The sequence below is a fragment of the Cupriavidus gilardii genome (genome assembly GCF_017598945.1).
Lineage (GTDB): Bacteria > Pseudomonadota > Gammaproteobacteria > Burkholderiales > Burkholderiaceae > Cupriavidus > Cupriavidus gilardii_E.
Genome location: NZ_JAGFTW010000020.1, coordinates 1 through 57,671 on the forward strand (window position 1 = coordinate 1; position 57,671 = coordinate 57,671).

The 57,671-nt window shown below is 65.8% G+C and carries 41 protein-coding genes and 2 tRNA genes (1 of these 43 running past the window's edge); 21 read left to right on the top strand and 22 right to left on the bottom strand.

The annotated features are described in order from the left end of the window. From vgrG to J5T34_RS08495, 3 genes are all read left to right on the top strand, one after another. A partial coding sequence (gene vgrG, locus J5T34_RS08485; protein WP_208579369.1) for a type VI secretion system tip protein VgrG occupies positions 1 to 2,237 on the top strand: 2,237 nt, incomplete at its 5' end. A 14-nt stretch (positions 2,238 to 2,251) separates the two neighbouring features. Beyond that, positions 2,252 to 4,057: a peptidoglycan-binding domain-containing protein gene (locus J5T34_RS08490; RefSeq protein WP_208579370.1), complete on the top strand. Its 1,806-nt coding sequence runs from the start codon at positions 2,252 to 2,254 to the stop codon at positions 4,055 to 4,057. A 5-nt stretch (positions 4,058 to 4,062) separates the two neighbouring features. After that, on the top strand, positions 4,063 to 4,671 hold the full coding sequence (locus J5T34_RS08495; protein ID WP_208579371.1) for a hypothetical protein: 609 nt from the start codon (positions 4,063 to 4,065) through the stop codon (positions 4,669 to 4,671). A gap of 327 nt (positions 4,672 to 4,998) precedes the next feature. Here J5T34_RS08495 and J5T34_RS08500 read toward each other — a convergent pair whose 3' ends face one another. After that, positions 4,999 to 5,553 carry a hypothetical protein gene (locus J5T34_RS08500; protein ID WP_208579372.1) on the bottom strand — a complete coding sequence of 185 codons (555 nt, stop codon included), beginning with the start codon at positions 5,551 to 5,553 and terminating at the stop codon, positions 4,999 to 5,001. Continuing rightward, on the bottom strand, positions 5,550 to 6,080 hold the full coding sequence (locus J5T34_RS08505) for a DUF3304 domain-containing protein (RefSeq protein WP_244258773.1): 531 nt from the start codon (positions 6,078 to 6,080) through the stop codon (positions 5,550 to 5,552). Before J5T34_RS08505 ends, J5T34_RS08500 begins: the two co-directional genes overlap by 4 nt. Before the next feature lie 403 nt (positions 6,081 to 6,483). On the opposite strand from J5T34_RS08505, the gene J5T34_RS08510 reads away from it, so the two are divergent. Both J5T34_RS08510 and J5T34_RS08515 read left to right on the top strand, forming a co-directional pair. Next, entirely contained in the window at positions 6,484 to 7,341 is an 858-nt protein-coding gene (locus J5T34_RS08510) for a PoNe immunity protein domain-containing protein (protein WP_208579373.1), read from the top strand. Between the two features lie 294 nt (positions 7,342 to 7,635). Next, entirely contained in the window at positions 7,636 to 7,956 is a 321-nt protein-coding gene (locus J5T34_RS08515; protein WP_208579374.1) for a hypothetical protein, read from the top strand. Between the two features lie 502 nt (positions 7,957 to 8,458). Here the strand turns inward: J5T34_RS08515 and J5T34_RS08520 are convergent. The 10 genes from J5T34_RS08520 to J5T34_RS08565 all read right to left on the bottom strand — a co-directional run bounded on the left by J5T34_RS08520 (position 8,459) and on the right by J5T34_RS08565 (position 19,135). Next, positions 8,459 to 9,106: a hypothetical protein gene (locus tag J5T34_RS08520; protein WP_208579375.1), complete on the bottom strand. Its 648-nt coding sequence runs from the start codon at positions 9,104 to 9,106 to the stop codon at positions 8,459 to 8,461. Continuing rightward, complete coding sequence (locus J5T34_RS08525) at positions 9,103 to 9,696, bottom strand: hypothetical protein (RefSeq protein WP_208579376.1); 594 nt, start codon at positions 9,694 to 9,696, stop codon at positions 9,103 to 9,105. Before J5T34_RS08525 ends, J5T34_RS08520 begins: the two co-directional genes overlap by 4 nt. A gap of 357 nt (positions 9,697 to 10,053) precedes the next feature. Next, positions 10,054 to 10,509 (bottom strand): DUF3304 domain-containing protein, encoded by a 456-nt coding sequence (locus J5T34_RS08530; RefSeq protein ID WP_208579377.1) that lies wholly within the window; start codon positions 10,507 to 10,509, stop codon positions 10,054 to 10,056. 18 nt (positions 10,510 to 10,527) lie between these two features. Further along, positions 10,528 to 10,860 (bottom strand): hypothetical protein, encoded by a 333-nt coding sequence (locus J5T34_RS08535; protein WP_208579378.1) that lies wholly within the window; start codon positions 10,858 to 10,860, stop codon positions 10,528 to 10,530. A gap of 273 nt (positions 10,861 to 11,133) precedes the next feature. Next, entirely contained in the window at positions 11,134 to 11,580 is a 447-nt protein-coding gene (locus J5T34_RS24060; RefSeq protein WP_208579379.1) for a DUF3304 domain-containing protein, read from the bottom strand. Positions 11,581 to 11,726: 146 nt separating this feature from the next. Next, positions 11,727 to 13,700, bottom strand: a complete 1,974-nt coding sequence (locus J5T34_RS08545) for a T6SS phospholipase effector Tle1-like catalytic domain-containing protein (RefSeq protein WP_208579380.1) — start codon at positions 13,698 to 13,700, stop codon at positions 11,727 to 11,729. Beyond that, positions 13,690 to 14,340, bottom strand: coding sequence for a DUF3304 domain-containing protein (locus J5T34_RS08550; RefSeq protein ID WP_208579381.1), 651 nt, complete (start codon positions 14,338 to 14,340; stop codon positions 13,690 to 13,692). Before J5T34_RS08550 ends, J5T34_RS08545 begins: the two co-directional genes overlap by 11 nt. Positions 14,341 to 14,353: 13 nt before the next feature. Continuing rightward, a complete protein-coding gene (locus J5T34_RS08555) occupies positions 14,354 to 15,232 on the bottom strand; it encodes a DUF4123 domain-containing protein (RefSeq protein ID WP_208579382.1) in 879 nt (292 codons plus the stop codon). 3 nt (positions 15,233 to 15,235) lie between these two features. Continuing rightward, positions 15,236 to 18,097 carry a type VI secretion system Vgr family protein gene (locus J5T34_RS08560; protein ID WP_208579383.1) on the bottom strand — a complete coding sequence of 954 codons (2,862 nt, stop codon included), beginning with the start codon at positions 18,095 to 18,097 and terminating at the stop codon, positions 15,236 to 15,238. 138 nt (positions 18,098 to 18,235) lie between these two features. After that, positions 18,236 to 19,135, bottom strand: coding sequence for a hypothetical protein (locus J5T34_RS08565; protein WP_208579384.1), 900 nt, complete (start codon positions 19,133 to 19,135; stop codon positions 18,236 to 18,238). Between the two features lie 329 nt (positions 19,136 to 19,464). Between J5T34_RS08565 and J5T34_RS08570 the strand changes: the two genes are divergently transcribed. From J5T34_RS08570 to J5T34_RS08595, 6 genes are all read left to right on the top strand, one after another. Beyond that, positions 19,465 to 20,310 (top strand): M15 family metallopeptidase, encoded by an 846-nt coding sequence (locus tag J5T34_RS08570; RefSeq protein WP_208579385.1) that lies wholly within the window; start codon positions 19,465 to 19,467, stop codon positions 20,308 to 20,310. A gap of 103 nt (positions 20,311 to 20,413) precedes the next feature. Beyond that, entirely contained in the window at positions 20,414 to 20,680 is a 267-nt protein-coding gene (locus J5T34_RS08575; protein ID WP_149318842.1) for a PAAR domain-containing protein, read from the top strand. Positions 20,681 to 20,732: 52 nt separating this feature from the next. Beyond that, the gene (locus J5T34_RS08580) at positions 20,733 to 22,226 is read left to right on the top strand and encodes a hypothetical protein (protein WP_208579386.1); all 1,494 of its coding nucleotides are present in this window, start codon (positions 20,733 to 20,735) and stop codon (positions 22,224 to 22,226) included. A gap of 97 nt (positions 22,227 to 22,323) precedes the next feature. Beyond that, positions 22,324 to 26,283, top strand: coding sequence for a type VI secretion system membrane subunit TssM (gene tssM / locus J5T34_RS08585; protein ID WP_208579387.1), 3,960 nt, complete (start codon positions 22,324 to 22,326; stop codon positions 26,281 to 26,283). Next, complete coding sequence (tagF, locus tag J5T34_RS08590; RefSeq protein ID WP_208579388.1) at positions 26,280 to 27,293, top strand: type VI secretion system-associated protein TagF; 1,014 nt, start codon at positions 26,280 to 26,282, stop codon at positions 27,291 to 27,293. Before tssM ends, tagF begins: the two co-directional genes overlap by 4 nt. A gap of 2 nt (positions 27,294 to 27,295) precedes the next feature. Continuing rightward, the gene (locus tag J5T34_RS08595; protein ID WP_244258774.1) at positions 27,296 to 28,096 is read left to right on the top strand and encodes an OmpA family protein; all 801 of its coding nucleotides are present in this window, start codon (positions 27,296 to 27,298) and stop codon (positions 28,094 to 28,096) included. A gap of 73 nt (positions 28,097 to 28,169) precedes the next feature. Here J5T34_RS08595 and tssA read toward each other — a convergent pair whose 3' ends face one another. The 3 genes from tssA to purL form a co-directional block, all read right to left on the bottom strand. Then, the gene (gene tssA / locus J5T34_RS08600; protein ID WP_208579390.1) at positions 28,170 to 29,267 is read right to left on the bottom strand and encodes a type VI secretion system protein TssA; all 1,098 of its coding nucleotides are present in this window, start codon (positions 29,265 to 29,267) and stop codon (positions 28,170 to 28,172) included. Between the two features lie 110 nt (positions 29,268 to 29,377). Then, on the bottom strand, positions 29,378 to 29,671 hold the full coding sequence (locus tag J5T34_RS08605) for a hypothetical protein (protein WP_208579391.1): 294 nt from the start codon (positions 29,669 to 29,671) through the stop codon (positions 29,378 to 29,380). 101 nt (positions 29,672 to 29,772) lie between these two features. Further along, on the bottom strand, positions 29,773 to 33,819 hold the full coding sequence (purL, locus tag J5T34_RS08610) for a phosphoribosylformylglycinamidine synthase (RefSeq protein WP_208579392.1): 4,047 nt from the start codon (positions 33,817 to 33,819) through the stop codon (positions 29,773 to 29,775). A 319-nt stretch (positions 33,820 to 34,138) separates the two neighbouring features. Between purL and J5T34_RS08615 the strand changes: the two genes are divergently transcribed. After that, a complete protein-coding gene (locus J5T34_RS08615) occupies positions 34,139 to 36,655 on the top strand; it encodes an alkaline phosphatase D family protein (protein ID WP_208579393.1) in 2,517 nt (838 codons plus the stop codon). 151 nt (positions 36,656 to 36,806) lie between these two features. Here the strand turns inward: J5T34_RS08615 and J5T34_RS08620 are convergent, their stop codons facing one another. Beyond that, positions 36,807 to 40,448 carry a hydantoinase B/oxoprolinase family protein gene (locus J5T34_RS08620; protein WP_208579394.1) on the bottom strand — a complete coding sequence of 1,214 codons (3,642 nt, stop codon included), beginning with the start codon at positions 40,446 to 40,448 and terminating at the stop codon, positions 36,807 to 36,809. Between the two features lie 116 nt (positions 40,449 to 40,564). Continuing rightward, complete coding sequence (locus tag J5T34_RS08625; RefSeq protein ID WP_208579395.1) at positions 40,565 to 41,203, bottom strand: winged helix DNA-binding protein; 639 nt, start codon at positions 41,201 to 41,203, stop codon at positions 40,565 to 40,567. A gap of 361 nt (positions 41,204 to 41,564) precedes the next feature. On the opposite strand from J5T34_RS08625, the gene J5T34_RS08630 reads away from it, so the two are divergent. The 8 genes from J5T34_RS08630 to pgi all read left to right on the top strand — a co-directional run bounded on the left by J5T34_RS08630 (position 41,565) and on the right by pgi (position 51,697). Further along, complete coding sequence (locus J5T34_RS08630) at positions 41,565 to 42,935, top strand: amidase (protein ID WP_432207642.1); 1,371 nt, start codon at positions 41,565 to 41,567, stop codon at positions 42,933 to 42,935. 147 nt (positions 42,936 to 43,082) lie between these two features. Further along, entirely contained in the window at positions 43,083 to 44,072 is a 990-nt protein-coding gene (locus tag J5T34_RS08635) for a TRAP transporter substrate-binding protein (protein WP_149318946.1), read from the top strand. Positions 44,073 to 44,190: 118 nt separating this feature from the next. Further along, positions 44,191 to 44,703 (top strand): TRAP transporter small permease, encoded by a 513-nt coding sequence (locus J5T34_RS08640; protein WP_208579396.1) that lies wholly within the window; start codon positions 44,191 to 44,193, stop codon positions 44,701 to 44,703. A 65-nt stretch (positions 44,704 to 44,768) separates the two neighbouring features. Next, the gene (locus tag J5T34_RS08645; protein ID WP_208579397.1) at positions 44,769 to 46,067 is read left to right on the top strand and encodes a TRAP transporter large permease; all 1,299 of its coding nucleotides are present in this window, start codon (positions 44,769 to 44,771) and stop codon (positions 46,065 to 46,067) included. 5 nt (positions 46,068 to 46,072) lie between these two features. After that, on the top strand, positions 46,073 to 47,347 hold the full coding sequence (locus tag J5T34_RS08650) for a D-amino acid dehydrogenase (RefSeq protein WP_208579398.1): 1,275 nt from the start codon (positions 46,073 to 46,075) through the stop codon (positions 47,345 to 47,347). Between the two features lie 33 nt (positions 47,348 to 47,380). Continuing rightward, positions 47,381 to 48,997, top strand: a complete 1,617-nt coding sequence (locus J5T34_RS08655) for an NAD(P)H-hydrate dehydratase (protein ID WP_208579399.1) — start codon at positions 47,381 to 47,383, stop codon at positions 48,995 to 48,997. Next, the gene (locus J5T34_RS08660; protein ID WP_208579400.1) at positions 48,994 to 49,938 is read left to right on the top strand and encodes a DMT family transporter; all 945 of its coding nucleotides are present in this window, start codon (positions 48,994 to 48,996) and stop codon (positions 49,936 to 49,938) included. Before J5T34_RS08655 ends, J5T34_RS08660 begins: the two co-directional genes overlap by 4 nt. Positions 49,939 to 50,032: 94 nt before the next feature. Beyond that, positions 50,033 to 51,697: a glucose-6-phosphate isomerase gene (gene pgi / locus J5T34_RS08665; protein ID WP_208579401.1), complete on the top strand. Its 1,665-nt coding sequence runs from the start codon at positions 50,033 to 50,035 to the stop codon at positions 51,695 to 51,697. 21 nt (positions 51,698 to 51,718) lie between these two features. On the opposite strand, the gene J5T34_RS08670 is transcribed toward pgi, so the two are convergent. Continuing rightward, a complete protein-coding gene (locus tag J5T34_RS08670; protein WP_208579402.1) occupies positions 51,719 to 52,417 on the bottom strand; it encodes an ABC transporter ATP-binding protein in 699 nt (232 codons plus the stop codon). On the opposite strand from J5T34_RS08670, the gene J5T34_RS08675 reads away from it, so the two are divergent. After that, entirely contained in the window at positions 52,416 to 53,123 is a 708-nt protein-coding gene (locus J5T34_RS08675) for an arylesterase (protein WP_244258775.1), read from the top strand. The genes J5T34_RS08670 and J5T34_RS08675 overlap by 2 nt on opposite strands. 120 nt (positions 53,124 to 53,243) lie before the next feature. Here J5T34_RS08675 and J5T34_RS08680 read toward each other — a convergent pair whose 3' ends face one another. The 4 genes from J5T34_RS08680 to lon form a co-directional block, all read right to left on the bottom strand. After that, a complete protein-coding gene (locus J5T34_RS08680; RefSeq protein WP_208579403.1) occupies positions 53,244 to 55,178 on the bottom strand; it encodes a SurA N-terminal domain-containing protein in 1,935 nt (644 codons plus the stop codon). A gap of 207 nt (positions 55,179 to 55,385) precedes the next feature. Continuing rightward, positions 55,386 to 55,462, bottom strand: a tRNA-Asp gene (locus J5T34_RS08685). A 73-nt stretch (positions 55,463 to 55,535) separates the two neighbouring features. Continuing rightward, positions 55,536 to 55,611 (bottom strand) — tRNA-Val (locus tag J5T34_RS08690). A 240-nt stretch (positions 55,612 to 55,851) separates the two neighbouring features. After that, on the bottom strand, positions 55,852 to 57,671 hold the 3' portion of the coding sequence (lon, locus tag J5T34_RS08695; RefSeq protein ID WP_208579404.1) for an endopeptidase La. 595 nt of this gene lie beyond the right edge of the window; only the last 1,820 of its 2,415 coding nucleotides appear in the window; the start codon falls outside the window, past its right edge; it ends in the stop codon at positions 55,852 to 55,854.

Genomic DNA, 57,671 nt, shown 5'->3' on the forward strand with positions numbered 1-57,671 from the left:
CGATGACAGTCTGGTCCACGCGGCACAGCGTCGGGCCCAATGCCGTCACCGTCTCGTCGTGGGATTACAAGACGCTGACCGCCGCCTCGGCGCAGGCAAATGCCGCTTCGGTGCAAGGCGAATGGCCGACGCTCGAAGCGTTCGATGCGCATGGACCCTATCGCTATCCCGATGCGGCGACGGCCGATCGTGCGGCGCAATTGTGCATGCAGGCCGAGGAAGGTGAGTTCGTGCGGTTCGATGGCGCCGGCACGGTGCGGCAATTGGGCGCGGGACAGCGCTTTGCGCTGACCGAACACTTTGGTGGTGATGACGAGGAATTCGTCGCGCTGTCGGTGCGCCACGAAGCGGCCAACAATCTCGGCGCCGATGTCGCCCAGCTGCTCGGCACCACGGATATCGAGGCCGGCGGCTATCGCAATATGCTCGAAGCGGTGCGCGCCGATGCGCCGATCGTGCCGCGTTTCCGCGCCAAGCCGACTGCCCCGGAAAGCCAGACCGCGATCGTCATCGCCGAGGGCGCGACGCCCCTGCACACCGACCGCGATCATCGCGTGCGGGTTCGCTTTCCGTGGCTGCGTGCCCCTGCACCGGCGGATCAGGCTGGACAGTCTGCCTCGTTCACCGATCCCGGCTCTGATGACCTGACCCAGGTCACCGCCTGGGTCCGCGTCGCCGGCGCCATGGCGGGCCCCAACTGGGGCACGCACCACCTGCCGCGCGTCGGTACCGAACTGCTGCTGACCTTCCTCGACGGCGACATCGACCGGCCGCTGGCCGCGATGCAGCTGCACAACGAGCAGGACACCCCGCCCTGGGAAAACGACGACAAGCCGCTCGCTTCGATGCTGTCCGGCTGGCATACCCGCGGCCTTGGCGGCGACGGCTACAACCAGTGGGTCGTCGACGACTTCAAGGGCCGGCTGCGCATGCGGTTGGCCAGCTCCGCGGCGCAGACCCAATTGAATCTGGGATATCTGGTCGCTCACGGCCCGCAGGATGCGCAGCGCGGACCGTGGCGTGGAACCGGTGCCGAGCTGCGCAGCGATGCGTGGGCGGTGGTGCGCGCCGGCCAAGGCCTACTGCTATCGACCACCGCTCGTCCGCGCGCCGCCGGCACCGTGATGGGCATGCCCGAAGCCATCGCGCTGCTCAAGGGTGCACAACGCACCGCCGAACGCCTGTCGACTGCGGCTCAAACGCAAACCGCCCTGCCCCTGACCGCCAACGAGGTCTTCGAGCCACTGTTGACGATGGTCGAGCCGGAGCAGGACGGGCATTACGGAGACACGGTCAATGGCCAGGAGGCCAAGCAGCCGGACGGCAAGCCAGTCGAGCGCTATGCCGAGCCGCTGCTGGCGGCGGAGGCGCCGACTTCCATCGCCGTATCGAGCCAAGAGACCACCGCGGTCTATTCGGGCCGACACCTGCATGGCACCGTGCAATCGGATTGGCAGATGACCGCCGACAAGACCATCGCGATGGCCGCAGCGCAAGGCGTGTCGCTATTCGTGCAGCGTAATGGCTTGAAAGCCGTGGCGGCGAACGGACCGCTATCGGTGCAGGCACATGCCGGTGCGTTGGCGATCCTCGCGGACAAGGAAGTGGTGGTGACTTCGTCGAACGATGTCGTCGAGATTCTGGCGAAGAACACCGTCGTGCTGCATGGTGCAGATTCGGCAATCCGGTTGGAGGGGAATGCAATTACCTTCGAGACGTCAGGTCTGCTCGAAGTCAAAGCGACTCTACATGCGTTCGCCACGTCGGATGGCAACCCAACAATCCCTCTCCATTCGGCCTCAGCCACCGTGGCCCCGCCCGGGTACTTCGCTGTCCGTATCACCCGGCCATACGAAGCGGAATCCACAGTCGGCAAGCCCTATGTGCTGTGCCTGGGATCCCAGACGTTCGAAGGAAATGTCCCGGGCAGCGGAGTCATAGCACATCCCATGGTGCCAGGCACGAAGACCGCCACGCTGACAATTCATCCATTCGACCGTCAACACCAGCCGTGGCAATGGACATTGGATCTACGCGTGCAGGGCGATACGAAGGATCACCGCGGCATCCAGTCCCGCCTCAAAAATCTCGGTTTCTATGATGGCAAACTCGACGGAGTCTGCGGCCAAAGAACCCGGGCGGCACTGCGCGCGTTCCACGAGAGGGTCAGGATGCCCTCGTCCTCTGACCTACATGCGGATGCGCTGACCTCGCTTAGCGCCCAGCATGACATCTGACTCTCGGCCGCCCCATGCGATACGGCAACTTCGACCTTCAGCGCGACGATCACGATGGCGTCGTTCGAGACAACCGCCCGCCGCGTTGGGGCGGGCTCGTTGATCCACCTTCCTATCCGGCAACCGGCGAGACGCCACAAGATCAGGGTGGAGCGACGCTCGTTGTACCCCAATACGTGCAACAACTGCAGCGCGATCTTCGATCCCTCGGGTTCGGGGTCGTGGGCGTACCCAGCGGCTACTTCGACCGTTATACAGAGTGGGCAGTACGCGAATTCCAAATCTATGCGGGGATGTCGCATGTCGCGCAATTCAGCGCAGCACGACTTCGAAGTCTCCTTCCCGCGAGCCAACTCGGCACGCCGTTGGCCGAGCACGCGCATGATGTTGCATTGCTAGGAGTGCACGAAGGCTCAAGTCCGGCAGAGTCGATCTATGCTGCCACACTGTCGCGCATCCCAAACACATGCAGATACGCGGGTCCAATATCGGGAATCGTCGATCAGAAGACGCGGGACGCCGTGGAACATTGGATCCACGACAATTACCGTTGCCCGGTGATCGTTGAGGCGTGGACCGTGGACGCCAGAACGCTGGCTCGTACCCGGCCGTTTGTGAACGGGATAAACATCTGGCGACACGATGAGATCACGCACGTAGGCGTAAAAAGCGGACCCCGGTGGAAGACCCACACCCGAATGTTCTTTCGAGACTTCACGCGCTACTACTGCTATCCCAGCACGCAACGGGACGACCATTACCAACCACTTGGCAGCTACACCAACTACAAGGGCTACGGCGGTCCCGTCAGCACTGTGCCAGCGCACTGCTGGCCCGAAAGCGAAATGACTCCTGAACGCTTAATCGAGGGGAGAACGTTGGCGGCACTACAGGCGGACCCTCGGTGTGCCACGGCATCGACGTACAGGGTAGTCAGAGCCACGGCCGAGCAGGAATGCCTGGCAGCGTTCGACTCCGTCAACGCATACGACGACGCTCTTGTGTCAATCGGTCCGTGTCATTGGACATTGGGCGTCCTGCCCGCCAAGGGGTACCACAATGGTGAGCTGGCCGGGTTCCTCGCCTATGTCCTACATCACCATCGGTCCGACTACCTTACTGCCTTCGGCAATTTCGGGCTCTATCCTTCCGCCGCGTGGGTGCGGAGCAACCAGGGAGCGCTATGGAACGCTGGCCAGCGCAAGTATGCCGGCTGGATTCGCCAGCACGCGCCCGTCACGAGTCCCGCCGAGGCGCCGGACAATCTCGGCAGACTTCCGGAAGTCAGCCGCCAGCTACCAGAGGCGAATTACTACAAGACGTGGCATTGGTTCTACCGGTGGGTGATGGCAGGCCGATGTGTACCGGGCGTTCGTAGCTCGATGTGGGATATGGTACGGCTCCGATTAAGAGCCATCCTTGCCATTCCTGTGCTGGCCAGAGCGGGTAACCAACGGATAGCAGGCTCCCTCGGCACGGTCTTCACCTCGGAGAAGGCCATCGCGATCCTCCTGCGTTGGCACATCTTTCGCCCCGCACACGTAGCCGGCAACGCAGTAGGTGATTCCGTGCATAAGGCAATACTGGCGAACCCAAGTATCGATTGGGCTCTACCGCTGAATCGTTGGACTGACCTGCACGAGCAAGCCCTGAGCCGACAACTACTGACAGATGCGACGGCGATCACCAGTAGCCAGAAAGATCTTGCATCCTGGCCGGCATACGCCGGACGGGAGATCCGCAAGTATTCCCTGAACCACGAGTTGGGACCGCTCTCAGAAGCGCGACACTCCTTCGTGTTGGACACCACAGGACTGTGACATTGATGCTAAAGAAAATCATCGTGATGTCTGCCGCGGCGTCCGCGGTAGCGCTGGCGGAGGCCGGAAGTCTCCATTCAAGCGAAGGAATTCAGCGGTTCTGCAACAAGGCTGCTGACGACCGCATCTTCGACATCAAGTTTCGTGATGACGGAGCCGTCTCCGTGTGCTTCCCCGGTCAGGACGACGTGGATTGCTTTTATTCGTACACACAGGGGAAAACGTATTTGCACTCGCGCCCCGACCTGAACAACGATGGTCTTCCTGACGTCATCGTAAAGGACTTTCGGTCGGCATACGGGCTACATGAGGTGGTTCATTTGATGGCATTCGTCCAGTGCAAGGACAAGACTTTCCTTCAGGTAGCCGATGAAATGCTCACGGATCTGAAGCCGATACGCCGTGCCAAGCCACAGCAGTTCAGTGATCTCAGGGCCAGCCGGGCGTGCTATGACGAGAAGCTGGAGCGGGTGCGGACACGCTTTTTTCGGCTCAGGTTTGACAGGAAGACATTCTTTTACGGCCCGCCAGATGGGGACCTGGAATTGAGCCAGTACTGCACCGATAAGGAGCTTTCCCTTCCATCGTCGGCTCCCATCGGCCCGCCGCACTAAGGGCATGAAAATGCAATCTTCCGCGACCCCGTTCTCCTCTACCCCGAGCCTTAGCTGCACGGATTGATCATCGGTTGTCGCTCCGGTGGCGCCCAAGGCTTCTTACTTTGGCTTCCGCGAGAACAGCAGGCGACACCAATAGGCGATACGTTCGGCGCCATGCTCCTGAACGTCCGGCGGCGCCACAACCTTGCGGTTTGCACTGATGTCCCATACCCCGGGGTAGCTATCAGGTCCGCAATCCATCTCACCGTTGGGAGACGCGAAGCGTCCATCTGCCGATAGCCTACCTTTGGCACGGGAGTCATCATATGCAAAACCGTACTTCTAGAGCTGCTCCAATGGCATTGACGGAACATAGGCCCCCGGGATGTCAACAAGATTGCGCGAGGTTCCTATTCGGGCGATTGTCGCAAGAAAACTTAGCGGCGTTGTTGAGATGGAATCTATGGACAGATAGATACCCTTGTTGATATTTAGATCGATCAATGTTCCTGCCGCCGCTGGAATTCTCTTCTTCGATGGACGAGCTTGTTCGCACCGGGACAAGTCTTCAATCAAGACATACTCAGTGTCCGAGACAATGAGCGCAGCACCATCTGACGACGGTTCAGCACTGTCAGCCTTGAACCCAAGCTCGCAGACAAGCGCTTTGCCACTGCCGTCTCGCATCGCCACTTCGCGACCATCCGACTGAAGCGCAAAGCTTGGGTCAACAAAGGCTTCTGCTACGGCAACACCAGGCGACAAAAGGCCCAGGAAAGCAGAGAACAACACTGTTACTGTCAAAGGGGGCATGCCCGCGGATACGCTGGTACCACTGCAGGCACCGGAGAGAGGAATGTCGGAGCCCGTCTTGCGCCGGCTTTTCCGCATCATCATCTTTCCTTTCCTCCGGGTCCACTGGGATCGACACCATGCCGAAGCTGCGCATCGGAGCCCTTCAGGGGATAGTGCGGCGACCATAAGGCATACATCGTCACGAAGACCTTGATCTCGCCGTTCCGAAGAAAGTGAACGGCAAAGTGCCCGACTTCGTCGTATCTCGGCACAGGCACTACGCGTTCCCGGTAGTTCTTGTCATGCTCGTCGGTCCAACCGATCTTCACTCCGAGGTCTGGTGTCCATGATTCTGGCACCGCCACGCAGCATACGAAGCCACCTCCGCCTTCATGAGCACCAAGATAGTTTCCTCCTTTTCCATCGACTGTGAAGTGACCGATATCGCTATCTGTGTGGTTGTAGCCAACGATGTTGGTGCCGACCATCTCCGTCTCACACGCGGACAACGTCCACATTGATATCGCGACGAAAAGTAGCTTCGCAACGCGATGCACTGATCTATTTTTACTCAATCGCCGCGCGACATTGATAAACACAAGTGCGCTGGGAACGTCAACTTGTTCCATGTGTTTGATAACCTTCCCGCAGAATATATTTCTTCGCACACGCCTCATTTTTTGCACAGATTCCACCGGGCGACACCTTAGTAGCTCAGGGGGCTTATCCATGTTAGACCTAAGGTTGGTAGATACCGACGGGGCGTATGGCTATCATAGCCTCTGTGATTAACGACGGCCTGCTCGGATCCCGCGAGGCTGTTGCCTGTTGAGCAAACGCATCTTCAAGATTGGGGTGCATGCCGGACAATGCCAATCGGTCATATCCAAACGCCGCATATCTTGGACTCGCGTCCGAGCCGTGCCGAAGAATGCGTAGGTGACGGCTCAATGGCACTGCCGCCGTCGTCCAACGTATCCCTGCATTGGAACGCCGATCCGAATCAAGCCAGGCTGACTGACATTCGAAACGATGACGGAACGACAACCTGACTGGCAAGACTGGTTCGGGCAAAAAATTACCCAGCACCAGTTTGAAAGAAACAAGCGGGAACCGTACTTCCGCTTCAAAACCTACGACAAGCGTTTCAACGACAAGTTGGGCGGTCTGGCAACCGTCACTGTGGACCTGCCAAAGGCCACCGCACGGCGGAAGGTCGGCGCATTGACGATGGCCACTCAACAGCGTCTTTGGGATGTGTTGGACTGGATGAGCATGCAATACTCCGCCGGCACAGACGTTCAATGCGTCGCCCGGGTATGGCCCTTCGCGCTCGAGTGGGCCCTGGAATATGCCTTGCACCATGAGCAGTATCATCGCAGCCCAGAAGCCGACAACTACGTGACACCTCATGCCTCACTGCGTGACGAGGAATACTGGATCGTTGCCCTTCGCATGGTTTGCTTCGCCATCCTCAGCGGCTTTGGCAACGATATGCCGCGTGTCATGGCCTTCCTGGACTATGGCAACGCCGATATGGGGGTACACGACGGACTTATCGAGAGATTGGCCGCGTCATTCGTCGGCTCCCGAAATTTGTACCCGACGGACACGACGCGCCATCTTCCGTACCGTAGGCTAATCACTGTTTTCGATGCCGATCCCGGCGCACGTCCAGCCCTTATGGCGAAGTACCTGGCGGACTGGTACCACCTCAGCCGAAGCGAGCCCTATTTCAACCAGCACGGCGATGCCGATGTATCGTTCTACGGTTATTGGTCCTGGGAAGCCGGCGCAGCCACCGTTGTGCTCAATATGGATGACTCTGGCTACCGTGACATGCCGTTCTACCCCCGTGACTGGGTCGACTACGCACGGACACAGACATAGGCCAGCAGCCGATTCACTGATGTAGGCCCTTGTTGGCGCTCATGCCCAGGAGGGCACTCCTTGCACCGTATCAAGCCGACCAGGAATGGCGAGCACTTGGACAATACGAGAATGCCTACCCCGTCTCGCCCGCAGCGCCAGCTCCGCGCGCTCCGAATCACCATCTCGGCCTTGGCATTCGCACTGACAGCATGCTCGGAATCGCAGCCGGGGCCCAACGCGGATCCGAGCGCCTTCGGGGCGCATCTACGCTTGCAACGACCCGCCCGCGACGTTCGATTCGAGGTCGTAACGTTGCCCGAATCCAAGAAAGGCGATGACGGAATCGGCCCAACCGACTATGTGTCGGTGATCGGCGTGGCGACGCTGTCCGATTCTGATGTGAAGCGCATTTCCGCGGAATCGTCGTATCGAGGCAACGCCACCATTCCTAGGGCCTTCGTTCGGCCATGGCTTGGTAAAGACGCCACCGTCGCGCTGGAAGAAGCCCTCCGCGGCGCGCGTCCCATCTACGACGCACGGTGGATGGTGAGCAGACCGTCCGGGCGCGCATTCGGCGTTCCGGTCACCGGCAGCAGGTGGTTGTTCTACGTTGAATACGTCGGCCCCGGCTGAGTCTTGGGGCACTGAATTTGCAAGATGGCCATCGGGTGCCGGCGCTCTTCGCAACCGATGCGCGCACCCTCGTTGCACGGCGCGCAGCAACTCAATCTGGCTTCCAAGCAGAATCAGGCGCATATCGAGCTGCTGCCACGAGCCCGGTTCAAGGGTCTCTTCTATGTGGCCTCTCAGGGCATCGTATTTCTCCGAAACGGCTCTCAGATCGACCGGGCATGCGTTACCCGATGCGGCCGCTATCGTGTCATGAATCCTCGCGATATATCCATTCTCCGCCTCGTCATAGCAGCGCTTCGCTATCAAACCACACTCACTCTCGCACGAGGCAAGGGCCGTACTCTTCCTGTTCATGCAAGCGGCGATATCGTGCTGCACGACGGATGTGGCAGCGCGGGACGTCGACATGCAGAAAAGGAACGGCAGGCACATCAAAGAACGAGAAAGTCGCTGTGTCATAGCGTTCGTCAATCTGGCTAGTGCTTCTGCAGAAGGTCGCCCTCTATTGGACCGTCGCGAGCATTCGCCTTGCCGCTCTCAACTGACCGGCCCAGCAGCGCTCGTACTGCTTGCAGCCAGAGGCCTTTCCCAGCAGGAAAGTAAAGCTCACAACTTTGCCCTCCAATGGGAAAACCGCGACGTAACATTGCCCCCCATATGGCATCCAATCATTACCTTCATGCCAGCCGCAAAGGGGAAATGCTTCCAGTATCAACCGCCCGCTGAGCGTTTTCCGTCGTACGGGTTCCGTAGGACCAAAGACTTTCAATTCGCTGCCTTCGTCAAGCCAATAGGGAAGCTCACCGCGGCCCCTGCTGGCGCACGCATTCAGAGGCAAGAGACAGACAGTGCCCGCATCAGCATCACTCTCCCCGATCGCATGACGCCGATGCAATGTCAGGTTGTAGGCCTGAGCAGGCGTGCTGCCATCACCTCGCTCAGCACTCCCCGCCTCCGTTATCGACTGGTAGCGTGTGGCGTCGAACTCGAAGGAGACGGACTCGCCGGAAAAGCGGCGATGCTGGCCTTCGGCAAAGAGCGTTGTGCTGGCGAGCGCCAGGGACAGGATCAATGCGATGTGAAACATCACTGCGATATGCCACCGGTTCCCATCACTGACTAAGACACGCTTCACGTGCGCCACCGTCATTCGGAAATCCTTACTGATTTCCATAGGTCGACGATGTCATGCATGCGGGCCTCCACTTGCCCCGATACATGGTTTTGCAGCACAAAGGAACTGTATAGAAAGCGCCGGTTCGGCAGAAACGAGATGGCCACGTGACAGCTCGACGTGGCCCTGTACACCGCCCCGCCCGCCTCATCGCAGTCTATGACGGCACCGAATACCGTATGTGCCAGCTTGAAATCTTCCATCACTTCCATCGGATACAGCGACATCCCGGTCGCGACACTGACGCCTTGCGGGCCGCGGCCGCCGTCAGCAAATGGTCCTCCGTCCCGGTCCGTCATAACGCCGAAGTCCCTCAAGAATTCCTGGCTCGCAGAGGCACACATCAGACCGACATCCTGGGCTGCTTTAGGAAGACCAAACGAGACACACGTCGTACCGGCATATCGGGAAGTCAGCGCGGCGTTGCGTTGCGCCTTCATGGCATCTGGGACACATATGCTTGGTCCGTCCGCCAACAGATCCATCCGGATGCAGTCGGCCGCAGCGATGACAGGCACACATCCAAAGACGAGAAGGGACATCAAGACGTACTGTCGGATGGTCATCTGGACTTGTTGGCGACTGACGACGACAAGCGGTCGTAGCTCAGGGGTGATTCACTTGAACTCGCAGGTGCCCCCGCCGTAACTGTGCTCCTTGGACGAAACTTCGATATTGCCGGCCCTGCGCCATTCGCCACGGCGGCCTGGCCATATGCCAGCGGCGAGCATGCCACGACCGCAGCAGGAATCAAGCTACGGACAATACCTTGCCTCATGCTCCGCTCCGTTCCACGGGATATTGCGCGGATGGAAGACGACTCGCCAATGTCGATTCCGCTAGTGCGAGATACGTTTTACCCTGCTCGTTCGCACGAAGCCTGTGCAACCCCTCAGTTGGAAACGACTCCGATGGTCTTGCGCTCATTTCTTTGTTCCGGAAGGCGAGGGATAAGGATATCTGTCGTGGCCGGGAAAGTGGCGCGTCACGAGCACCTTGACGTCCTCGCCTGGGAAGAAGTGGACGGCGAACTGCCCACCGGTATCGTTCTCGTTGTACTTCGGAACAAACACAACTTTTTCATGAGAGACATAATCTCGCGCCCCAGCGCTCATCTCGCCGTCGTCCCATTTCACTTTGACAGTCAACCCTTGACGCCATTGGTGCGGGACACTGACACAGCAGACGAAACCACTAGTGGAATGAGGACGTACCGAAGCCACACCATGTCCGTCGACCGTAAACCTTGCAATATTTCGGTCGGTATGGTTGTAGCCGAGCAGATTAGCTGGCACCTGATCTTCGGTTGCGGAACATCCGACTGCGAGCAGCAATACCGCGATACCCATCGCGCCGATACCGATTGAACGCACCCCCATATCTTTCCCTTGAACAAGTCAGTGATGCAGATTCCTGATCTTGACGCTTGCGGCAATTTCGCGTGCCAGCGCAAGGAACGAAGACTGGTCCAACGGTGCAACGCCAGCCTTCTTTGCAAAATCAGCGCGCTGTATGACGTAGAGCATCACACTCGGCCTGCTCTCGGTGCCCGGCGTTCCCAACGCAACGACCAAGTAGCCATGGTCAATGGTTACATCCGCGCGACGCAGACGCTCGAATGACTCCACGCCCTTCACCCCGGCTATCGTGATGCTCCGGTAGCGGTCTTTCCAGATGCTTCGGACTTCTTCGCGATAGCGGGCGGCGCTAATCGGATGCGTAATCTCCATGAGGAACTTGCTGAGCCACTACGCCATAGCGTTGACCACGACGATGGACATTGGACCCAAGACGGAGAGCTCCAGTCATGCGCCCACGCCCCGGTGGGGGGCCTACTCCGCCGCCAAAGCGCCAGTCTAACGTCGCCTTACGCTGCACCGGGCCGCAAGCGAAGGAATCAATAATGGCATCCCGCAATTGCATGGCTTGCTCATCGGACTGTTCGGCCCATTGTGGTAGACGCGACAAACGCCATCCGCCGCAAAGGAGATTCAGATTGGCTATTATTTTTGCGCACCGACAGGAGCGATTGGATCCACACCTGGCCTCAACTGTGCCTCTGTCCCTTTAAGGGGATATTGGGGGTGCCATAGCGCGTAATTGGTCACGAATATCTTTATTTCGCCGTTCCTCAAGAAGTGGACTGCCACATCGCCCACCTTGTCGTACTTCGGCACCTCCACAACGCGCTGTCGGTAGTTCTCGTCAAATTCGTCAGTCCAGCCGACGGTCATGGTCAATCCGGGCTGCCACGGAATTGGCACGCTAGCGCAACACGCAAATTTCCCGCCACCCGCATGAGGTTCCATGTAAGCGCCACCGCCTCCATTGACCGTGAAATGGCCGATGGCCTTATCGGTGTGGTTGTAGCCGACAACGTTGGTACCGATCAGCTCGTCACCACACGACCCTAGGGCGCATGCGACAAAGGCTACGGCAATCCACCTCACTGGTACGCCTCCCGCGCGTATGGGCGAACCGCCCCGCGTAGGCGCATGGCGCCTTACAGTTCCGTGCGGGCCCAGTGACGAGTATCCCTTACCTGTTGGACGTGTTCGTGCCGGGACCAGAGTACATGTCTCCCCATCGTGGCATGTCAAGCCGCCACCAGCCCAGTCCCCGGCCTTTGAACCGCCGCGTACTTCTCCTTGATATCCCCGCCCACATACAGCACCCGAGGATCGGTCGTGCGCGTATTGTCGGTAGCGAATCCCGACAGGGAATCATGCACGTACATCGAGAAGAATCGATAGAGGTCCGATGTCTCCGCCAGCGGCTTCTTCTGAATGACGACCTGCTCGTAAGCGTCGACGATGGCCTTGTAATGCGGCCGCATGCGTTTGCTTGGCTCCTCCTTGTGCCATTTGTGCAAAACCGCGGCGTCTTCAAGCAGCCATTCGTCGTACGTCTCCATGTTCTCGAGCAGATCGCCGTCGTTGGCAGCGGTGTCGGCGCGGGCGCGGGCTCGGCGCCAGACGTCCATTGCATCGGCTTCTTTCTGCTTCGCATCGCGCACCATCGATTCCCACATCGGCACCTGGCTCTTGAATGCGGGGCTCTTCTTTGCAGCTTCCAGACCCTCTTCCGCGCCGATTCGGTTGGCGGAGGCAGTCTGATAGGCAGCACGCTTCGCCTTGGCATCCGCCTCGAGCTTGGCGCGCTCCTTCTTGAACGCCGCTTCGTTGTTTTCGATGGTTCGCTGCTCCTGCGTCTTCTTGCCGCCTTTCGCGGTGCGCAGCACGGCGGCGGAAATGCGGTACAGCCAATACTGGCGCATATGGGCGAGCACGGTCCTGCCCAACGGCAATCCAGTGGGGACTGTGCTCATGTACTTGGTCCACAGCGGAATCAGCTCATTGAAGCGTGCAAGCGGTTGGCCAGCGAGGCCGAAATCGATCTTCTGGTCTTCCGTTTGCAATTCGGTCAAGCCATACATCGGCACGCCAGCCGAGACCGCGCGCGTCAACATGGCGCGCAGCGGCGCCAAGGCAAGCACGTCTGACTTGCCGCCTTCACCCTGTCGATAACCACCGCCGACGTCGGAGTGAACCCCCGGATAGACCATTTCCTCAGTACCGGTGGGATAGCGCAGCTCATCGAGCGCGCTATCGAGCGGGAACGAGTTGCGGGTCTCATGCGCGGCCACCATATGGAGGCATTGCGAAACGATGGCGGGGATCTGCAAGCCGTCGGAGGCCCATGCACCGTGACCGTCTGCAGGACCAGGCGACGGATCGGCTCCCGGTTCGCCAAAGGCCAGATACTTCAGATCGCGGTGGGCTTCGTCGTAGTTTCTGATCAGGTCGCGCCACCCCAGGCCGCTGCGGCGCTTGGTGAGCACGTTGTTGGCGCTCATTGGAAGGCCGACCGAGGCAACGGTATCGAACAGACCCAGAAAAAACACCTCGATGGCATAACCGCCCTTGATCACCATGCCGGATGTGCCAAGCGCTCCACCACGAAGCTTGAAACTGCCGCGCTGGCCGGTGCAGCTCTTTTGCAAGTCCCGGCAAAACGCGCGCGCCAGTGCGGCGCCGCGCGAAAAACCGAACACCGCGATACGTACCTTGACGATCTTGTTTCCGGGATTGTTGGCACGCGCCTCGGCCTTCTTGAGGACCGTGGCCAGCTCCTTGAACGCCCAATCGAGTCGCTTTTGTCCCAATGCGCCCATGCCGCGCCCGGTCGTGGTACCGCCCGGGTCGCCGATGTCCTTGAAGTACGTGCCGATGCCTGGAACGTAGCGCCGATAGACCTGCTTGGCGTCGTTGTTGGGATGATGGACCTTGAACAGCCGGGCGACGTTGCTGTGCTCGCGCGAAGGAGTATCGGCATCGATATTGTTGCCAGTGCCGTCGAAGAAGATCGACATGGTGATGCACTGGCTGCAGGTGCCCTTGGGATCCTGCTTGCGCAATCCCGCGGCAGACGCCAACGGCGACGCGGGTCGCGGCTTGAGAGCCGGCGTGGTCGCCGCCGATCGGAGCATGGCGGCGTCGGCTCCGCTTGCGCGGTTTTCCACGGGCTGCGTCAGCGGCGTGGTTTTCTTCGCTTCCGTCTTACTTGTCATGACCGCAGGTGCCGTACTTGGTGTCGTTGATCACGTTGCCAGACGCCTTGCGCCTGGTGTAGTCGAAGCGATCGATCAATACGTGCGGCACGGACGGATAGTCGGACAGGGCCACCTTGATCTTCCCGTCCTGGTAGAAATGCACTTCGAAGTACCGCGGGTCTGCCGGCACCGGTCCGTCGAGCAGCACCGTCTGCCGACAGCGCGGCACATCGCCGTCGCGCTTCCATTCGATTTGAACCGTCAGCGGCAATGGGGTATCGGCCGGGATTGCCGCGCAGCAAGTTCCACCGCCATAGCTGTGCTCTTTGGACGAGACCTCGATATTGCCGCCACCCGCCCCATTAACGGAAAAGTCGCTGATATAGGTATCGGTGTAGTTGTATCCGACGATCGTCAGCCCTTCCATCTTCGGTGGCGTTCGATGCGGACCGGTGTACAGCCTGGTGCCATGGAACGTCGGGGGACCGGCCTTTTCCATCTGCCGGATGCGCGCGCGTTGCTCCTCGCTGATATTGGGAATGGTGTCGGCGACCGACTTGGCGTCAACCTCTCGCTCGCATGCGGCCAGCGCGCACGTGAGCAACAGCGCGGCAAACAGGCGTGCATGGCGGCGCAAGCCTTGCATTGGAATCGTCATTCGTGGTTTCTCGTCATTCGCTTTGTTCCGCGTCCTGCGCGCGCTCGATCGCGTCGGCGAAGGTCAGCTCGCCACGCTTGACCTGTGGCAGCAATGCATTCCACGGCGCCAGCCTGTCGAAATCGCTGGGCCCGTTCAACGCCAACAGACAGAATGCGGCAAGGTCCGGCAAATCCTCCAGGCCCCAGCCGCGCGCCCGCTGCAGCAAGCCCAGCACGATCGGATAGCGCATTGGGTATGGGTGCGCAAGGAGGGAACTCGTGCCGCGCGACACCAGCAGGTCGAGGACGGCATCGGGCTCCGATGCCTCGATCATCGTGCGTTCCTGTGCCGCGCTAAGACGAAGAGGCGCTTCGTACCGATCAACCCCATCCTGGCCGAGCCGGGCCGACGGCACCATCGCGCCTTCGCGATCCGCGTACCACCATTCCGTCGCGCAAGACAGGAACCGATCGCGCTGCTCGTCATCCAGTACATCGATCAGCGACATGAAGACTCGCGTATCGAAGAAGCGCAGCAGCATCGCATCGCCATCGGGAAGCAGGACATCCGTTCGCGCGGTCAGCGCGCGTGCAATGCCCCGTAAATCCAGCGGCGTATCGATCAGCCCGAGCGCACAGCCATAGCAGGCGGCGTCCGCAAGCTGGGCAAGCGTGGCGCGTGCAGCCGCAGGAGCGTTGTCGATACGCACGACAAAAGGCGTCGCCCCGTCTTGGCATGCCTCGACGTCCTGGCCAAACAGGGGCTGGCACGGCAGCGTCGTCAGCCGAGAGAGCAACGGCCGTTGCTCCGGTATCGCTGCCTGGTTCACCAGCAGATAGCGATAGGTGCCTTCCGGGTTCCGCGGCAAGGCCTCGATCGAGTCCCAGAGAGGCGAGTTATCGTGCGGCATGTTCTACTTGGCTGCGAACGGTGCGCCGGATGCCTGCGCCGCGAGCAGGCACTCCTTGCAGACGTTGCTGGGCATCAGCGGCAGATCGTAGTTGGTGTTGACCGGCCCCTCAAACTTCCTCTGCGCACTCTTGTAAGTAATCGCCCCCGGGCACTCGACCGTAATATTCCCACCCTCGATGGTGATCGACGCCCCGCCAGCCGTCGCCACGCGAATGCGCTTCGCGGCCGCAAAGTCCACCTGCATATTCGCCGACACGACCTTCAATTCATCCTTGGCCTGTAGCTTCATCACGTCGTGCTGCGCCTGCACGTCGATGTCCTCGCTGCCCGCGATCAGCTTCAGGCCAGTGTCGCCCTCGCCCGCTTTCTCGAGCGCAGCGGCAATGCCGAACGCCTGACCGCTGTGCAGCCTCGCCTGCTTGCCGATCGCCAGGTTGGTGTCCTGCCCCGACACCATGCCCAGCGATTGGCCGTTGACCATCTGCAGTTCTTGCCCCGCGATCATGGCAAGGCCGGCACGACCGGCCAGTTGCACGATCGCTTCGCTCGGATGCGGGACCTTGCCTTGCGTCTGCTGGTTGCCGCTGGCGGCGTCCTGCATCGCGGCGTCCAGGTCCTTGCCATCGACCATGCCAGACGCCGCGGTTTCCAGCTTGGCGAGAGGCGCCTCGTCGTCCTTCGCGGTCGTCAATGCGGCGGTCTGGTGCTTGACCGCGCCCTCGCCCAGCGTCTGCGTCAGCGACTTCGCCTGGCGAATCAGCGCGATCCCGGCGGCGTTGTCTCCGGTCGGCACCGGCCGCTGGCTCTGTGCATCGCGATAGGTGGTGATCAGCACGCCGGCCTTGCCGCGGATGGCGCCGTAGCCGTCGGTGCGCAGCTCGAACCCTTCGCCGCGGAAGCTGCCCCGGTAGTTGTCCTGCTGGTGAATCAGGTGGCCAAGGTTCAGTTGGGTGTGCTGGACGGTCGTAGCGAACTGCGTGCGCAGTTGCCCATCGCTGTCGTCGAACACCAACTGGTTCGCGCCTTCGCCGCCGTGCTCGCGGCTCTTGAAGCCGCTCAGGGCGGCGGCGTTGCGGTGTCCGTCCTTATCGGCGCTCATGCCGTGCCAGGCCGGTGCATGGCCGCCCGCCACATTGGCCTGCGCGCTCGGCGCGGTGTCGCTGCCTTGCCGATACACGGAGTCATCGGCCGCAGGAGCCTGCTTGCCGCCTGGCGTCGGCGCGATGCCACCCTCGCCTTGGCCGTTGTACAGCGCGCCGATCACGATCGGCTGGTCGATATCGTCGTCGGCGAACTTGACCAGCACCTCCTGGCCAATGCGCGGCAGCCATTGCCAGCCCATGCCGGCACCGGCCTGGCGCTGGGCCACACGGACCCAGCGCGTGCTGCGATCATCGTCGCGTTCGCCCTTTTGCCACGGAAAGCGGACACGGATCTCCCCGCGCGGGCTGACGTGGTGTTCGGCATCGCCGTTCGGCTGCGTCTCGCCTTGCGGGCCGACCACGGTCGCGGTCTGCACGCCCATCGCAGTCGGCGGGGCGAACAGCCGTGCGCCGTTGGCATCGACAACGCGCGGGCGCCACGGACGGCGGGCATCGCAGGCGCGGAACAGATTGGCGTAGCCGTATTGTTCGGCGGCCTGGCGCAGCGAGGCCGTTGGCGTATCACGCTCGACCGTTTGCCCCGGTGCGAGAAAGCCCATCGTCATCGGCCCGTTCTCGGGCGCACTCGGCGGCGTATCGAAGCACAGCGCGGCCTCGAGCGGACCCAGCCGTTGGCCCAGCGCGGCGCGCGTCTCGGCGGCGAGGTTGTTCAGGCCGCAGTGCTCGACGATATCAAGCAGCAAGGGATACGCGGCCCCGCCGTCTTCCTGCTTGGGCAGATGGGGGCAATCCTCGATCGCGACACGGGTACCGCTGACGAAGGTGCGCACGGTCCCTTGTCCGGCGAACAGCTGCGCGCGCGCCTCGATGCTCTCCATCAACTGCTCGGCCAACCGCTGCGCTCCGGCGGCATCGCTGACCACCGACTGGCTGACCGACAGATACGGTTCGGGGCACTGTGCGCCGCCTCCGAGCTTGGCCGGTGCATGGCCGCGCAGCGTGCGCTTGCCGTTGCCGTCCCATGCCACCACCGCGACACCCGGCACCGTCACGCGGCTATGGCAAGCGAGCTGCTGCACGGCGTCGGCTTCTTCCTGGCTGTGGGCGCGGTGATAGCGCACCGAAGCCGATTGCCCTTCCGGCAATTGCGGGCTGTCCGCGAAGATCGTCAGCGCATGCCCGGACGGCGCCTGCTCGTCGTCGACGAAGGCGAAGCCCAACCCCGCCTCGGCCAGCAAGCGCGACAAGAACGCGTAATCGGTCTCGCGATATTGGCTGACGTGCTCGCGTGGGCCCAGCGCATCGATGCGCTGCTGCGCGCCCGCGGTATAGCGCCACACCGCATGCGGCGCGTACGGCGACAGGATCTGTTCGGCGATATCGGCCAGCGTGCGGTTCTGGAATACCTGGCTATGCCGCTGCTGCGTGGCCAGCCACAGCCACGGCACCACGGTCAGCCGGTAGCGCGCCAGGCTGCCGTCGGCGCCCAGCTTCTCGGCCTTGCGCACCAGGCCGCTGCGGCGAATGCGGTTGCCGTCCGCCAGCGTGGTCCACAGCGTGACCTTCGCGCCGAGCAGGGACTTCAGCGGCAAGCGGGCATTGGCACTGACCGCGACGATCCGCGTTTCGCCGAGCTCGGACAGCGCCTCGCGGCCGAGCCAGGCCTCGACGGCAAGTTCGCCGACGGCACCCTCGCCTTCGAGCTGAAACAGCCGCCGCGCCGGGGAAAACAGGGTCTGAATCAGAGTGGTGTGGTCCATGGCGGTTCGGTGTCGCAGCAGGTGTCAGCGGGTATCACAGCGGAAGGCGGGCGCGCCGATCGGTGGCCTACCTACGGCGAAGGCCGCGTCGATGACGCGGCCATGTCCTCTGTCAGCACCCTTGCCTCTCCGCCTTCATCACTGCGAACGCTGGGCGGTGCCGCTCTTGCGCGTCCGCGATGCTGTCGCGGTTTTCTCTTCGGGCGTGGGGGCCAGCAATGCCGCCAGCAATTCGGCATCGCGATCATTGCCGATATTGCTTCCCGACTTTTTTGAAACCCGGCGCGTATTGTTGGAGGCAATACGCGAGCGCTCGGTTTTCGTCTTCCCTACAGTCGTAGGGTTCGAATTGGAACGCGATGCGATCTTGGTCGTCGCATTGGAATGTTGCCGTTTTGTCGCAGACTGATTCGACGCAGTGATCTTCGTTTTATTTACTTCTTGGTTTAGCGTTTTTTTATTCGTCGAATTCGCTTTGTCGCCAACGGCGGCTTTTTCCTGACCCGCCGTCGCGTTTGCTGCCAGTGCCGTGCCGCCGGCCAGCGCAGCGGCGCCGAAACCCGCCGCGGCCAACTCTTCCAGGGGCATCTTGCCGAGGTTGTCGAGCGCATCGTCGTCGGCATCGCGCACCGGATCGACATCGACAATGGTGGCCGAGCCGGCCGTGGCTTCTACCGGGGCAGCGCTTGCCGCAGCGGCCTGCGTTTCGAGAGCCGGGATGGCGGCAACAGCGCCCGGGGCGCCGGAAGCGCCGGTATTGGCGCTCTCCGCAGGCACGATGGAGGCAACCGTCGGCGCTTCCCCATCGTTGCCTTTGCCCAGCCAGAAGGCAACGGCGCCCGCGCCGACCAGCAGCAATGCCAGCGTGGCAAAGACACCGTGGCGCTTGATATCGGGCGTCTTTTTGGCAGGGCCGTGACTGGCGACCCGCCCTTCGAGGCTGGCCAGAATGCGCGTACCCGGTCCCTGGCTGTCGGCATTGCCGGAGCCGAACAGCGACGGCGGTCCATTTCCTTTCAAATCGTCGCTGTGACTCATCTTTTGGCTCTCGAATTGCAATAAAATGCGCGTCGGGCAGCGCAAGGGATGGAATTGAGTTAAGCGATCGGCAACATAACTCGAAGACAGGACCCGAACAGAAATTCGACGAGACGGCGTCAGCTGCCGATGCGGACGAAGCGCGCAGATTTTATAGCTGGCTGCAACAAAAATGCAAATATGTGAACGCCGCCGTGACAACTCCCAGGCGGCGAATTTTTGGCGACGGAATGCGGGCCTGAATCGAGCCGATTAAATGTCACAAAATGTAACCATTCATTCGCCTGTCATGCCGGACCTGGGCATCGAACGGCGCGCGGCCTGAGCGGATGATCTTTATTACGCTGTTCTTCTATTTCGCGCTGATGGTGGCCATTGCGGCCATCCTGCTGCTGCCGGACGTGCGCGAGCGCGTGCTGCTGGCCGCGCGCGCGCAATGGCAACGGCTCAGTATCAATGCGAGCGCGGCAAGCCAACGCTCGGCCGGAACCCTACGAACGTCGGCTTCCCAGGCGGCCGATTCGATGGAAGCATTGCGCGCCTTCGTTGGGCGCCGAAAGGTCTTTCTGCTGTGCGCGGCGGGCGTGGTGGCGACCCCTCCCATCGTCGCCCTCGCCTTGCGACCGAAACTGCTGTTCGAGTACGATGACGCGCTGCGCGAACCGGACCAGAAGATTTCCGCTTTATTGAATGGCGAGCGTCTGGTTCCTCCCGCGCCATTGCCGCCCGAGGTATTCACCACGCAGGAAGTCGAGCGGATTCGTCCGACCATCCGCGAAGCCAGCCGCAACTGGGATCTGCTCGATGCCGATTTTCGCCAGCGCCTGCTGCTGGTCTACAAGATCATGCGCGACGAGCATGGTTATGAAATGGCGCTGCTGGAGGGCTATCGCAGCCCCGAGCGCCAGGCCAGGCTCGCCGCGATGGGCACGCATGTCACAAAGGCGGGCGCCTATCACAGCTACCATCAGTTCGGCCTCGCCGCGGACAGCGCCTTCTATCGCGACGGCAAGCTGGTGATCAGCGAGAAGGATCCGTGGGCGATGCGCGGATACGAGTTGTACGGGCAGATTGCCGAGTCCGCGGGGCTGACCTGGGGCGGGCGCTGGAAGATGATGGATCTTGGGCACGTCGAGTTGCGCCGGCCCGGCGTGCTCGGCAAGAAGCCCGGCTAGCGTGCGATGTGCGGGGGCACAGTGCAGGCAACGGCGGCCCGCGACAGCAGGCCGCGAATCGATAGCTGGCGGCGGATCGCCCTTCTCAGTCGAGAGAACAACAATGACACGGCCATTTATCGTATTGGGTGACAAGACCGACCACGGCGGCGTCGTGATCAGCGCGTCGGGCACCACGTCGACCAACGGCAAGGGCATCGCCTGCGTCGGCGACCGCGTGACCTGTCCGAAGTCCGGTCATGGCGAGACCACCATCGTCACCGGCGATCCGACCGTGATCATCGACGGCCGCGCCGCGGCCCGCCACGGCGACAAGACGGCATGCGGCGCGACGCTGCTGTCCAGCCAGGGGGTCACCGGCAGCGCGTAAGGCGAACGCCGTTCCGCTATTGCGCTTCCCTGTGCCGACCCTCCCCGACACCATGCTTGCACGCCTGTTCCGTTCCGGCCTGATCCTGTTCGCGGTTTTCGCGCTGGTCTGGACCGCGACGATCCTGTGGTGGCAGTCGATCCATCGGATGCCGACGACCACCGATATCGTCACGCATCTGTTCCTGCTGCCGGCTGGCATGATCGCGGGCTATCTGGTCATTCGGCGGGCGCTGGACGGTATTCGCCGCAATGTTGCGGCCGCTGTCAGCACGCCTGCCGCCGCGGCGCAGCAGGACGCGAACGCGGCCGACGGGGCCGCGCCCGACGACGACCCCAGCCGCCGCTGGCGCGCGCTGGTACTGGGCGCGGTGTTGCATACCGCCAAGGGCGCGGACACCGCCGCCACCGCCGCCGCGACCGCCGAGCAGCAGCGGCCCGATGTGGTCGACGTGCTGGGCGACGGCATGCCGATCTTCGCCGCGCCGGTCGACGACATCGATGTCGAGGGCACGCGCGAGGCGCTGGAGCGCACCTTCGCGGAGCTGCCGTGGAACGACGAGGCGGTGCGCGCGGTGGCGCTGGCCAGCGATGTGGCCGAGCGTCTGGTCGCTCAGACTCTTGAACAACATCCGGCGCTGTACTTCCCCGCAGCGGACGAGACCACGACGGGACCGCAATCCGACGAGCCGCCGCGGCTGGTACTGACGCTGCTGTTGCCGGAGCGCTGGGAGGCGCCGATGGCCGCGGCCGCCGGCCAGTACGTGCGCGGCCGCCTGACCGGTCTTTGGCCGATCGAACGGATCTCGATGGAGACGTTGACCGCCAAGGGCGACGGCGATGCGATGGTGCAGGTCGATCGCGCAATCCTGGCGCTGCATCGCGAACCGACCCACGAATTGCGCGGCGTGATCGCCGCTGATTCGCATATCGGCGCAGAGGCGATCGACCGGCTGCGCGCGACCAACCGGCTGTTCAGCGCGCAATGCGAGCATGGCGTCGCGCCCTCGGAGGCCGCAGCCGGGGTCCTGCTGTATCCGCCGCAGGGACCATTGGCAGCGATGCTCGCGCAGGACACGCCGCCGGCATCGATCCTGCGCGCCACGCTGACGCGCCTCGATGCGCCGACTCCCGACAAGGGCCAGCCGCGTACTGCAGCGCTGGATCACGCCGTCGCGCAGACGGTGGCGCTACTGGCCCAATCCGCCGACAGCGCGAAGGCCGGGGACGAAGAATCCGCGGCGTCGCCCGCCGAACCGGCGCCCGCGCCGCAACCGGTCGTCGTCGCCGCCGACATCAGCCCGCATCCGGTCCGCACCGTCGAACTCGCACGGGTCTTCTCGGAGCGCTTTGACGAGCTCGACGTCAGCGCGGACCTGCTGCCGGTCGGCACCGCGTGCGGACACACCGGCAATGCCGGCGCGCTGCTCGCCATCGTGCTCGCGCATCAGCAGTGCGCCGAGCGCGGCGGCCCGGCGCTGGCGGTGACCGCGGCGGACCCGCAGCAGCGCGGCGCGATCGCGGTGGTGCCACCGCCCACCGCCTAGCAGACATCCGCGCCAAGCCAGAACACGCACGAGCTCAAGCACAAGCCCAAGCCAAAGCACAAGAACCAGCACACGCATTCGCAAACCGCAGGCCAACATGCACCGATTCCTCAGTTTCCTGACCAACACGCGCACGCTGTCCGTGATAGGCGTCGTCGCGCTGACGCTCTTCCTGCTGCTGGCGGCCGATACCTTCGAGGTCGGGCTGACCTGGGTCGGCATCGTGCTCGGCCTGCTGGTGGTGGCGTGGCTGATCGCCTTCGCATGGCGGCACTATCGCGCCCGGCACGCCAGCGGCAAGCTCGGTGCGCTGCTGGAACAGCAGGCCAATGCGGCGGCCCAGGAAGCGCCGCAGGAAAAGCGCGGCGAGGTCGAGGCGCTGCGCACGCGGCTGGTCGATGCGGTCAAGACGATCAAGACCTCCAAGCTCGGCCAGCTGTCGGGCAACGAGGCGCTGTACGAGCTGCCCTGGTACATCGTGATCGGCAACCCGGCAGCGGGCAAGAGTACCGCGGTGCTGAACTCGGGCCTGCAGTTTCCGTTCGCCGACAAGAACAACGCGATCATCCACGGCATTGGCGGCACCCGTAACTGCGACTGGTTCTTCACCACCGAAGGCATCCTGCTCGATACCGCCGGCCGCTATTCCGTGCACGAGGAAGACCGCAAGGAGTGGCTGGGTTTCCTGGACCTGCTCAAGCGCTACCGTCCGCGCGCGCCGATCAACGGCATCGTGGTCACCGTCAGCATTCCGGAGCTGACGCAGAACCGGCCCGAGTTCGCCATCCAGCTGGCCAAGAACCTGCGCCAGCGCGTGCAGGAGCTGACCGAGCGGCTGGAAGTCTTCGCGCCGGTCTACGTGATGTTCACCAAGGCGGACCTGATCACCGGCTTCACCGAATTCTTCGGCGACAGCGACAAGCACGAGCGCGACCGCGTCTGGGGCGCCACCCTGCCCTTCGAGCCCGGCGAGAAGCGCGATGCCGCCGCGATGTTCGACGAGCGCTTCGACGAGCTGTACGACGGCTTGAAGGAAATCAGCGTGGCGCAGATCGCGCAGCACCGCAACGGCAAGCTGTCGCCGGGCCTGCTGAGCTTCCCGCTCGAGTTCGCGTCGATCAAGCCGGCGCTGCGCGCCTTCCTGGTGACGCTGTTCGACGAGAACCCGTTCCAGTACAAGCCGGTGTTCCGCGGCTTCTATTTCACCAGCGCGGTGCAGGAGGCCAGCACGACCAGCGCCTCCGCAGAACGGATCGCCCGCCGCTTCGGGCTGAAGCTCGACAGCGCCGCGCACAGCCGCGAGGTGTTCTCGAAAAACGGCTTCTTCCTGCGCGACCTGTTCTCCAAGGTGGTGTTCGCCGACCGCAAGACCGTGCGGCAGTTCTCGAGCCCGGCCAAGACGCGGATGCGCTTCGTCACCTTCTTCGGGCTGGTGCTGGTGCTGGGCCTGCTGCTGGGCGGCTGGACCTGGTCCTTCATCGGCAACCGCCAGCTGACCGCGAACGTGCAGGCCGACCTCGACAAGATCGTCAAGCTGCAGCAGAACCGCATCGACCTGCAGTCGCGGCTCGAGGCGCTCGATATCCTGCAGGACCGGATCGAGCAGCTGGAGCGCTTCCGCGCCGACCATCCGATCGCGCTGTCGCTGGGCCTGTACCAGGGCGATACGCTGCAGCACAAGCTGCTCGACGAGTATTACAACGGCCTGCGCCAGGTCATGCTCAAGCCGGTCGGCACGTCGATCGAGCGCTTCCTGGCCGAGGTCAACGCGCATCCGGACCAGCTCGCGCAGAACGTGCGTGCGCCGGCGGCCAATGGCGCGGTGGTGCCGACCTCGGCCACGGCCAACGGCACCGCCGGCGCCAGCGCTGCCGCCGCGCCGGCTGCAACACCGACGGCCGGCGCTGCGGCGGCACCTTCCGCCGCCGACATGACCGCCGCGTTGAATACCGAATCTCCGAATGCCAAGCGCTATGCCGACGCCTCGCCGACCAACGTCGAGGACGCCTACAACGCGCTGAAGACCTATCTGATGCTGGCGGACAAGCGCCATGTCGAGGTGGCACACCTGACCGATCAGGTCACACGCTTCTGGCGCGGCTGGCTCGAGGAGAATCGCGGCAATATGCCGCGCGAGCAGCTGATCCGCGCGGCCGAACGCAACATCTCGTTCTACCTGGCCCGCGTCAACGACGACAACTGGCCGCTGCTCGAGAGCAATCTGTCGCTGATCGACCAGACCCGCGAGAACCTGCGCCGCGTGGTGCGCGGCATGCCGGCGCGCGAGCGCGCCTACGCCGAGATCAAGGCGCGCGCGGCCACGCGCTTTGCGCCGATGACCGTGGCCCGCATCGTCGGCGACGCCGGCGCGACGGTGGTCGCCGGCAGCTACGCGGTGCCCGGCACCTTCACGCGGGAAGCCTGGTTGCAATACGTGCAGCCCGCCATCCGTGAGGCCGCCAGCAAGGAACTGCAGAGCAAGGACTGGGTGCTGAACGTCGCCGCCCGCGACGACCTGACGCTGGAAGGCAGCCCCGAGCAGATCCAGAAGACGCTGGTGTCGATGTACAAGAACGAATACGCGAAGGAGTGGCAGCGCTTCATGCAGGGCGTCGCGGTGCAGGAGTTCAAGAGCTTCGACCAGGCTGTGACCGCGATGAACCTGCTCGGCGATCCGGTCAATTCGCCGATCCGCAAGCTGTTCGACGCGGCCTACGAGCAGACCTCGTGGGACAACCCGTCGATCGTCAACGCGGGGCTGAAGCAGGCCAAGACCGGCGTGATCGACTGGTTCAAGCGCTGGGTCTCGCGCGGCACGCCGTCGGGCGTCAGCGTCAATGTCGACAGCGCCAGCCTCGCCGCTGGATCCGAAGCCGGCAATATCCCGATGGGGCCGGTCGGCAAGGAGTTTTCGGGCCTGGCCAAGATCGCCGTGATGCACGACAACAATTCGCTGCTGCGCGGCTATATGGAAGCGCTGTCCAAGGTCCGCACGCGCTTCAACACCATCAAGAACCAGGGCGACCCCGGCCCCGGCGCGCGCCAGCTGATGCAGCAGACGCTCGACGGCAACGGCTCGGAGCTGGCCGATGCGCTCAAGTACGTCGACGAGCAGATGCTGACCGGCATGACCGACAGCCAGCGCCAGACGCTGCGTCCGCTGCTGGTGCGTCCGCTGCTGCAGTCGTATGCGGTGACGATCCGCCCTGCCAGCGTGGAGATCAACAAGGTGTGGAACGCCCAGGTCTACCAGCCCTTCATGCAGACGCTGGCGACCAAGTACCCGTTTGCCTCCGATGCCAAGATCGAGGCCAGCGCCGCCGAGATCGGTCAGGTGTTCGGCCCGGACGGCGCCATCGCCAAGTTCGCCGGCACCACCATCGGGCCGCTGTCGGTGCGCCGTGGCGACATGATCGCCGCGCGGACCTGGGGCGATCTGGGCGTGACCTTCGCGCCGGAGTTCACCACCAACTTCACGCGCTGGATTGCGCCGCTGACGGGCGGTGCGGCGGCGGGCGCCGGCGGTGCCGCCGCTGCCGCCCCGCAGACGGTGTTCCAGATCCTGCCGTCGCCGGCGGCCGGGACCACCGAATACACGATCGAGATCGACGGCCAGCAGCTGCGCTATCGCAATACGCCGCCGCAGTGGACCAACTTCGTCTGGCCCAATCCGCAGGGCACGCCGGGCGCGCGCATCACCGCCACGACCTTCGATGGCCGCACCGTCGAAGTGCTGAGCGAACCGGGCCGCTTCGGCCTGGAGCGGCTGATCGCCACGGCCTCGCGCAAGCGTCGCCCGGATGGCGCGTTCGAGCTGTCGTGGACGCAGGGCGGCACCACCGTCGCGGTGGCGCTGCGCATCGTCAGCAGCCCGCAGACAACCACGGCGGCCGCCGACTCGCCGCAGGGACAGGGCCTGCGCGGTCTGAAGCTGCCGCCGGCGATTGCGGACGCGTCGGCGCCGGTCACCGCCACGGAGGCGGCACAGCCCGCCCCTGCCGCCTCGTCGCCGATTGCGCAATCCGGCGCCGCCGTTCGTGCAGGAGGTGCGCAATGAGCCAGGCAGCGCAATTGCAGCTCGCGTACTTCGGCAAGCTTCCGTCGCGCGGGGATTTCGTCAAGAGCCCGAACCAGACCCAGTTGCTCGATACGCTCGATCGCTGGCTGTCGCAGGCGATGGAGATGCTGGCCGAAGACCCGGGCTGGAAGACCGTCTATGACGCGTGGCAGCCGGTGCAGTTCGCCTTCCTCGGCTCGCAGAGCCGGCTGGCGATCGCCGGCACGGTGATGGCCAGCAACGACCAGTCGTCGCGCCGCTTCCCGTTCCTCGCCGCGGCCGCGCTGGAGATCGACCAGCCGCTGCCGTTCATCGCGCGCAGCCCGCTGGCGCTGACGCGGCTGTGGACGCGCGCCAGCCACCAGATGCAGGAGCTCGTTTCCGCTACCGATCCGGCCGAGGGCCTGCGCAATCTGGCGCAGACCCAGTTCGCGGTCGAGATCGGCGCGGGGGCGCAGGCCTACGACGCCAGCTTCAAGGACTTCATCGAATTCCAGACGGTGGCCGGCCTGGAGCAGATGCTGCGCGCCGACGGGCAGACGCTGTGCCTGCGGCGCACGCTGGTCGCGCTGGGCATCCTGCTCGAACCGGTGATGAGCGCCGGCACCTCGCGGCTGGACAAGGGACTGACGCTGCCGTTGCCGTCCGACCCGGTCTATCGCAGCCTGGTGGCGAGCTTCTGGCTCGACCTGATCTCGGGCTTCCTGAAGCGGGGGGATTTCGAGCTGTCGCTGTTCCTCGGCCGGGTCGGCAACCCGCGCAGCGCTGACGCGGGCCGCAGCGAACGACTCGTGATCGGCTTCAATGGCGCCTCGTCGCGGACGCTGCACGGCATCATGTCGCCGCTGGCGTACGGCGAAGTCAATATCGACATCGACGACCCGCAGTGGGTGGACCAGCATGCCGGCTCGCGCTATGGCGTGGCCAAGCTGGCCAGCTATCTCGAGCAGCCGCAGTTGTCGCTGCGCGCGGCGCTCGACACCTTCCGCGAAGTCTTCATCGGAGAATGATCATGCGTTCGGTTTTCCCGGCCTGCCGCGCTGTTGCGCTGGCGACGGCCCTGACCTGGCTGCTGGCGGCGCCCGCCTCCGCCCAGACGCCTGCCGGCGCGGAGGCGGTGGCAGGACGCGTGGTGGCCGGCGGCGCGGTGCCGGACGAGGCCACCAAGGCCGAGGTGCTGGCGCGTCTGCGCGAGCTGTATGGCGCGGCCAATGTGGTCGATCAGATCGAGGTGGGCGGCGTGGTGTCGCCGCCAAACTGGACCGCCAACGTGCAGAAGGTGCTGTCGCCGCAGATCAAGCAGGTCAAGCGGGGGCAGTTGAGCATCGACGGCACGCAGATCGCACTGTATGGCGACGTTGCCGACGAGGGCCAGCGGCAGCAGATCGCCACCATGATGTCGAGCGGGCTGGGCCAGAACTACACGGTCAAGAATGGCCTGCGCGTGCCGGCATCGGGTCAGGACCTGCTGGACCGCACGCTGGCGAACCGGATCATCGAATTCGAGACCGGCAGCGCCACGCTGACGCCGAAGGGCCGCGTGATTCTCGACGAGATGGCGGCGGTGCTGCCGAAGCTGTCGGGACGCAAGATCGAGATCGTCGGGCACACCGACAATTCGGGCAGCCGCGCGCTGAATCTGGCGCTGTCGCAGTCGCGCGCGGAGACGGTCAAGAGCTATCTGGCCGGCAAGGGGATCGAGCCATCGGTGCTGTCCGCGGTCGGCGTAGGACCGGATCAGCCGATTGCGCCGAACGACAAGGAAGAGAACCGGGCGCGCAATCGGCGCATCGAGTTCAGGGCCAGCCAGTAAAAGACTGAATGTCGGTTCGCTGTCGTTCCCGCGTTTGCGGGGGACGACAGCTCGGACTGTGCAGCGGGCCGACTCAGCTGCCGGAATCGCTCTCCGCGTCCGGCATCACGCCCAGCAATTCCTCGATCTGCGCCAGCGTGGCATCGTCCTTCACGACGGTGCGCAGCCAGGCGTGCAGCGGCATCTCGCCCCACTTGGCCGCGCGCGCGGCCAGATAGGCGACCGGGCTGTGCGGTTCGGTACGGCGGAAGAAATCGGCGACGTCGCGTAGCTGCGCCAATGCCTGCTGGCGCGTGCGGATCGGGCCGCTGGCCGCGGTCGCGCCCTGCCCGCCCACGGCCGGCGCTTCGACCCGGCTGACGGTAGTCGGCGTGGCCGCGTGCCCTGTCTCGTTCGTGCCGGCGGCCGGCGCGGCGGGCTTGCCGACGAAGCGCTCGACCAGCGCCCGCACGGCTTCCAGCGCTTCACGCGCCTGCCGGAAGCTCGGCGCATGCTCCCCGGCCTTCGCGTCGAGCACATCGCCGAGCCGTACCAGCGCCTGCTGGCACGACACCACGTCCTGCAGCAGTGCGACATGGAATTCGGCCGGCGTGGCCTTGCGCGCGGCCTCGAACGCTTCCTGCGTGACCTTGCCCTCGGACAGCTCGTCGGCGTGATCGGGATCGCGGCGGATCGCCTCGGTCAGCGCGGTCGCCACCTCCCAATCGACATAGCCGTAGCCGCCGGCGGCCTCGTCGACCAGCGGAATCTCGCGAATCAGCTGGCGCGATCGCGTGGCCAGCCACGCCACGCTGCCGGTGCGATATTCGAGGTCTTCCTCGTCGGCACGCGGATGCAGGCCGCTCCAGAACGATTCGCACAGCTGCGCGGTCGCCGTATAGCCGTCGCGCAGACCCGCAAACCCTCTTGTCTTGGCCAGCGCCTCGGTCAGCCACACCGCCAGCCGCAGATCCTTGGTCCGCTCCGACAGCAGCCGCGTCGACAGGTCGACCACCTGGCGCCAGTCCGCCTCCTTCAACTCGGTCACCCATTCGCCCTGGTCCAGCGAGGGATCGTCGAAACGACGAGCCTCCTGAATGCGGTCGAACTCGGCCGAGAACAGCAGATCCTCGCCGCAAGGGTCGTCGCCCGAAACAGGTTGCAGCAAACGGTCGAAGGAGAGAGTCGCCATATCAGCCCGCAGGAAATGGAATGGCGGGTAGTGTAGCGCGTGGTCGTATCTGCAGCCAGCGTTGCTGGCTCAGGCTGAGCCGTCGTCAGGCCCGATCGCATCGGTTCCAGTCATCGTCCTTCGCGATGCGTCTGGGCATCTAGATCCTCAGCAGACAAGCGCGTTCCATCATCTTGCGACTTGGCGTAGTCGAACAACGCGACGTCATCGAGGTCCTCGACCAGATGCTTGATCCGATGCCATACGTCGATCGGGACAACCGCGAAGACTGACTGATCGCCACGCTTGATGAACTGAATGTGGAACACGGCTATGGCCTCGTATGGTTTGGCAGAGAGCGGAGGATAGGCGACCAACGATGTCGCAATCTTCCGCGTATTGGCCAATAGCGGCGATCCGAGCATCTGGACTGCCCTCACGAGTGCAAGGCCATGGAGCGCCAAGAAGCAAGAAGGCCCGCATCGCGCGGGCCTTCTTGCTTCCAACCAACTTCAACCGGAACGGCTTATCCCACCCACTTCCGCGCATTGCGGAACATGCGCATCCAGGGGCTGGCGCCGTCCGGGATCTGCTTCCAGGCGTCCGGGGCCCAGCTCATCGTGGCGGCCCGGAACACCCGCTCCGGGTGGGGCATCAGCACGGTGAAGCGGCCGTCGACCGTGGTCACCGAGGTGATGCCGTCCGGCGAGCCGTTCGGGTTCAGCGGGTAGGTCTGCGTCGCCGCACCGCGGTTGTCGACGAAGCGCAGCGACACGTCGACGCGGCTCTTGTCGCCCTGCTGCGAGAAGTCGGCGTAGCCCTCGCCGTGCGCGACGACGATCGGGATGCGGCTGCCTTCCATGCCGGCGAAGAAGATCGACGGCGACTGCTGGACCTCGACCGTGACGAAGCGCGCTTCGTACTGCTCGCTCTGGTTTCGCGTGAACTTGGGCCAGGCACCGGCGCCGGGGATGATCGGGGCCAGGTTGCTCATCATCTGGCAGCCGTTGCAGACGCCCAGCGCGAAAGTATCGGTGCGGTTGAAGAAGGCCGCGAACTGCTCGGCCATCGCGCCGTTGAACAGGATGGTCTTGGCCCAACCTTCGCCGGCGCCCAGCACGTCGCCGTAGCTGAAGCCGCCGCAAGCGACGAAGCCGATGAAGTCGTCCAGCTTCGCGCGCCCCGCGATCAGGTCGCTCATATGGACGTCGTAGGTGTCGAAGCCCGCGCGGTCCATGCTATAGGCCATCTCGATCTGCGAGTTGACGCCCTGCTCGCGCAGGATCGCCACGCGCGGCCGGGCACCGCTGGCGATGAACGGCGCGGCGATGTCCTCGGCCGGATCGAAGGTCAGGCTCGGCGTGATGCCCGGATCGGCGGCGTCGAGCAGCAGCGCGTATTCGCTGTCGGCGCAGGCGGGGTTGTCGCGCAGCCGGGCGATGCGCCAGCTGACCTCGGTCCACACCCGCTGCAGCTCGGCGCGCGGCGCGCCGAACACCTTCTTCGCGTCGCGGTAGATCTCGATCTGGTCGCTGCCATTGGGCTTGCCGACCACATGGCTGCAGGCCGACAGGCCGGCCTCGCGCAGCGCAGCGAACACGGCGTCGCGATCCTCCAGCTTGACCTGGATCACCGCGCCCAGCTCTTCCGCGAACAGCGCGCGCAGCGTCTGATCGTTGCGGCGCTCGGCGATCTGCTGGGCCCAGTTCTTGGCGTCGCCGTAGTCCGGCTCCTGGGTCGGATCGAGCGTCAGCATGTCGACGTTCAGCGACAGGCCGCAATGGCCGGCGAAGGCCATCTCGGCCAGCGTCGCCATCAGGCCGCCGTCCGAGCGGTCGTGATAGGCGAGCAGCTTGCCCTCGCGGTTCAGGCGCTGGATCGCATTGAAGAAGTTGCGCAGATCGGCCGGGTCATCGACGTCCGGCACGCTGTCGCCGACCTGCTGCGTGACCTGCGCCAGGATGCTGCCGCCGAGGCGGTTCTTGCCGCGGCCCAGGTCGATCGCGATCAGCACGGAGTCGCCCAGATCGGTGCGCAGCTGCGGCGTCAGCGTGCGGTCGACATCGTCGACCGCGGCAAACGCCGAGATGATCAGCGATACCGGCGCGACCACTTCCTTGGCCACGCCCGCATCGTCCCACTTGGTGCGCATCGACAGCGAATCCTTGCCCACCGGAATGCTGATGCCCAGCGCCGGGCACAGCTCCATGCCAACCGCATGCACCGTGTCGTACAGCTTGGCGTCCTCGCCCTCGACGCCGCAGGCGGCCATCCAGTTGGCGGACAGCTTGACCTTGCCGAGGTCCTTGACCGGGGCGGCGGCCAGATTGGTCAGCGCCTCGCCGATCGCCATGCGGCCCGATGCGGGCGCGTCGATCACGGCCAGCGGCGTGCGCTCGCCCATCGTCATCGCCTCGCCGGCCTTGCCTTGGTAGTCGAGCGTGGTGACCGCGACATCGGCCACCGGCACCTGCCACGGGCCGACCATCTGGTCGCGCGCGTTCATGCCGCCGACGCTGCGGTCGCCGATCGTGATCAGGAACGACTTGCTGGCGACGGTCGGGTGACGCAGCACGTCGCGCACCGCCTGATCGAGCGCGATGCCGGTCACGTCGACTTCGGGCAGCGATTGCTCGACCCGCTTGACGTCGCGGTGCATGCGCGGCGGCTTGCCGAGCAGCACGTCCATCGGCATATCGACCGGGAAGTGTTCCTTCAGCGCCTGATCGACGCTGGCATCGACCAGCTGCAGCTGCTTTTCCTCGGTGGCGACGCCGACCACCGCGAAGGGCGCGCGCTCGCGCTCGCACATCGCGGCAAAGCGCGGGAAGCTGTCCGGCGCGATCGCCAGCACATAGCGCTCCTGCGATTCGTTGCACCAGATCTCGGCCGGCGACAGGCCCGACTCTTCCAGATGAATCTGGCGCAGCTCGAAGCGCGCGCCGCGGCCGGCGCCGTCGACCACCTCGGGGAAGGCATTGGACAGGCCGCCCGCGCCGACGTCGTGGATCGACAGGATCGGGTTCTCGTCGCCGAGCTGCCAGCAGGCGTTGATGACTTCCTGCGCGCGCCGTTCCATTTCCGGGTTGCCGCGCTGCACCGAATCGAAGTCGAGGTCGGCGGTATTGGCGCCGGTCGCCATCGAGCTGGCCGCGCCGCCGCCCATGCCGATGCGCATGCCCGGGCCGCCCAGCTGGATCAGCAGCGAGCCCGCCGGCAGCGGCTCCTTGTGCGTATGCGAGGCGTCGATATTGCCGATGCCACCGGCGATCATGATCGGCTTGTGATAGCCGCGCACGGTGCCGCCGACGTTCTGCTCGTAGACGCGGAAATAGCCGCCCAGGTTGGCGCGGCCGAATTCGTTGTTGAAGGCGGCGCCGCCGAGCGGGCCTTCGATCATGATCTGCAGCGGCGAGGCGATGCGCTCCGGCTTGCCCGTCACCGCGGGCCGCTCGTCGGGATTGCGGAAGGCCAGCGGCTGGGCGGCGTCGCGCGCGTTCTCCCACGGCTCGACCGCGTCGGGCAGCATCAGGTTGGACACCGTGAAGCCGGTCAGGCCCGCCTTCGGCTTGGCGCCGCGGCCGGTTGCGCCCTCGTCGCGGATTTCGCCGCCGGCGCCGGTCGAGGCCCCGGGGAACGGCGAGATCGCGGTCGGATGGTTATGCGTCTCGACCTTCATCAGCGTATGGGTCAGCGCCTGATGGCGGCCATACTGATGCGCGTCGCCGCGCGGGAACCAGCGCTCGGCGACATCGCCTTCCATCACCGCCGAGTTGTCCGAATACGCGACGATCGAACCCTGCGGATTGAGCTGGTGCGTGTTGCGGATCATCGCGAACAGCGATTTGTCCTGCTCCTCGCCGTCGATGGTCCAGGTCGCATTGAAGATCTTGTGGCGGCAGTGCTCGCTGTTGGCCTGCGCGAACATCATCAGCTCGACATCGGTCGGATTGCGGCCGAGCTTGGCGTAGGCGTCGACCAGATAGTCAATCTCGTCGTCGGACAGCGCCAGGCCCATCGCGACATTGGCCTCGGCCAGCGCGGCGCGACCACCGGCCAGGTCGATGAAGCGCAGCGGCTTGGCCGGCAGTTCCTCGAACAGCCCGGCCGCGGCGTCGCGCGTGGCGACCACGGTCTCGGTCATGCGGTCGAACAGCAGTGCGGCCACGGCATCGCGCGTCAGCGGATCCAGCGTCTTGCGGCCGCGCAGCAGGCCCTTCTTGCAGACCACCGTGAACTCGATGCCGCGCTCGATCCGGTGCACATGGGACAGACCACAGTTGTGCGCGATATCGGTGGCCTTGCTGGCCCACGGTGAAATCGTGCCGAAACGCGGGATCACGACAAAGCGGTCGCCCTCGGGCTGCTCGGCGAACGGCGCGCCATAGGTCAGCAACGCGCGGATGCGGTCGGTGTCGCCCTTGTCCAGCGGCTGGTCGGTATCGACGAAGTGCAGGAACTGGCCGTGCACCGATTCGATGTCGGCGTCGATCTGTTGCAGGGCGGTGAGCAGGCGTTGCTGGCGAAAGGCCGACAGGGCCAATGCGCCGGGGAAGCACGAGAAATGCGCCATGATCTGAGCGGTCGGAGGGCGATGGAGGGTAAGACGGCGGCCGGGCCGCTGGCGCGGGGGTGGCGCCAGCCGGGGCAGTCCGGCGAAAACCGCTATTGTACCTTGCCGGGCGGGAACGCTTGCGGCGCGGCGTCCGCCCGATTTCAGCCCGCGAGGCACTGCCGGCCGCCCTGACAAGGTCCTGGGCCGCCCCCGGCCGTGCGCCCTGCACATCACGCCGCTGTCACAACTCCCTGCTCCAATCGCCTTCAGGCGGCCGTTCGCGGCTCTTTCCCTTCGGGACCCGTTCCCGAGCCACTTCCTACTCGAACGACAAGACATGGACAGAAGGCGATTTCTGAAGCTGGGCGGCTTCATCACGGTCTCGGTGGCCACGGCAGGCGGCCTGGCGGCATGCGGCGGCGACGACCACCCCGACGGCCGTCCCGACACCGGTACGCCGGCGGCGCCGCCGGCCACCGGCGCGAACTGGAAGTTCCCGCAGAGCGTGGCGTCCGGCGATCCGAAGCCGGACGGCATCCTGCTCTGGACCCGTGTCGTGCCGGCAAACGTCGACGATGCCGCGGCGGCGAGCCTCGACGCCAGCTTCGCGATCCGGCTGCGGGTGACGGCCGCGGACAATGCCGGCGCGCTGGGCACCGCCACGGCGCTGGCCGGCACCGCCGTGGTCGACGCCACCATCCCGGTCTCCGGCGCCTACGACTGCACGGTGCGCCACAAGATCACCGGCCTGGCTCCCGGACAGACCTACTACTACCAGTTCACCGCGGGCGAAGTCCGTTCGCGCATCGGGCGCTTCCGTACGGCCCCGGCCGCCGACGCCGACGTCTCGCAACTGCGCCTGGGCTTTCTGAGCTGCCAGGACTGGAGCATCAACCACTGGGGCACCTTCGACGCGCTTGCGGCCGAGGATCTGGACTTCGTCGTCCACCTGGGCGACTACATCTACGAGACCGTCGGCGAGGACTTCCAGACGGGCGCGGTCGAAAGCGCCCACACGCCGCTTGTGCTGCCCGATGGCACCTTCAAGAACGGCAGCAGCGGCGCGAAGTACGCCACCACGCTGAACGACTACCGCTACCTCTACAAGCGCTACCGCAGCGACCCGCGCCTGCAGGCGGTGCACGAGCGCTTCGCCATGGTCGCCACCTGGGACGACCACGAGTTCAGCGACGACTGCTGGGGCGACGCCGAAACCTACAACGCCGCCGGCAACGGCGTCGAGCAGCACCAGCCCGCGCGCCGGCGCGCCGCCAGCCGCGCGTGGTTCGAATTCATGCCGGCCGATATCGTGTTCGACGAGAAGCAGGAAGGCATCCACGCGATCCGCATTTATCGCGAGCTGCGCTTTGGCAAGCTGGCCCATCTGGTGATGACCGACGAACGGCTGTACCGCACCGACCACGTGCTGCCCGAAGCCGCGATCAACCCGGCCACGGGCGCGCCGCTGGGCAGCATCGGCGCGCGCTACATGGTGCCGTCCGCCACGCTGGCCACCGCCGAGGCCGCCAAGATGGCCGCCGCCGGCGCGGCCGACCCGCTGGCACTGACGTCGATCCTCGGCAACGAACAGCGCAACTGGTGGCGCGACACCATGGCGCGCTCGCCGGCGATCTGGAAGCTGTGGGGCAACGAGGTCTCGCTGCTGCGCATGGGCATCGACGGCAGCAACGCCATCGCCACGCTGGTCGCCTTGCAGGCGCTCGGCACGCTGTCGGCCAGCATCCAGGGCACACTGGCCTCGACCGGCGGCAATGTGCCGGTGGCCGCCGCCGCCGTCGCCGCCGTCGCGGCCGGCGCCTCGCAGGCCAGCGCAGCGACGGCCGCGCAGGCGATCGCAATGGCCGATGCCACCGCCGGCGACAAGACCGCTGCCGCCATCGGCGCCGGACTGACCGCCGCGCAGGCCGGCATCGCGGTACTGGCCTTCGGGCAAGCAAAGGCCGCTGCCGCGGGCGGCGTCGCCTCGCAGATTGGCGCGGCCGCCCAGGCAATCGCGTTCGGCTACGTGAAGCCGGACGTGCTGGCCCATCGCGAGACGTCGGCCTTTATCCCGGCCGCGCAGAAGGCGGCGCTGGCGGCCTTCTTCCAGCGCTTCGTGCTCAATGCCGACCAGTGGGATGGCTTCAACGCCGAACGCAAGGCGCTGATGCGGCATCTGGCGGACAACGGCATCCGCAACGTGGTGGCGCTGACCGGCGACATCCATGCCTTCTATGCGGGCACCGTGCACGACGACTACGACGCCGAGGGCGGCGGCACGCCGGTGATGGTGGACCTGGTGACGGCCGGCATTAGCTCGGACTCGTTCTTCTCGTATCTGAAATCGGCGGTCGGCGCGCTATCGGAGAGCCTGGCGACGCTGGTCTACCGCACGCTGTCGCTGCCGGTTCCGGCGCTGGGCGGCGAGCCCGTGCAGGTCGACGTCAATCTGCTCGACCATACGCTGGCGCCGTCGACCGTCACCGCCGCCACCGTGGCCGAATCGCTGCGGGTGTCGCTGCGCGGCGCGCTGGCGGCGCGCGGCGTGGCCGAGGGACAGCTCGATGCGACCACCGATGCGGTGCTGACAGCGCTGCAGGGCGATGCCGCCTTCGTCCAGCAGGTCGTGCCGCTTTGCCAGCAGCTGGCCGCGCTGCGCAGCAATCCGTGGCTGCAGTACGCCAATACCGACGCGCAAGGCTACGCGGTGGTGACCGTCACGCCCGGTGCGCTGACCTGCGAGTTCAAGCAGGTCAACCGGCTGGTGGGCGGCAAGGCGCCGGCCGCAGTGGTGGCAAGAACGGTGAAGGCGACGGTGCCGCGGGATAGGGCTGCGGTGGTGGTCGAGCGGTAGCGGGACGCTGCCCTCTCCCCCGGCCCCTCTCCCGCAAGCGGGACAGGGGAGAACACCGACGCATACGATAGCCGCGTCGCCGAAGTCAGCGATGGCCGTGCTCCCTCTCCCGCTTGCGGGAGAGGGTTGGGGAGAGGGCAAGCCGCGCGTGCTACACCGCCCCGTATCCTCCACCCCCGGGCGTCTCGATCACGAATACGTCCCCTGCGGCCATTTCCGTACGCGCCACGTGCGGCAGCGTCTCCTCGCTGCCATCGGCCCGAATCACGCGGTTGCGGCCGGTCGCGCCCGGCTCCCCGCCCGCCATGCCGAACGGCGCGTGCACCCGGTTGTTCGACAGGATCGACGCTGTCATCGGCTCCAGGAAACGCACCTTGCGCACGCCGCCGTTGCCGCCGTGCCAGCGCCCCGCTCCACCCGATCCATCGCGGATCTCGTAGCTCTCCAGCCGTACCGGGAAGCGCCATTCGAGCACCTCCGGATCGGTCAGCCGGGAGTTGGTCATATGTGTCTGCACGACGTCGCAGCCATCGAATCCGTTGCCGGCGCCGCTGCCGCCCGAGATCGTCTCGTAGTACTGGTAGCGCTCGTTGCCGAAGGTGAAATTGTTCATCGTGCCCTGGCTGGCGGCAACCACACCGAGCGCGCCGTACAGCGCGTTGGTGATGCACGACGACGTTTCGACATTGCCCGACACCACCGAGGCCGGATAGCGCGGATTGAGCATCGAGCCTTCGGGAATCACCACATGCAAGGGCTTCAGGCACCCCGCGTTCAGCGGGATGTCCTGATCGACCAGCGTGCGGAACACATACAGCACGGCCGCCATGCACACCGCGCGTGGCGCATTGAAGTTGTTCGGCAGCTGGTCCGAGGTGCCGGTGAAATCGACAGTCGCTTCCCTGCGCTCCCGATCGACCGTGACCCGCACGCGGATCTGCGCGCCATTGTCGAGCGGGTAGGTATAGCTGCCGTCCTTGAGCGCGGTAATCACGCGCCGCACCGCCTCCTCGGCGTTGTCCTGCACATGGCCCATATAGGCGCGCACCACCGGCAGGCCGAAGTGCGCGACCATCTTGCGCAGCTCCTCGACGCCCTTGGCATTGGCGGCCACCTGGGCACGCAGATCGGCCATGTTCTGGTCGACATTGCGCGCCGGGTAGCGGGCGCCGGCCAGCAGCGCACGCATGCCGGCATCGTCGAGCACGCCGCCGTCGACCAGCAGGAAGTTGTCGATCAGCACGCCCTCCTCCTCGACCACCGTCGAATCCGGCGGCATCGAGCCCGGCGTGATGCCGCCGATATCGGCGTGATGGCCGCGCGAGCCGACGTAGAACAGCACCTCGCGGCCATCGGCGTCGAACACCGGCGTGATCACCGTCACGTCCGGCAGATGGGTGCCGCCGTTGTACGGGTCGTTCAGCACATAGACGTCGCCGTCCTTCATCCGCCCGGCATTGCGCGCGATCACGGTCTTGATGCTCTCGCCCATCGAGCCCAGATGCACCGGCATGTGCGGCGCGTTGGCGATCAGGTTGCCCTGGGCGTCGAAGATCGCGCAGGAGAAGTCGAGCCGCTCCTTGATGTTGACCGAGTAGGCGGTGTTCTGCAGCCGCAGGCCCATCTGCTCGGCGATCGACATGAACAGGTTGTTGAAGACCTCCAGCATCACCGGATCGGCCTCGGTGCCGAGCGCACGCCGCTGCGGGCGCGGCACCGCGCGCGTCAGCACCAGATGGTCGCGTTCGGTCAGCAGCGCCTGCCAGCCGGGCTCGACCACGGTGGTGGCGTTCTGCTCGGCGATGATGGCCGGGCCGGCGAGGCGGTCGCCGGGACGCAGCGTATCGCGCCGGTACAGGCCGGTGTCGTGCCACGCGCCGCCGCTGAACATGCGCACCGTCTCGGCGGGCTGCGGCGGGCCTTCGCGCGGCGCCAGGGCCGGGGGACGCTCCTGCGGCGCCTGCGCGACGCCGACCGCCTCCACCGAGATCGCTTCGACGATCAGCCCCTTGTCGGGCATCAGGAAGGCATAGCGCTGCCGGTAGGCGGCCTCGAAGCCGGCGCGCATCGCGGCGGCGTCGCCGAACGGCACCACCAGCGCCGAATCGGTGCCCTCGTAGCGCAGATGGACGCGGCGCAGCACCTCGATGCGGCCGGCATCCTCGCCCTGCTCCAGCAGTTCGTCGCGCGCCTGCCGGGCGAGCGCGTCCAGCTGCTGCGCCAGCATCGGCACGGCGCCCTCGTCCAGCTTCGCTTCGATCGACAGCTCGCGCATCGCCGTACGGTCGGCCAGGCCCATGCCATAGGCCGACAGCACGCCGGCCAGCGGGTGCACGAACACGGTCTGCATGCCGAGCGCATCGGCCACCAGGCACGCGTGCTGGCCGCCGGCGCCGCCGAAGGTGGTCAGCGTGTAGCCGGTCACGTCGTGGCCGCGCTGCACGGAAATCTGCTTGATCGCGTTGGCCATGTTGCCGACCGCGATCTCGATGAAGCCCTCGGCCACCTGTTCGGGCGTGCGGCGGTCGCCGGTCTGCTCGGCGATCTGCGCGGCCAGCGCTTCGAAGCGCGCGACCACGGCATCGCGGTCGAGCGGCGCGTCGGCGCGCGGGCCGAACACCGCCGGGAAATGGGCGGGCTGGATCTTGCCCAGCATCACGTTGCAGTCGGTCACCGCCAGCGGGCCGCCGCGCCGATAGCTGGCGGGTCCGGGTTTGGCCCCGGCCGAGTCCGGGCCGACGCGATAGCGGCTGCCGTCGAAATGCAGCACCGAGCCGCCGCCCGCCGCCACCGTGTGGATGCTCATCATCGGCGCGCGCATCCGCACGCCGGCGACGCTGGTCTCGAACACGCGCTCGAAGTCGTTCGGATGCTTGCCGCTGAAATGCGACACGTCGGTCGACGTGCCGCCCATGTCGAAGCCGATGATGCGATCGAAGCCGGCGCGCTGCGAGGCGCGCACCATGCCGACGATGCCGCCGGCCGGACCGGACAGGATCGCGTCCTTGCCCTGGAAGCGATGCGCGTCGGTCAGGCCGCCGCTGCTCTGCATGAACTGCAGGTTCACGCCCGGCATCTCGCGCTCGATCTGCTCGACATATCGGCGCAGGATCGGCGACAGATAGGCATCGACCACCGTGGTGTCGCCACGTGGGACCAGCTTCATCAGCGGCGACACCTCGTGCGACACCGATACCTGCGCGAAGCCGAGCTCCCGCGCGATGCGGGCCGCGCGTGCCTCGTGATCCGAATAGCGGTAGCCGTGCATCAACACGATCGCCACCGCACGGATGCCGTCGGCCAGCACGCGCGTCATCCGTTCGCGCAACGCCGTCTCGTCGAGCGGCTGCACCACCTCGCCATGCGCGCCGATGCGTTCGTCGACTTCCACCACGTCGCGATAGAGCAGCTCGGGCAGCACGATATTGAGATCGAACAGCCGAGGGCGGTTCTGATACGCGATGCGCAGCGCGTCGCGATAGCCGCGCGTGATCAACAGCGCGGTGGGCTCGCCCTTGCGCTCGAGCAGCGCGTTGGTGGCTACCGTGGTGCCCATCTTCACCGCCGATACCAGGCTAGGCGTAATCGGTTCGCCGGCGGCCAGGCCAAGCAGATGGCGGATGCCGGCGACCGCCGCATCGGCGTATTGCTCGGGGTTCTCCGACAGCAGCTTGTGCGTGACCACGGCGCCGTCCGGGCGCAGGCCGACGATATCGGTGAAGGTGCCGCCGCGATCGATCCAGAACTGCCAGCGCGGATCGGAGGGGACGGCTTGCGATTCGGAGAACGACACGGAATACCTCGTGATTTGACGATGGATTGAACGATGGATTGGACGATGGATTGAACGATCGCGCGAAGGGAAGAAGCCAACGGATCCGCCCCGCGAACGCCGGGGCGAAGCTCGTGCTACAACGACGTCGCCGAGCGCGCCGCCTGTTCGTACAGCCCGGTCAGCACGCGCAACAGCCGTGCCAGTTCGCCGATCTCGGCGTTCTCGGCGCTGCCCGGGGTCATATTGCTGGTCAGGCATTGCTCGCGGATTTCACGGTACCGGGCGCATGCCTCGGTGCCGGCCGCGGTGGTGCTGTAGGTCGCCTCCTTGCCCACGCGCACGCCGGCCACCAGGCCCATGCCCTGCAGCTTCTTCAGCGAGTAGGTGACCAGATGGGTGTCTTCGACGTTCAGCACGAAGCAGATGTCGGCCAGCCGCTTGGCTCGGCCGCGGTGATTGACGTGATGGAGCACCAGCACGTCGAGGAAGGTCAGATCGCGTACGCCGGCCGCGCCCATGCAACGCACCACCCAGCGGCTATAGGCGTTGTAGGCGGTGTTCAGGCCGAACTCGAATTCGGACAGCTCGGGACTGCGCGAGGACACCAGATGCGCGGAGGACACGATGCCGGCGCCCGCGGCGCGGGAGGCGGCATCGGCGGCAGCAACGTCGGCGGCAGCAACGTCGGCAGCAGCAACGCCGACAGCCGCGACGTTGGCGGACGCAAGATCGGGAGAGGCAACTTCGTCGCGGCGGCTCGGTTTTCGGGCCATGGACAGCACTCCTGCAGAAGAACAGCGGAGAACGAACGGCATCGCGCGTCGCGCAGCGATCAACGGGCGCCGTGTAGGTGATTTCCCGGGGGCCGCGACTGTAATTTCAGCTTGACAGTTTATCGACAAATTATGAGCATGAGTACCCGGTAACGATGGGGATTGCGCGCCACTGCAATGACCGCTTCGGTGGCAATTCGCGCACGAATCCTGGGCATCGGACCACTCGCGCACGGTCCGGGCACGGTCCGCGCACTGTCGCGGGGCAAGCGGCAACGAGTACGGTCCCGATGCGCATCCCCGTTCCCGACCTCGAACACCGCCCGAGCTCCGCCGAGCCCACCGCACCACCGCTAATCCGATGACGATGCCTGCCGCGCTGCTTCCCGATATCGACACGCTGAACCGCCTGGCCCACGAAGGCCGGCTCTCCCGCACGGCACTGTTGCAGCAGGCGCAGGCGCGGGCGAAGGAGCCCGCGGCGCAGGCGGTGTTCCTGCAGACCAGCTTCGACACCGCCGCCAGCGCGGCGCAGGCCGCCGATGCCGCGGCGCTGGCCGGCAAGCCGCTGCATCCGCTGGCCGGGCTGCCGGTCTCGATCAAGGATCTGTTCGATATCGGCGGCGATATCACCCGCGCCGCCTCGACGGTGCGTGCCGATGCCGCGCCGGCGCTCGATGACGCGCCCGTCGTGGCGCGGCTGCGCTCGGTGGGCGCGGCACTGGTCGGCCGCACCAACATGACGGAGTTCGCCTTCTCGGGCGTCGGCATCAATCCCCACTACGGCACGCCGGTCAATCCGCACGACAGCGCGGTGGCGCGCATCTGCGGCGGCTCGTCGTCGGGCGCCGCGGCGTCCGTCGCCCTTGGCCTCGCGGTGGCGGCGCTGGGCAGCGATACCGGCGGCTCGATCCGCATTCCGGCCGCGCTGTGCGGCCTGACCGGCTTCAAGCCGACCGCGCGGCGCGTGCCGCTGACCGGCGCCTTTCCGCTGTCGTTCTCGCTCGATACCGCCTGCGCGATGGCCCGCACGGTGGCCGACTGCGTGCTGGTCGACGGCGTGATCGCCGATCAGGCGCTGGTCCCCGTGCGCAAGGCCGCGAGCGCGCTGCGCCTTGCCGTGCCGCGCCAGCTGCTGCTCGACGACCTGGACCAGACGGTGTCGCGCGCCTTCGATCGCGCGCTTGGCCGGCTGTCGGCCGCCGGCGTGCAGATCGAACATGTCGACCTGCCCGAGCTGCTCGAGCTGTCGACGCTGAACGCGCAGGGCGGGCTGACCGCAGCCGAGGCCTATGCCATCCACCGCGCCACGCTGACCTCGCGGCGAGCGCTGTACGACCCGCGCGTGGCGGCGCGCATCGATCGCGGCGCCGCGATCGGCGCCGCCGACTATGTCGATCTGGTGCGCGCCCGCGCCGCATGGAGCGGGCGCGTGATGGCGCGCCTGGCCGGCTACGACGCGCTGGCCTGTCCCACGGTGCCGGTGGTGGCGCCGCCGATCGCGCCGCTGGTCGCCGACGATGCGCTGTTTACGCGCACCAACGCGCTGCTGCTGCGCAATCCCTCGACCATCAATTTCCTCGACGGCTGCGCGATCTCGCTGCCGTGCCATCAACCCGACGAACTGCCGGCCAGTCTGATGCTGGCGCACGGCCCGATGCGCGACGCGCCGCTGCTGGGCACGGCGCTTGCATTGGAAGCCGTGCTGGCACCCACGCAGCCACAGGCCTGAGCCCACCTCGGACGACGGCGCAACGACGCGCGACAACGTAGTGGACAACCTAGTGGACGACCCAGTGGACGAGCCCCCGCTGGCGGCGCAAGATCCACGCACGCGCACACACAACGACGCGGTAACGACACAACCAGGAGAGAAATGATGCAGCGCAAGGGATTGCTGAAGTCGATGTCTGCGTGCGGGCTGCTCGCCTGCGCCTTCGCGATGGCGCCGCTGGCGCAGGCCCAGGTCAAGTGGGATCTGCCGACCGGCTATCCGGCCAACAACCCGCACACGGTGAACCTGGACCAGTTCGCCAAGGAGGTCAGCGCGGCCACACAGGGCAAGCTGGCCATCACGCTGCATCCGAACGGTTCGCTGTTCAAGGCCAACGAGATCAAGCGCGCGGTGCAGAGCAACCAGGCCCAGGCGGGCGAGGTGCTGATGTCGCTGCTGGAGAACGAGAACGCGCTGTTCGGCGTCGATGCCGTACCTTTCCTTGCCACCGGCTTCGATGCCTCGTACAAGCTGTGGCAGGCGCAGCGGCCCGTGATCGACCGCCTGCTGGACCGCCAGGGCATCAAGCTGCTGTACGCGGTCGCGTGGCCGCCGCAGGGCATCTACGCCAAGAAGGAAATCCGCTCGGGCGCCGACATGAAGGGCCTGAAGTGGCGCGCCTACAATCCGGCCACCACGCGCATCGCGCAGGCGGTCGGCGCGCAACCGATGACGATTCAGGCCGCGGAGCTGTCGCAGGCGCTGGCCACCGGCGTGGTCGACAGCTTCATGTCGTCGGGCGCCACCGGCGTCGACAGCAAGGTGTGGGAGAGCCTGTCGCACTTCCATACGGTCGACGCCTGGCTGCCGAAGAACATGGTGATCGTCAACAAGCGCGAATTCGACAAGCTCGACAAGCCGTCGCAGGAGGCGCTGCTCAAAGCCGCCCAGGCGGCCGAGACGCGCGGCTGGCAGCGGATGCGCGAATACACGCAGCAATCGCTCGACACGCTGGCCAAGAACAAGATGACCATCGTCAAGCCCACGCCGCAGCTGCAGGCCGACATGAAGAAGATCGGCGACGAACTGCTGGCCGAGTGGGAAAAGAAGGCCGGGCCCGAGGGCAAGGAAATCATCGCGGCGTATCGCAAGTAAGGCGAACAAGGTGGTGCCGACCGCCCCGTGATCCCAGTCGTCCCCGCTGTCGCGGGGACGACAGCGAACCACCGAAGACGGCCCCCCGCTCCTCCCCCCCTAGCCTTCCGGACGCATCATGACTTCCCGCTTTCAGTGGTTCTACCAGGCGCTTGGCGCGCTGGCGGCCGTCTTCATCTGCCTGACGCTGCTGGTCGAACTGGCCATCATCGTCGGGCGCTTCGCCCATTTCCAGATCGACGGCGGCGACGCCTATGCCGGCTATTTCATGGCCGCGGGCTCGTTTCTCGCGCTGGCCGCGACGCTGCGCCAGGGCGACCATATCCGCGTCACGCTGATCCTGCAGCGCCTGCACGGCAAGCCGCGCGTGTGGGCGGAGATTTTCTGCCTGGCGGTCGCCACGCTGCTGACGGCGTACTTCACCTACTACGCGGGCAAGCTCGCGTACGACTCGTTCATCTATCACGACATCTCGCAGAACACCGACGCCACGCCGCTGTGGATTCCGCAGCTGTCGATGGCGGTGGGCCTGTTCGGCCTGTTCGTCGCGTTTGCCGAGGAGTTCGTCTACGTGCTGCGCACGCGCCGTCTGCCGCGCGAGGACAGCGGCGAAATGGCGCGCACCGAATAACGCGGACGTACCGACACGTACCGACACGTACCGACAGCACGGCCTCCCCACAGGAACGCAACAACATGGATCTCTGGGTCACCTTCTTCCTGATCGTCGCCATCTTCGCCGTGCTCGGCGCCGGCGTCTGGATCGGCATCGCGATTCTCGGCGTCGCCTGGTTTGCGATGGAACTGTTCACCAACAAGGTCGGCGGCGAATCGATGGCGCTGACGGTCTGGGGCTCGCTCTCGAGCTGGACGCTGACGGCCCTGCCGCTGTTCATCTGGATGGGGGAGATCCTGCTCAAGACGCGGCTGTCTGAAGGCATGTTCCGCGGGCTGTCGCCGTGGCTGCAGCGGCTGCCCGGCCGGCTGCTGCACGTCAACGTGATCGGCTGCACGATCTTCGCCGCGGTGTCGGGCTCGAGCGCCGCGACCTGCGCGACGATCGGCAAGATCTCCCTGCCGGAACTGGCCAAGCGCGGCTACCCTGAATCGATGGCGATCGGCTCGCTCGCCGGCGCCGGCACGCTCGGCCTGCTGATTCCGCCGTCGATCATCATGATCGTCTATGGCGTCACCGCCGACGTGTCGATCGGCAAGCTGTTCATCGGCGGCGTGCTGCCGGGCCTGATGCTGGCGCTGCTGTTCATGGGCTATGTCGCGGTCTGGGGCTGGCGCCATCGCGATGCGATCCCGGTGCCGGAGCATCGCCTCGATCTGCATGCCAAGCTGGCGGAATCGCGCCATCTGATTCCGGTGGTGTTGCTGATTGGCGCGGTGCTCGGGTCCATCTACGCCGGCATCGCGACCGCGACCGAGGCCGCGGCCCTCGGCGTAGTCGGCGCGCTGCTGCTGGCGCTGGCCCAGCGCACGCTGACCTGGCCGACCTTCCGCGATTCGCTGATGGCCGCCACGCGGATGTACTGCATGATCGCGTTGATCCTGGCGGGCTCGTCGTTCCTGACGCTGGCAATGGGCTTCATCGGTCTGCCGCGCCATCTTGCCGAATGGATCGTCGGCCTGAACCTGACGCCGTTCCTGCTGATCGTCGCGCTGATGGTGTTCTTCATCATCCTGGGCTGCTTCCTCGACGGCATCTCGATGGTCGTGCTGACGATGTCGGTGCTGCTGCCGACCATTCAGGCCGTCGGCATCGACCTGCTGTGGTTCGGCATCTTCGTCGTGCTGGTGGTCGAGATGGCGCAGATCACGCCGCCGGTCGGCTTCAACCTGTTCGTGCTGCAGGGAATGACCCGGCGCAATATCAGCTATATCGCCTGGGCCGCCTTCCCCTTCTTCGTGCTGATGGTCGTGGCGGTGCTGCTGATCTGGACCTTCCCGGGTCTGGTCACCTATCTGCCCGCGCAGATGAAGATGTAGATCCCATGCACGCCATCGTGATCGGTGCCGGCGTGATCGGCGTCTGCTCGGCCTGGTATCTGCGTGAGGCCGGCTTCAAGGTCACCGTGCTCGACCGGCGCGCCTCGCCCGCGCAGGAAACCAGCTTCGGCAATGCCGGCGTGATCGCACCCGGTTATGTCACGCCGTGGGCCGCGCCGGGCATGCCCGCCAAGGTGCTGCGCACGCTGTTCGCCAGCACCTCGCCGGTGGTGTTCCGACCCAGCGCCGATCCCGCGATGTGGCGCTGGATCGCACGCTGGCTCGGCGAATGCCGGCTCGAACGCTACCGCGTCAACAAGCTGCGGATGCAGCGGCTGGCCTTCTACAGCCGCACCTGTCTGCATCAGCTGCGCGACCAGCTGCAGATCGACTACGAGCAGTCGCAAGGTTATCTGCAGCTGTTCCGCGGCGAACGCGATCTCGACATGGCGCAGCCCGCCCTGGCGCTGCTGCGCGAGAACGCGGTACCGCATCGGCTGATCGATGCCGCCGAATGCCGCCGCCTCGAGCCTGGCCTCGCCCCCGACACGGCGCTGGCCGGCGGACTGCATCTGCCCGAGGACGAATCGGGCAATTGCCCGATGTTCACGCGCCGGCTGCGCCAGTTTGCGGAGGCGGCCGGCGTGCGGTTTCTGATGGACACCACGGTTCATGGCATCCACGCCCCGCGCGATGGCTTGCTGTCCGTCTTCATGCGGTGCAAGGGAGGGGACTCGAACCTGCATGCGCAGCGCGTGGTCGTCGCGGCCGGCGTTGCCAGCGCCGCGCTGCTGCGCCCGCTGGGGCTGCGCGTGCCGCTCTATCCGGTCAAGGGCTATTCGGCGACGGTCCCGGTGCGCGATGCCCTGCAGGCGCCGCTGGCCGCGCTGATGGACGAGTCGTACAAGGTCGCGATCACCCGCATGGGCAATCGCATTCGCCTGGCCGGCACCGCCGAGCTCGGCTCGCGCAAGCTGGACCTGCGCCAGGCCGCGGTGCGCACGCTGCTGAAGGTCGGACGCGACTGGTTTCCGGGCGCGGCGAACTACGGCGAAGCGTCGCTGTGGACCGGTGCCCGGCCGATGCTGCCCGATGGACCGCCGCTGATCGGCGCCACCGCCGTGCCGGGGCTGTTCCTCAATCTCGGGCATGGCTCATCCGGCTGGGCGATGGCCTGCGGTTCCGCCAAGCTGCTGGCCGCGCAGGTCGCCGGCGCCCAGCCCGATATCGATCTGGAAGGCCTGACGCCGGACCGCTACGGCCTCGGTCCGCGGCAATGAGCCACTGGCCGGCGGCGCTGCGATAATGCGCCGATGACGCCCTTCTCCTCGCCCGCCGCTCCCGGGACGCCCGCGGACACATCGGTTGCCGCGGACTGGCTGCGCTTCGATCCGGCCAGCGCCACGTCGATCCCGTTGTTCGACAGCGCCGCGATCCGCCGGCTCGAACAAGCGGCTTACCTCAGCCTGTCGCCGTTCACGCTGATGGCGCGCGCCGGTGCCGCCGCTGCCGCCTGGCTGACGGCCCATGCGCCAGCCGGACCGCTGCTGTTGCTGGCCGGCCCCGGCAACAACGGCGGCGATGCGCTGGTCGCCGCGACGTGCCTGCATCAGGCCGGCCGCGACGTGCAGGCATGGTTGCTGGCCGACCCTTCGCGCTTGCCCGCCGACGCCGCACACGCGTGGCAGCAGGCGAGCGACGCCGGCGTGCCGCTGCAGGTGCTGGCGCCCGACCCCGCGTCGCCGCAGACCGCACCGCCCTGGCCCACGACGGCACCGCGCTTTGCCGCAGTGGTGGACGGCCTGCTGGGTATCGGCCTGAACCGTCCCGCCAGCGGTGCGATGGCCGAATGGATCGATCGCGTGCGTGCGCTCGCCGACCAGGGCGTGCCGGTGTTCGCGCTCGATATACCGAGCGGCCTGTCGGCCGATACCGGCACCGGTGTGCCGGCGGTGCGCGCGACGCGGACGCTGACGTTTATCGCGGCCAAGCCGGGGCTGCTGACGCGCGACGGGCGCGACTGCGCAGGGGAGCTGGATATCGCGCCGCTCGGCCTCGACTATCCGCCGCAAGACACCGCTGCGGCCTTCGCCAATACGCCGGCCCGCTTCGCCGCGGCACTGCCTGGCCGGCGGCATGCCAGCCATAAAGGCAGCTTCGGCACGCTGGCGGTGATCGGGGGCAGTATCGGCATGGTTGGCGCGCCGCTGCTCGGTGCGCGCGCCGCGCTGCATCTTGGCGCCGGGCGCGTGCATATCGGCTTTCTGACCGATCCCGCACCGCCGTTCGATCCCGTGCATCCCGAACTGATGCTGCATCCGGTCGACCGGCTCGAACTGGCCGCGATGTCGGCGTTGATAGTCGGCCCCGGCATGGGCACCGGCGACGATGCCCGCGGATGGCTCGAGACAGCGCTGCGGGCCGGTGCCCCCACGGTGCTGGATGCCGATGCGCTGAACCTGCTGGCTGCCGATGCGGCCTTGGCGGCGATCGCCAGGGCCGGCACCGCGCCACGCGTGCTGACGCCGCATCCCCTCGAAGCGGCGCGGCTGATGGGCGCCACCGTGGCGGAGATCCAGCGCGATCGCCTGGCCGCCGTGCGCGCGCTGGCGGCGCAATGGCAGGCGGTGGTCGTGCTCAAGGGCTCGGGCACCGTGATCGCCGCCCCCGGCGAGCCCGCGATCACGCTCAATCCGACCGGCAATGCGGGCCTGGCTACCGCCGGCACCGGGGACGTACTGGCCGGCATGATCGGCGCGCTGCTGGCGCAGGGCATGGCTGCGGAGCCCGCGGCGCTGGCCGCGGTCTGGCTGCATGGCCGGGCCGCCGATCGGCTGGTGGCCAGCGGCGAAGGCCCGGCCGGATTGACCGCCGGCGAACTGCCGCGGGCCGCACGGCACGAGCTCAACCTGCTGAGCGCGGGGCGATGAGCGGCGCGATCTCCGTACCGGGCGCGGCGCCGAGCCGCCGGCAACTGTGGACCGGCATCGCGCTGCTGGTGCTGGGCCAATGGATCCTGACGCTGCTCGATGCCACCGGCAAGACGCTGACCCAGCAAGGCCTGCCGATCGTCGCGGTGGCGTGGGTCCGCTATGTCGGCCATGTGGTGGCCATCTTCCTTCTGCTCGGTCCCACGCGCTTCCGCGCGCAGGTCCGCACCGACCAGCCGCGGCTGCAATGGCTGCGTGGCGGCCTGATGCTGGCGTCGACGCTGGTGTTCTTCTCGGTGCTGAAGCTGATGCCATTGGCGACGGCCACCGCGCTCAATTTCTGCGCGCCGCTGTTCGTGGTCGCGCTGTCGCCATGGCTGCTCGGCGAACGCCCCGGCCGCCACGCGCGCCTGATGCGCTGGAGCGGCGTGCTGATCGGCTTTGCCGGCATGCTGGTGGTGGTGCGCCCCGGCGGCGAGCTGACGCCGGGCGGCGTGGCGCTGGGCCTGACCTCGGCGCTGCTGTTCGCGCTGCTGCAAATGCTGACGCGGCGCATGGCGGCGCACGATGCGCCGATGACCACGCTGATCTGGAGCGGCATCACCGGCGCCGCGCTGACCACGCTGCTGGTGCCGTTCTTCTGGTTCACCGCGATGCCGACCCCGCTGCAATGCGCGCTGCTGCTGTCGGCCGGCATCACCGGCTCGCTCGGCCACTACTTCGTGATCCGCGCCTTCCAGTATGCGGACGCATCGTTCCTGAGCCCCTTCCTCTATCTGCAGATCATCTCCGCCACCACGGTCGGCTTCCTCGCTTTCGGCCAGTTGCCCGACTGGACCACGGCGCTGGGCATCGCGGTGATCTGCGCCGGCGGCGTGCTGGTCGCGGGCGGCGAATCGGCATTGCGGCTGGTGGCCCGGAGCCTCGGCGGAACGCGCTGATCGCGGCGTTGTCTGACAGTTTTCGCCGAACGTGCGCGCTATACTCGGCGCATTCTGCGTCTTCTCCGCTCGTTTTCTCCAAACGTATTTCGCAATGCCCACTGACCTTCCCGCCTGGCAACGTCTGCAGCAGCACTACCAAGCGCTCCGCGACCAGCGGATGCGCGACTGGTTTGCCGCGCCCGACGCGAGCGCGCGGGTCGACCGGTTCTCGCTGGAAGCGGCCGGCCTGTTCCTGGATTACTCGAAAAACCGCATCGTGCCGGAGACGATGGACCTGCTGGTCCAGCTGGCCGAACAGGCCGGCGTGCCCGCGCGCCGCGATGCCATGTTCGCTGGCAAACATATCAATGCGACCGAGGACCGCGCCGCATTGCATATGGCGCTGCGCGCCGCGCCGGACGCGCCCTTCCAGGTCGACGGCAAGCCGGTGATGCCCGCCGTGCACGATGTGCTGGCCCGCATGCGCGCCTTCTCCGAGCGCGTGCGCAGCGGCCAGTGGACGGGCCATAGCGGCAAGACCATGACCGACGTGGTCAACCTGGGGATCGGCGGCTCGGACCTTGGGCCGCGCATGGTGTGCCGCGCGCTGGCTCACCTCGCCGGAGAGGGTGCAGATCGCCACGGCGATGGCGGCGCCGCTTCGGGGCCGCGCGTGCATTTCGTTTCCAACGTCGATGGCACCGAACTGGCCGAGACGCTGGCGCGGCTCGATCCCGAACGCACGCTGGTGATCGTCTGCTCGAAGACCTTTACCACGCTCGAGACGATGGCGAATGCAAACAGCACGCGCCAATGGTTCGTCGAGCGAGGCGTGCCGGAGGCCGGACTGGCGCGGCACTTCGTCGCGGTGTCGACCAATCTCGAGGCCGTGCGCGCGTTCGGCATCGATCCGGCCAATATGTTCGAGTTCTGGGACTGGATCGGCGGTCGCTTCTCGCTGTGGTCGTCGGTGGGGCTGTCGATCACGCTGGCGCTCGGTTACGAAGCCTTCGCGGAATTGCTGGCCGGCGGCCGCGAGATGGACGAGCACTTCCGCAGCGCGCCGCTGGACCGCAACATGCCCGTGATCCTCGGCCTGCTGGGGGTGTGGTACCGCAATGTCTTCGGCATGCCGACCAGCTGCATGGCGCCGTACTCGACCTCGCTGGAACTGTTCCCGGCCTTCCTGCAGCAACTGGAGATGGAGAGCAACGGCAAGTCGGTGCAGCGCGACGGTGCGCCGGTGCGCGTCGACACCTCGCCCGTGGTCTGGGGGACGGCCGGCACCAATGGCCAGCACGCCTATTTCCAGCTGATCCATCAGGGTTCGCAGATCGTGCCGGTCGATTTCGTCGCGCCGCTGTCCGCGCCGCGCACGCTGCCGGGCCATCATGCCAAGCTGCTGGCCAACTGCTTCGCCCAGGCCGAGGCACTGATGCGTGGACGGACCGAGGACGAACTGCGCGCGGCCGGCATCGTCGAGCCCGAGCGCATCGCCCATATGCGTTTCGAGGGCAATCGGCCGAGCAACATGCTGCTGATCGAAGGCATCACGCCGCGTGCGCTGGGTGCGCTGATTGCTCTGTACGAGCACCGCACCTTCGTGATGGGCGCGATCTGGAATATCAACTCGTTCGATCAATGGGGCGTCGAACTGGGCAAGCTGCTGGCACGGCCGATCGAAGCGGAGCTCAACGGTGGCGCGCAAGCACCGCACGATCCCTCCACCAGCGGGCTGATCGCGCGCGCCAGAAGCGCGCTGGCGCGGCGGGGCTGAGGCGTTCCGCAGGCGGCGATCTCAGACTTCGGCGCCCATCCACTCGTCGCTGGCGACCTTCCCCGCCTCGATGGTCAGGATCCGCCCGCAGCGCGCCGCCACCGAACGGTCGTGCGTGACCAGCACCAGCGTCGAGCCGGCGTCGCGATTCAGTTCGAACATCAACGCAATCACGGCCTCACCGGTCGCGGTATCGAGGCTGCCGGTCGGCTCGTCGGCAAACAGGGTATCGGGGCGCGTGACGAAGGCCCGCGCCAGCGCGACGCGCTGCTGCTCGCCGCCCGACAGCGTGCGCGGATAGTGCGACAGGCGCGCCCCCAGGCCCACCCGCTCCAGCATCGCCCTGGCCCGCTCCTGCACGTCCTCGGTCTCGCCGCGAAGCTCCAGCGGCAGCATCACGTTCTCCAGCGCGGTCAGATGTCCGACCAGCTGGAACGACTGGAACACGAAGCCGACATGCCTGCCGCGCAGCGCCGCGCGCTGGTCCTCGTCGAGCGCGAACAGGTCGTGGCCGTGCAGCGACACGGTGCCGCGGCTGGGCAGATCGAGACCCGCCATCAGACCCAGCAGCGTCGATTTGCCCGAACCCGAGGCGCCCACGATGGCGAGCGTTTCGCCGGGCGTGACGGAAAACGTCACGTCATGCAGAATCGTCAGCGAACCGGTCGCGTCCGTCACGGTCTTTCCCAAGGATTCGACAGCAAGAATGGATGAGGACATGAGCAAGGGTTTCCGGAACGGTTTTTGGCGGGACATCGGTGGGCGCTGGCGCGCCCTGATGCTGGGCACGCTGCTGGCGTTGGCGGCGGTGCCAGCGCTGGCGCAACGCTCGCCCACCATCCTGGTGCTTGGCGACAGCCTGTCGGCGGAATACGGCATCGCGCGCGGCGCAGGATGGGTCAAGTTATTGGAAGACCGCCTGCGCGCGGAGAGGTTCGATTATAGCGTCGTCAATGCGAGCATCAGCGGCGAGACCACGGTGGGCGGCAAGACCCGTCTGCCGGACCTCCTGGCCCGCCACCGGCCGGCGATCGTGGTGGTCGAGCTCGGCGCCAACGACGCGCTGCGCGGCCTGCCGCTGCAGAGTACCGAGGCCAATCTGCGTCAGATCGTCACCAGTGCGAAGGCTGCCAAGGCCAGCGTGCTGCTGATCGGCATGCGCATCCCGCCCAACTACGGGCCCGACTACACCGAGCGCTTCTTCGCGCTGTATCCGAAGCTGGCCAAGGAATATCAGCTGCCGCTGGTGCCGTTCCTGCTCGACAAGGTGGTCACGCGGCCGGAATGGTTCCAGGACGATCGCATCCATCCGACCGCGCAGGCCCAGCCCACGCTGCTCGACAACGTGTGGCCGCAGCTGGAGCCGCTGCTCAAGCGTCAGCGACGCAGCGCGGAGGAAGGCAAGGCGCCACCACGGCGCGGTTGAACGATCGCACGGTGGCTTGACTACGGACGCATGACAAAGGGGCCCCGCGGGGCCCCTTTCTTTATCGCTATCTTTATCGCTACCGGACCGGCCCTGTGCGGGCGGTCTCCTCCATCGCCATCAGCCTGCCGGCTGCGATTCCGCCGGCGCCGCGGGCTTGAGCACCTCGACCTCCGACCGCGCCTTCAGGCTCTCGAAGAACGCTTCCAGCTCGCTCTGGCCGGCCAGCTGCGACAGTTGCTGCGCCTCGGCCTGGCGCTGCGCGGCATCGACCTGCGCCGGCTGCGAAACCTTGGCGATGCGATAGATCGCATAGCCCTGCCCGCCCAGATCGACGCCCACCACGGCCGGCAGCTTCGATGCATCGGCGCGCATCACCGCCTCGACCGCCTTCGGCGCCAGACCGCCCGGCTGCTGGCGCGATACGGTGACGGCGGCGCCGAAGCCTTCGGCCGAGCCGCTCTGCTTCAGCTTGGCGAGCTGCGCTTCGCCGTCCTTGCGCGCCAGTTCGGCGGCCTGCTCGGCAATGTACTGCGCGCGGACCTGGTCGCGCACCGCGTCGAACGGCCGCACCGATGCGGGGCGATACTCGACCACACGACCGGCGACCAGCGTTTCCGGGCCGACCTGGATCGCTTCGGTATTGCGCTTGTTCTTCAGCGCGTCGTCGCCGAACAGCGCCGCCAGCACCTTCTCGTTGTTCAGCGGATTGTTCGCGCCCAGCGCAGGGTTCGGCGCGCGGGTCACGTTGTCCGCGGTCTGGATCGTCAGTTTGAACTTGTCGGCGGCCGGCTTCAGGCTGTCGGCCTGCTCATAGACGGTATTGCCGAAGGCATCGGCCTGCTCGGTGAACTGCTTGGCCGCCAGCTGCTTGCGCAGTTCGGCTTCCAGTTCGGGCTTGACGGCCTCGAGCGGACGCGTCTGCGACGGCTTGACTTCCGTCACCTTGATGATGTGATAGCCGTAGTCGGTTTCGACCACATCGCTGAGCTGATTTGGCTGCAGCGCGTACATCGCGTCCTCGAACGGCTTGACCAGCGCGCCGCGGCCCATGAAGCCGAGGTCGCCGCCCTTCTCCGCCGAGCCCGGGTCCTGCGACTGCTTGCGGGCGACATCGGCGAAGGTGTCCGGATGCTTGCGCAGCTCGTCGAGCAGCCTGGTGGCCTTGTCCTTGGCCGCCTGCCGCTCGGCGGCGGGCGCATCCTTCGACGCGGCGATCAGGATATGGCTGGCGCGGCGCTGCTCGTCCGTACGGAAGCGCGCGATATTGCTGTCGTAATAGGATTTGAGCTGCTCGGGCGTGATGCTGATGCCGGCGGCCAGCGCCTCGGCGGACAGCACCAGGTATTCGACCTTGGCCTGCTCGGGCACGCTGAACGCCTGGCGATGCTTGTCGTAGTACGCCTTCAGCGCGGCGTCGTCGGCCGTCACCTTGGCAGCGTAGTCGGTGGCCTTCAGCAGCAGCGGCTGAACTTCACGCTGCTGGTCGCGCGCGGCGATCAGGCGGTCGAGCAGCGACTTGGGCATGAACGCGGTCGCACCGATCGACTGGCCGAGCTGCTGCGTCGCCAGATCGAAACGCATGCGGGCGTCGAACTGTTCGGGCGTCATGCCCTGCGATGCCAGCAGTTCGAGATAGGCCTTGTCCTCGACCCGTCCGTCCGCCTTCTTCGGCAACTGCGCAATCGCCGGAATATTGACGATCGCCTCGTACAGCCGCTCGTTCGACACGGTCAGATGCTCGCGATTGACCTCGTTGGCGACCACGCGCTGCAGGATCAGCTGATCAAGCACGGCCTTGCGTGCTTCCGGACCTTCGAACTGACGCGGGTCGTAGGCGGCGCCCAGCACCTGACGCATCCGCTCCGACTGCTCGCGCAGCACGTTGTCGACTTCCTGTTGGGTGATGGCACGGCCATCGACCTTGGCGGCGTCGTGCGAGCTGTCCATGAAGCGCGAATAGCTCTCCACGCCAAAGAACACGAACGACGGAAACACCAGCACCAGCAGAAGCAAAAGCATCAGGCGCCGGTTGTTGCGAACGAAATCAAGCATGCTGACTCGGGATCAAGTTGGGACGGAGGTCAAAACTCCGCGATTCTAGCAGGCTGCGCGGGATCGCCCGTTTGATGTGGCGTGGGCGGCCGTTGCTCGAGGGGCTACAGATGGGCTGCGAATGGGCTTCGAATGGGGCCACAAATGAAAACAGCCGCATGGAGGCGGCTGATTCGGCCGGCCACCTGGCGGTGCCCGGATGCAATGTGGCGGAGTGGACGGGACTCGAACCCGCGACCCCCGGCGTGACAGGCCGGTATTCTAACCGACTGAACTACCACTCCGATGTCGGTCTCGCTGCCCGGCGATACGGCCTCCAATGACGCGGCGGCATGGCGATCGTGGCCATCGAGTGAGTGGTGGGTGCTGAGGGGATCGAACCCCCGACCTACGCCTTGTAAGGGCGCCGCTCTACCAGCTGAGCTAAGCACCCGCTCGATATTGCCGCGATGTTGCCATCATGTGGCTGCATTGCCGCCCGCATTGTCTCCAATCAGGCTGTATCGCCGCGCACGTATCAGCCTTCGACTGCCGTTTGCGCTGCGAGGCCGCAAGTGTAATACAGCGTGTTCGGCTTTGCCAAGCCGAACACCGGCGCCGCGCAAAAAAAACCGCAGGGCGAACCCTGCGGTTTTGCGATGCCGGCCGGCACAATCGTCCGGCCTCGGCACGATCAGTGATGAATCATCTCGTGCGTGGCGGCCGCGCCCTTGTCCTTGACTTCGGCAGGGGCGGCGACTTCTTCCGGCAGCGGCTCGGGCATCCGTTCGAGCGCCATTTCCAACACCTTGTCGATCCAGCGCACCGGAACGATCTCGATGTTGTTCTTGACGTTGTCCGGAATCTCGGCGAGGTCCTTGACGTTCTCCTCGGGAATCAGCGCCAGCTTGATGCCACCGCGGTGGGCGGCCAGCAGCTTTTCCTTCAGACCGCCGATCGGCAGCACTTCGCCGCGCAGCGTGATCTCGCCGGTCATCGCCACATCGGCGCGCACCGGGATACCGCTGAGCACCGACACCAGCGCCGTCGTCATCGCGATACCGGCGGACGGACCGTCCTTCGGCGTCGCGCCTTCGGGCACGTGGATGTGGATGTCCCGCTTCTCGAACATCTCGTCGGTGATGCCCAGCCGGCGGGCGCGCGAACGCACCACCGAACGCGCGGCCTCGACCGATTCCTTCATCACGTCGCCCAGCGAACCGGTGCGGGTGATATTGCCCTTGCCCGGCATCAGCGCGGCCTCGATCGTCAGCAGATCGCCGCCGACTTCGGTCCACGCCAGACCCGTGACCTGGCCCACCTGGTTTTCCTTGCCGGCCAGACCGAAGTCGTACTTGCGCACGCCGAGGAATTTGTCCAGGTTGTCCGAATCGACCTTGACCGTGCCGCTCTCCTTCTTCAGCAGCAGCATCTTGACCACCTTGCGGGCGATCTTCGATACCTCGCGTTCGAGCGAGCGCACGCCGGCTTCCCGCGTGTAATAGCGGATGATGTCGCGGATCGCCGCTTCGCTGACCTCGATCTCACCCGGCTTCAGGCCGTTGTTGCGGATCTGCTTCGGCAGCAGATAGCGCTGGGTGATATTGACCTTCTCTTCCTCCGTGTAGCCGGACAGCCGGATCACTTCCATCCGGTCGAGCAGCGGCGGCGGAATGTTCAGCGAATTCGAGGTCGCCACGAACATCACGTCGGACAGGTCGAAGTCCACCTCGATGTAGTGGTCCTGGAACGTGTGGTTCTGTTCCGGGTCCAGCACCTCGAGCAGCGCCGACGATGGGTCGCCGCGGAAATCCATGCCCATCTTGTCGATCTCGTCGAGCAGGAAGAGCGGATTGCGCACGCCGACCTTGGTCAGGCTCTGCAGGATCTTGCCGGGCATCGACCCGATATAGGTCCGGCGGTGACCGCGGATCTCGGCCTCGTCACGCACGCCGCCCAGCGCCATGCGGACGAACTTGCGGTTGGTGGCACGCGCCACCGACTGGCCCAGCGAGGTCTTGCCGACCCCGGGCGGCCCGACCAGGCACAGGATCGGCGCCTTGACCTTGTCGACGCGCTGCTGCACGGCGAGGTATTCCAGGATCCGTTCCTTGACCTTTTCCAGACCGTAGTGGTCTTCGTCAAGCACGCGCTCGGCGTTGGCGAGGTCGTTATTGACCTTGCTCTTCTTGCGCCACGGCAGGTTGACCAGCGTGTCGATATAGTTGCGCACGACGGTCGCCTCGGCCGACATCGGCGACATCAGCTTGAGCTTCTTGAACTCGGCCTCGGCCTTCTTCTTGGCCTCCTTCGGCATGCGGGCGGCCTTGATGCGCTTGTCGAGCTCCTCGAGATCGGCGCCCTCTTCGCCTTCGCCCAGTTCCTTCTGGATGGCCTTGACCTGCTCGTTCAGGTAGTACTCGCGCTGGCTCTTCTCCATCTGCCGCTTGACGCGGCCACGGATGCGCTTCTCGACCTGCAGGATGTCGATTTCGCCCTCGAGCTGCGACAGCA

Bases quoted from the DNA above. Each gene is read 5' to 3' on its own strand.
- J5T34_RS08490 (WP_208579370.1), top strand. From the start codon at position 2,252: ATGCGATACGGCAACTTCGACCTTCAGCGCGACGATCACGATGGCGTC.
- J5T34_RS08495 (WP_208579371.1), top strand. From the start codon at position 4,063: ATGCTAAAGAAAATCATCGTGATGTCTGCCGCGGCGTCCGCGGTAGCG.
- J5T34_RS08500 (WP_208579372.1), bottom strand. From the start codon at position 5,553: ATGATGATGCGGAAAAGCCGGCGCAAGACGGGCTCCGACATTCCTCTC.
- J5T34_RS08505 (WP_244258773.1), bottom strand. From the start codon at position 6,080: ATGGAACAAGTTGACGTTCCCAGCGCACTTGTGTTTATCAATGTCGCG.
- J5T34_RS08510 (WP_208579373.1), top strand. From the start codon at position 6,484: ATGACGGAACGACAACCTGACTGGCAAGACTGGTTCGGGCAAAAAATT.
- J5T34_RS08520 (WP_208579375.1), bottom strand. From the start codon at position 9,106: ATGACGGTGGCGCACGTGAAGCGTGTCTTAGTCAGTGATGGGAACCGG.
- J5T34_RS08525 (WP_208579376.1), bottom strand. From the start codon at position 9,696: ATGACCATCCGACAGTACGTCTTGATGTCCCTTCTCGTCTTTGGATGT.
- J5T34_RS08530 (WP_208579377.1), bottom strand. From the start codon at position 10,509: ATGGGGGTGCGTTCAATCGGTATCGGCGCGATGGGTATCGCGGTATTG.
- J5T34_RS08535 (WP_208579378.1), bottom strand. From the start codon at position 10,860: ATGGAGATTACGCATCCGATTAGCGCCGCCCGCTATCGCGAAGAAGTC.
- J5T34_RS08545 (WP_208579380.1), bottom strand. From the start codon at position 13,700: ATGACAAGTAAGACGGAAGCGAAGAAAACCACGCCGCTGACGCAGCCC.
- J5T34_RS08550 (WP_208579381.1), bottom strand. From the start codon at position 14,340: ATGACGATTCCAATGCAAGGCTTGCGCCGCCATGCACGCCTGTTTGCC.
- J5T34_RS08555 (WP_208579382.1), bottom strand. From the start codon at position 15,232: ATGCCGCACGATAACTCGCCTCTCTGGGACTCGATCGAGGCCTTGCCG.
- J5T34_RS08560 (WP_208579383.1), bottom strand. From the start codon at position 18,097: ATGGACCACACCACTCTGATTCAGACCCTGTTTTCCCCGGCGCGGCGG.
- J5T34_RS08565 (WP_208579384.1), bottom strand. From the start codon at position 19,135: ATGAGTCACAGCGACGATTTGAAAGGAAATGGACCGCCGTCGCTGTTC.
- J5T34_RS08570 (WP_208579385.1), top strand. From the start codon at position 19,465: ATGATCTTTATTACGCTGTTCTTCTATTTCGCGCTGATGGTGGCCATT.
- J5T34_RS08575 (WP_149318842.1), top strand. From the start codon at position 20,414: ATGACACGGCCATTTATCGTATTGGGTGACAAGACCGACCACGGCGGC.
- J5T34_RS08580 (WP_208579386.1), top strand. From the start codon at position 20,733: ATGCTTGCACGCCTGTTCCGTTCCGGCCTGATCCTGTTCGCGGTTTTC.
- tssM (WP_208579387.1), top strand. From the start codon at position 22,324: ATGCACCGATTCCTCAGTTTCCTGACCAACACGCGCACGCTGTCCGTG.
- tagF (WP_208579388.1), top strand. From the start codon at position 26,280: ATGAGCCAGGCAGCGCAATTGCAGCTCGCGTACTTCGGCAAGCTTCCG.
- J5T34_RS08595 (WP_244258774.1), top strand. From the start codon at position 27,296: ATGCGTTCGGTTTTCCCGGCCTGCCGCGCTGTTGCGCTGGCGACGGCC.
- tssA (WP_208579390.1), bottom strand. From the start codon at position 29,267: ATGGCGACTCTCTCCTTCGACCGTTTGCTGCAACCTGTTTCGGGCGAC.
- J5T34_RS08605 (WP_208579391.1), bottom strand. From the start codon at position 29,671: ATGCTCGGATCGCCGCTATTGGCCAATACGCGGAAGATTGCGACATCG.
- purL (WP_208579392.1), bottom strand. From the start codon at position 33,819: ATGGCGCATTTCTCGTGCTTCCCCGGCGCATTGGCCCTGTCGGCCTTT.
- J5T34_RS08615 (WP_208579393.1), top strand. From the start codon at position 34,139: ATGGACAGAAGGCGATTTCTGAAGCTGGGCGGCTTCATCACGGTCTCG.
- J5T34_RS08625 (WP_208579395.1), bottom strand. From the start codon at position 41,203: ATGGCCCGAAAACCGAGCCGCCGCGACGAAGTTGCCTCTCCCGATCTT.
- J5T34_RS08630 (WP_432207642.1), top strand. From the start codon at position 41,565: ATGACGATGCCTGCCGCGCTGCTTCCCGATATCGACACGCTGAACCGC.
- J5T34_RS08635 (WP_149318946.1), top strand. From the start codon at position 43,083: ATGCAGCGCAAGGGATTGCTGAAGTCGATGTCTGCGTGCGGGCTGCTC.
- J5T34_RS08640 (WP_208579396.1), top strand. From the start codon at position 44,191: ATGACTTCCCGCTTTCAGTGGTTCTACCAGGCGCTTGGCGCGCTGGCG.
- J5T34_RS08645 (WP_208579397.1), top strand. From the start codon at position 44,769: ATGGATCTCTGGGTCACCTTCTTCCTGATCGTCGCCATCTTCGCCGTG.
- J5T34_RS08650 (WP_208579398.1), top strand. From the start codon at position 46,073: ATGCACGCCATCGTGATCGGTGCCGGCGTGATCGGCGTCTGCTCGGCC.
- J5T34_RS08655 (WP_208579399.1), top strand. From the start codon at position 47,381: ATGACGCCCTTCTCCTCGCCCGCCGCTCCCGGGACGCCCGCGGACACA.
- J5T34_RS08660 (WP_208579400.1), top strand. From the start codon at position 48,994: ATGAGCGGCGCGATCTCCGTACCGGGCGCGGCGCCGAGCCGCCGGCAA.
- pgi (WP_208579401.1), top strand. From the start codon at position 50,033: ATGCCCACTGACCTTCCCGCCTGGCAACGTCTGCAGCAGCACTACCAA.
- J5T34_RS08675 (WP_244258775.1), top strand. From the start codon at position 52,416: ATGAGCAAGGGTTTCCGGAACGGTTTTTGGCGGGACATCGGTGGGCGC.
- J5T34_RS08670 (WP_208579402.1), bottom strand. From the start codon at position 52,417: ATGTCCTCATCCATTCTTGCTGTCGAATCCTTGGGAAAGACCGTGACG.
- J5T34_RS08680 (WP_208579403.1), bottom strand. From the start codon at position 55,178: ATGCTTGATTTCGTTCGCAACAACCGGCGCCTGATGCTTTTGCTTCTG.